The sequence below is a fragment of the Enterobacter sp. ENT02 genome, from assembly GCF_019219165.1.
In the GTDB taxonomy this organism is placed as follows: domain Bacteria; phylum Pseudomonadota; class Gammaproteobacteria; order Enterobacterales; family Enterobacteriaceae; genus Enterobacter; species Enterobacter mori.
The window spans coordinates 461,372-519,042 of record NZ_JAHUWD010000001.1; the positions used below are offsets into that span (position 1 = coordinate 461,372).

A 57,671-nucleotide genomic window follows, 5' to 3' on the forward strand; every position below is an offset into this window, starting at 1 on the left:
AATCGAGCTGCGCATAAATCAGGCCGCGGTCGCGAATTTCGTACGGATCTTCCGGGTTGAACTGCAGCAGCACTTCGCTGGCACGCAGCGCAAGCTCCATTTGACGCTCTTCCATTAGCGCAGACTTCAGCGTATCCAGCAGCTTGCGGATCACTTCGGCGTTATCCGCCTCGTCGAGGTCTTCGTTGAAGAGCTCGGCCACCGGGCTGATATTGCCTTTCAGCCATACGTCCAGCGTGTGCTCATCCAGCGTGTCACCGTTGAAGGGATTAATGAGCCACATCTCGCCGTCCAGCCACTCCGCACGCAGTATCATCTGCGTCGGGAAAATGACCGGCACCAGCGGAATATCCAGACGATGGGCGACCCACAGCAAAATGGATCCCAGCGCGACGGCGCTGCCCTGACGATTCTTCAAGACCTGGTCCAGCCATAATGCGTCTGACAGGCGATACACGCCACGCGTGTCGCAGAAACCCCATTCGCCGTAGAAAAGCTCTAGCAGCTTCTCTAATTGCCAGTCCTGCGGACGCGCCTGACTGATCTCCTCCCGTGCCAGGCTGACCAGATTCTCCAGCTCCGCGTGGACGTACTGCGACGTAAAATCATCGCGAATCATTTCAGAAATCAGGATCATGCCTTCACACAGCGGCACTTTGTTAAATTCGAAATCGGCTAAGGACCTCATGACTTACCCCAGTAACGACTGCGCGTACAATGACGTCCAGACGCGATAAAACTCAAAACGATGTAGATGATAACGCCAAACCACTTTTCAGTCAGCCATGCGCCTTTATCAGTTAATGGCAGATAGCGGAGATTCATACCCACTGTCCCAGCGTCAGACGTTCATTGCCGCCGTAATCGCGGCAGGTTGCCACTTCGCGATAACCCGCATTAGTGAACAGCGCGCGCACCGCGTTCCCTTGCGTCCAGCCATGTTCCACCAGCAGCCAGCCACCGGGAAGCAAATGTTGTCGTGACGTTGTCACAATGTGATCAAGATCGGCTAAACCTTCATTGGCCGCAACCAGCGCAGTCAGTGGTTCGAAACGAACATCGCCCTGCGCAAGGTGCGGGTCATGTTCGTCGATGTAAGGCGGGTTGCTGACAATCAGCGCAAATAAGCGATTCTCCAGCGCGGTAAACCAGCTACTCTGCAGTACCGTCACGTTGCCGAGGCCAAGACGTTCCACGTTACGCTGCGCCAGCGTCACCGCGTCTGGCATCACATCCACCGCCATTACTGTGCAATCGGGCCGCTCAGTGGCGAGCGCGAGCGCAATAGCGCCTGTGCCAGTACCGAGATCAAGAATGCTACAGGCCGCTGTGGGTAAACGCGCCAGCGCTTGCTCCACCAGACACTCGGTGTCTGGACGTGGGATCAGCGTTGCCGCCGAGACGTACAGCGGTAACGACCAGAACTCACGTTCGCCGACAAGGTGCGCCACCGGCTCGCCCGTCTTACGGCGGGCAAGCAGCGCGGCGAGCTGCGCTTCCTGCTCGGCGGTCAGCAGCGTCTCACCAAAAGCCAGCAGGTACGTGCGGGATTTACCCGTCACATGCTCAAGCAATATTTCGGCGTCGCGTTTCGGGCTTTCGCTTTCTGAAAGCTCACTGACCGCCTCACGTAACCAGCGCTGAAAATCCATTATTCCTGCTCGGACAGTGCCGCCAGCTGGTCGGCCTGGTATTCCTGCACGATAGGCTCAATCAGCATATCGAGCTTACCTTCCATTGCTTCATCCAGACGGTACAGCGTCAGGTTGATGCGGTGGTCGGTCACGCGGCCCTGCGGGAAGTTATAGGTACGGTTACGATCGCTGCGATCGCCGCTGCCCAGCAGGTTACGACGCGTAGACGCTTCCGCCTGCTGACGTTTCGCCACTTCGGCGGCGCGGATACGTGCACCCAGTACAGACAACGCTTTAGCTTTGTTTTTGTGCTGGGAACGTTCGTCCTGACACTCCACCACAATACCGGTTGGCAGGTGGGTAATACGGATCGCGGAGTCGGTGGTGTTAACGTGCTGACCGCCCGCCCCGGAGGAGCGGAACGTATCAATTCGCAGATCCGCCGGATTGATGTCCGGCAGTTCGGCTTCCGGCAGTTCCGGCATCACCGCAACCGTACAGGCTGAGGTGTGAATACGTCCCTGAGATTCTGTCGCAGGCACGCGCTGCACGCGGTGACCGCCGGATTCAAACTTAAGACGACCGTACACGCCGTCGCCGCTGATCTTGGCGATAACTTCTTTATAGCCACCATGTTCGCCTTCGTTGGCACTCATGATCTCTACGCGCCAGCGACGCGCTTCGGCGTAGCGGCTGTACATACGGAACAAGTCACCAGCAAACAGCGCGGCTTCGTCACCGCCGGTACCGGCGCGCACTTCCACAAACGCGTTACGCTCATCGTCCGGATCTTTCGGCAGCAGAAGCACCTGGAGCTGTTGTTCCATCTCTTCAGAACGCGCTTTTGCGTCCTGCAGCTCTTCCTGCGCCATCTCGCGCATCTCAGGATCGTCGAGCATCATTTGCGCGGTTTCAATATCTTCCTGAACCTGTCGCCAGTCGGTAAAGCATTTAGACACATCACTCAACTGCGCATATTCCCGCGACAGTGCGCGAAAACGTTCCTGGTCTGCGATGGTCCCGGCATCGCCGAGCAGCGCCTGAACTTCCTCATGGCGCTCATGCAGAGCTTCCAGTTTAGCGACGATAGAAGGCTTCATAGGCGTAAGTGCACCTTGTAATAGAAAATGGGTGTAGGGCGCTATTCCAGCCCGAGGCTGTTGCGCAGAATAGTCAGGCGTTCATCATCCCCGTCACGGGCAGCCTGCTGAAGAGATTTGGTTGGTGCATGGATCAAGCGGTTGGTCAGTTTCCACGCCAGATCCTGCATGATTGCATTTGCGTCACCGCCCTGTTCCAGGGCCGCTAACGCTTTGGCTGTCAGGTCATCACGCACCTGTTCAGCCTGCCCGCGGTACTCGCGGATGGTCTCGCTGACGCTTTGCGCGCGCAGCCAGGCCATAAACTCACTGGTTTCCTGCTCAACAATGGTTTCCGCCTGCACCGCTGCCGCTTTACGCTGGGCAAGGTTGTGCGAAATGATGCTTTGCAGGTCATCCACGCTGTAGAGATAGGCGTTCGCCAGTTTGCCCACTTCGGGTTCAACATCACGCGGGACGGCAATATCTACCAGCAGCATCGGCTGATTACGGCGGGATTTCAGCGCACGCTCCACCATCCCTTTACCGATAATCGGCAGCGGGCTGGCGGTAGAACTGATAATAATATCCGCCTCTTTCAGGCGTTCATCGATGTCGCTCAGCGCAACGACCTCTGCGCCCACTTCGTCCGCGAGCACCTGCGCACGCTCGCGGGTGCGGTTGGCGATAATCATCTTTTTCACTTTATGCTCGCGCAGATGGCGCGCCACAAGTTCGATGGTTTCGCCCGCGCCCACCAGCAGCACGGTGACGGTCGACAGGGATTCAAAGATTTGACGAGCGAGGGTACAGGCCGCGAAAGCAACCGAAACCGCACTGGCACCAATGTCGGTTTCGGTTCGCACTCGCTTTGCCACGGAGAACGACTTCTGGAACATACGCTCCAGCTCGCTGGCCTTCAGATGCCCTTTTTGCGAATCCGCAAACGCCTTTTTCACCTGCCCAAGAATTTGCGGTTCGCCCAGCACCAGCGAATCCAGCCCGCTGGCCACGCGCATGAGATGGCTGACCGCATCGTTGTCCTGATGCCAGTACAGGCTATTGCGCAGTTCTTCTTCGTTGAGGTTGTGGTAGTCGCATAACCAGCGGATCAGCGCCTCGTGCAGGTTATCCTGCTCTTCCACGCTGAGATACAGCTCGGTACGGTTGCACGTCGAGAGCACCACGCCCCCCTGCACCATCGGTTGTGCAAGCAGGCTATCCAGCGCCAGGTCGAGCGTATCCGGCGAAAACGTCACGCGTTCTCGCAGTGAAACCGGGGCTGTTTTGTGGTTGATGCCGAGTGCTAATAGGGTCATGTTGAGCGGGAGTAGTACCAGCGTTAATAAGGTTAGCAGAACGCATCATACAGGATGCGCGAGATCAATAAAAGAGACTGCCCCCTTTCGGAGTAATAGGTTACACAACGCTTTGAGATAATTTGAACGTAGACGGTAGCACTGTGGGACGCTAGCATTAACAGTTATAACTGCAACGTATCTCAAGGATTTGTCCTCATTATGACCCGACTGATTCGCCTGCTGCCGCTGGCGGCACTGGTTCTGACCGCATGTACCGTCACCCAACCAAAAGGCCCGGGCAAAAGCCCTGATTCACCGCAGTGGCGTCAGCACCAGCAGGACGTCCGTAATTTGAGCCAGTACCAGACCCGAGGCGCTTTCGCTTATCTCTCTGACGAGCAAAAGGTTTATGCACGTTTCTTCTGGCAACAAACGGGTCAGGACAATTATCGCCTGCTGCTGTTAAATCCGCTGGGCAGCACCGAACTGGAGCTTATCGCCAAACCGGGCGAAGCGCAGATCACCGATAACAAAGGCCAGCACTACACCGCGACAGATGCCGAAGAGATGATTGGCAAACTGACGGGGATGCCTATCCCGCTCAACAGCCTGCGCCAGTGGATCCTCGGTCTGCCGGGTGAGGCAACCGACTACCAGCTTGACGATCAATACCGTCTCAGCCAGGTGAACTACACTCAGAATGGCAAGACGTGGAAAGTGGTGTACAGCGCCTATGACAGCAAGAGTAAACCCTCGTTGCCGTCGAATATGGAGCTGACGCAAGGCAGCCAGCGCATTAAGCTGAAAATGGACAACTGGATCGTTAAATGATGACCCACTGGCCCTCTCCGGCAAAACTGAACCTGTTTTTATACATCACCGGCCAGCGTGCTGACGGTTATCACACCCTGCAGACGCTGTTTCAGTTTATTGATTATGGCGACACGATCGCCATTGAGCTGCGCCAGGATGGACAGATATGTCTGCTGACGCCCGTTGAAGGCGTGGCGCATGAGGACAACCTGATCGTGCGCGCCGCGCGCCTTCTGATGAAAGCCGCAGCGGAATCAGGTCGTCTGCCCTCAGGAAGCGGTGCGGATATCCGTATCGAGAAGCGTCTGCCGATGGGCGGCGGGCTGGGCGGCGGCTCATCTAACGCCGCGACCGTACTGGTTGCGCTGAATCATCTCTGGGGCTGCGGGCTGTCAAAGGACGAACTGGCAGCCTTAGGTTTGACGCTGGGGGCTGATGTCCCGGTGTTTGTTCGCGGTCATGCGGCTTTTGCCGAGGGCGTAGGCGAGATCCTCACGCCAGTCGACCCGCCGGAAAAATGGTATCTGGTTGCCCACCCTGGCGTGAGCATACCAACGCCGGTCATCTTTAAAGATCCTGACCTGAAAAGAAATACCCCGGAACGGTCAATAGAAACGTTATTAAATTGTGAATTCAGCAACGATTGCGAGGATATCGCAAGAAAACGTTTTCGCGAGGTTGATGCGGTGCTTTCCTGGCTGTTAGAATACGCGCCGTCGCGCCTTACGGGTACAGGGGCCTGTGTCTTTGCTGAATTTGACACCGAATCCGCCGCTCGTCAGGTGCTTGAGCAAGCGCCGGTTTGGCTGCATGGTTTTGTAGCACGCGGGATGAACACCTCCCCCCTACAGCAGACCTTACTGGCGCAGACTGAGTTTCGGTGACAACGTCACCCTGTTCCAGACGTTGCATCGCGCTCTTTAATACACCGCCTGGATAGCATTTGCCTGGCCCGCACAGTTTGCGGCGAACGCTATCCACCACTGGACGCATGCCTGAGGTTCTTCTCGTGCCTGATATGAAGCTTTTTGCTGGTAACGCCACCCCGGAACTAGCACAACGTATTGCCAACCGCCTGTACACTTCCCTCGGCGACGCCGCCGTAGGTCGCTTTAGCGACGGCGAAGTCAGCGTACAAATTAACGAAAATGTACGCGGTGGTGATATTTTCATCATCCAGTCCACCTGTGCTCCAACAAACGACAACCTGATGGAATTGGTTGTTATGGTCGACGCCCTGCGTCGCGCTTCAGCAGGCCGTATCACTGCTGTAATCCCTTACTTCGGCTATGCCCGTCAGGACCGTCGCGTCCGTTCTGCACGTGTGCCAATCACCGCTAAAGTTGTCGCTGACTTCCTGTCCAGCGTCGGTGTTGACCGCGTACTGACCGTTGACCTGCACGCAGAGCAGATCCAGGGCTTCTTCGACGTCCCGGTTGATAACGTATTCGGCAGCCCAATCCTGCTGGAAGACATGCTGCAGCTGAACCTGGACAACCCAATCGTGGTTTCTCCGGACATCGGCGGCGTGGTACGTGCCCGTGCTATCGCTAAGCTGCTGAACGATACCGACATGGCAATCATCGACAAACGCCGTCCGCGCGCTAACGTTTCTCAGGTGATGCACATCATCGGTGACGTTGCTGGCCGCGACTGCGTGCTGGTTGACGACATGATCGATACCGGCGGTACGCTGTGTAAAGCAGCTGAAGCGCTGAAAGAGCGTGGTGCCAAGCGCGTGTTCGCTTACGCGACCCACCCGATCTTCTCCGGTAACGCGGTAAACAACCTGCGCAACTCCGTCATTGACGAAGTGGTGGTATGCGATACCATCCCTCTGAGCGACGAGATCAAGGCACTGCCAAACGTGCGTACCCTGACCCTGTCCGGGATGCTGGCCGAAGCGATTCGTCGTATCAGCAACGAAGAATCCATCTCAGCAATGTTCGAACACTAATCGAACACGGCCGATAAACCCGCTGCGGCGGGTTTTTTTGTCTCTGGGTTTTATTTGTATGATTAATGCCTCCTTCACCTGCCATTCACATGACAGATGATGCGCATACGGATGAGAGATAATTGTGAAAAACGTAACCTCCTCACATGTTCTGCCCTTTCGCGCCCTCATCGACGCCTGCTGGAAAGAGAAATACACCTCATCACGCTTTGTACGTGACCTGATTGCCGGGATCACCGTCGGCATTATCGCCATCCCGCTGGCGATGGCGCTGGCGATTGGCAGCGGCGTTGCGCCGCAGTACGGTCTGTACACCTCGGCCGTTGCCGGGATCGTCATCGCCCTTACGGGCGGCTCGCGCTTCAGCGTCTCCGGCCCGACCGCCGCCTTTGTGGTGATCCTCTACCCGGTTTCGCAGCAGTTTGGTCTGGCAGGCCTGCTGGTCGCCACCCTGATGTCCGGGGTCTTTTTAATTCTGTTTGGCCTGGCCCGCTTTGGCCGCCTGATCGAGTACATCCCCCTTTCCGTCACGCTGGGGTTCACCTCCGGGATTGGTATCACCATCGGAACCATGCAGATCAAGGATTTCCTCGGCCTGCAGATGACTCATGTTCCTGAGCACTATTTACAGAAAGTGGGGGCGCTGTTTATGGCGCTGCCGACCGCCAACCTGGGCGACGCCGCCATCGGGATTGTGACGCTGGGTACGCTGATCGTCTGGCCTCGTCTGGGGATCCGTCTCCCGGGCCATCTGCCCGCCCTGCTGCTGGGCTGCGCGGTGATGGCTATCGTCAATATGTTCGGGGGTCATGTCGCGACCATCGGCTCGCAGTTCCACTATGTTCTGGCGGACGGTTCACAGGGTAGCGGCATTCCGCAGCTGTTGCCACAGCTGGTGCTGCCTTGGGACATGCCCGGCTCCAGCTTTACCCTAAGCTGGGATTCCCTGCGAGCTTTGCTTCCCGCCGCATTTTCTATGGCGATGCTGGGGGCGATTGAGTCCCTGCTCTGCGCCGTCGTACTGGACGGTATGACCGGCACCAAACACAAAGCCAACAGCGAGCTGGTCGGTCAGGGATTAGGGAATATCATCGCGCCGTTCTTCGGCGGTATTACCGCAACGGCAGCCATCGCCCGTTCCGCTGCAAACGTGCGCGCGGGAGCAACCTCACCCGTTTCGGCGGTTATCCACTCCGTGCTGGTGATCCTCGCCCTACTCATTCTAGCTCCGTGGCTCTCCTGGCTCCCGCTCTCTGCAATGGCGGCGCTGCTGTTGATGGTGGCGTGGAACATGAGTGAGGCGCATAAGGTGGTGAACCTGCTGCGTCGCGCGCCGAAGGACGACATCATCGTGATGCTAATCTGCATGTCGCTGACCGTGCTGTTCGATATGGTTATCGCCATCAGCGTCGGGATCGTGCTGGCTTCCCTGCTCTTTATGCGCCGCATCGCGCAGATGACGCGCCTTTCCCCGGTTAACGTGGAGGTGCCTGACGATGTGCTGGTGCTGCGCGTGATTGGCCCGCTGTTCTTCGCTGCGGCGGAAGGCCTGTTCAGCGATCTGGAGTCCCGCATCGTGGGGAAACGGGTTGTCGTGCTGAAGTGGGATGCCGTACCGGTACTGGATGCCGGCGGGCTGGATGCCTTCCAGCGCTTTGTTGCACGCCTGCCGGAAGGCTGTGAGCTGCGGGTGAGTAACCTGGAATTCCAGCCCCTGCGCACCATGGCGCGCGCGGGCGTGCAGCCCATCCCTGGCCGCCTTGCCTTCTACCCTAACCGCGAAGCGGCGTTAGCGGATCTGTGAGTCACCTGATGCAGAGAAACGTCTCTGCATCATCACCCCGATCGCCTGCTGGAGCCACCCAAGCACGGCAGGCGTCATCCATGTTCCCTTCATCAGATGCGGCTCCTGCTGCATGGCAGTGCGAAACTTTTGCTGGGTCTCCGGGTTGGTGCCCGCGTACGACTGGAACAGCGCCAGCCAGTTTTCAGCCAGCTTTTGCGCCTCTTCAGAGGCGGGGGCGAGGTGTTCCCGCTGCGCCTGGTGCAGCTTCGCCACCAGCGGCGGCCACTCCATCATGCGGTCAAAGTAGTGTGCCCGGGTAAAGGCCATCTCTTCTGCAGTGAGATACTTCTCCCATATGCTGAGCTTGGATTCCGCAAATGCGCGCGTGATGTAATCCGTCATCTCCGGCGTGATGCCGGTTTGCGCCTGCATTTGCGGTTCAACGCTGTGCATCTCGTTCAGCCGTGTAAGAAACTCCGGCTTGCCCGCCGTGTCCTGCTCCAGGCGTTCCATCCAGCGCGTCGCCAGGTCCATGGCTCGTGCGTCAGTCACGGGTATACGTTGTTGCAGCAGCGCGCTGGCCTCCGCAACCAGCCCTGACCAGATAGCCGCCAGCGCATCCTTCTGCACCGCAAACGGCAGCTGCTGTAACTCTTCTTTGCTAAACCAGCGATCGTACATATTCATTAACTCCAGAGTCTGTAGCCAGGATTCCAGATCCGGCGTCGCATCGTCGATAAGCCCGGTCCGCAGCTCCACCAGCCGGTCGCGCAGCGTATGTATGCTGCGCAGCTGTTTATCCAGCAGCATGATTTGCGCATCGAGTAACTCGGTTAACGACAGCGACTCCTGTTCCAGGAAATCCCTGATTTCAGCAAGTTCCAGCCCCGCTTTTGCCAGCGCCTGGATCATGTGCAGACGCTGGACATCCGCCAGGTTATAAAGCCGGTAACCTGCCGCGCTTCTGGCAGAAGGCAGCAACAACCCTGTTTGCTCATAGTGGTGCAATGTCCGCACGGTGATCGCGGCACGTTTCGCCAGCTCACCCACCTGAATCAACATAACTGCTCCTTTTCTTTGCCAGTGGCGCCACTCTGGAGCCTTACGTTACGTGAGGGTCAACCCACGATGCAAAAAAAAACGGCTCCCCAAGGAACCGTTTCGGTGTTCTTCATCGTAGCACTAGCTGTGCTTATGCTGATCGCGACGACAGCGTTTGTCGTAGTGACGCACCCACCAGTACTTGTCACACACTTCCTCATGGCCGCTCACGCGAGCCCCCGCCAGCCATAATACCGCACCAATGAAGATGCTCAATATCGCGCCATGCGCGAAGTATTGCGGGAGATCAAACTGTGGTAACTGGTTTAAAATTGAATAACCCACCCCGGCTACCATCACGAACAGCCCCAACCCCATTAGCACGTTACCGAGTATCGAAGCGTTTTTGCGTTTCATGTGTCACCTCCGGAACTTTGGGTTGTCAGGGGAAAAGCCCCTAATCCTTGTGTGTAAAGTATAGACAACGCCCCTTTTATGAGTTGCGTGAATGATCACAATTACAGATAACGCCCAAACAAAAGTTTACAAATAAGGCTTTGAACAGCTTGAAATTCTAATTGTTCAAACCGGAAATTATTCGCATTTCGTTATGATGGTCGCAGAATTTTGTCAAGCGGCGCCCCAGACAGTAAACTACGCGCCAGATCTGGAACCCATTAGGAATTGAATCGTGACGATTAAACTGATTGTCGGCCTCGCCAACCCGGGCGCAGAATATGCGGCCACTCGCCACAACGCCGGGGCATGGTACGTCGATCTGCTGGCCGAGCGGTTACGTGCTCCCCTGCGCGAAGAACCTAAATTCTTCGGCTATACCTCACGTATCAACCTTGCTGGCGCGGATGTTCGCTTACTGGTGCCCACCACCTTTATGAACCTGAGCGGTAAAGCCGTGGCGGCAATGGCAACCTTTTATCGCATCAATCCGGATGAAATTCTGGTGGCTCACGATGAGCTGGATCTCCCGCCTGGTGTAGCAAAATTCAAACTGGGCGGCGGGCACGGCGGCCACAACGGTCTTAAAGACATCATCAGCAAGCTGGGAAATAACCCGAATTTCCACCGTTTGCGCGTCGGAATCGGTCATCCGGGCGATAAAAACAAAGTTGTCGGTTTCGTACTCGGTAAGCCCCCGGTTTCAGAGCAGAAACTGATTGACGAAGCGGTAGACGAAGCGGCGCGCTGCACCGAAATCTGGCTGAAAGACGGGCTAACCAAAGCGACAAACCGCTTACACGCTTTCAAAGCGCAATAATCTGTCCGATCCGGCTTTTTTACCGCGCGTCATGCGGGTTACGTGTATAATAGGCGTAGTTATTTACTTTTCATCAGTCGGTTATCGTTAACGGATTGATTATCAAGATATTAAGGTGATTTAGAAATGGGATTCAAATGCGGTATCGTCGGTCTGCCAAACGTGGGCAAATCCACCCTGTTTAACGCGCTTACCAAAGCGGGTATCGAAGCGGCGAACTTCCCGTTCTGTACCATCGAACCTAACACCGGCGTTGTGCCAATGCCTGATCCGCGTCTGGACCAGCTCGCGGACATCGTGAAGCCGCAGCGTATTCTGCCGACCACCATGGAGTTCGTGGACATCGCGGGCCTGGTAAAAGGCGCATCCAAAGGTGAAGGTCTGGGCAACCAGTTCCTGACCAACATCCGTGAAACCGAAGCGATCGGTCACGTTGTGCGCTGCTTCGAGAACGACAACATTATTCACGTCAACAACAAAGTGGATCCGGCTGACGACATCGACGTCATCAACACCGAGCTGGCGCTCTCTGACCTCGACACCTGCGAACGCGCTATTCACCGCGTGCAGAAGAAAGCCAAAGGCGGCGACAAGGACGCGAAAGCGGAACTGGCTGCGCTGGAAAAATGTCTGCCACAGCTGGAAAACGCCGGCATGCTGCGCGCACTGAAAAACCTGACTGAAGAAGACAAAGCGGCGATCAAATACCTGAGCTTCCTGACCCTGAAGCCAACCATGTACATCGCCAACGTCAATGAAGACGGTTTCGAGAACAACCCGTACCTCGACAAAGTGCGTGAAATCGCGGCGGCTGAAGGTTCTGTGGTTGTTGCCGTGTGCGCGGCCGTTGAATCCGATATCGCCGAGCTGGATGATGCCGACCGTGAAGAGTTCATGGCCGAGCTGGGTCTGGAAGAACCGGGCCTGAACCGCGTGATCCGCGCAGGCTATGAGCTGCTGAACCTGCAGACCTACTTCACCGCTGGCGTGAAGGAAGTGCGTGCGTGGACCATCCCTGTGGGTGCAACTGCGCCTCAGGCGGCTGGTAAAATTCACACTGACTTCGAGAAAGGCTTTATTCGTGCGCAGACCATCGCGTTTGAAGACTTCATCACCTATAAGGGTGAGCAAGGCGCGAAAGAAGCAGGCAAGATGCGTGCGGAAGGGAAAGATTATATCGTTAAAGATGGCGACGTAATGAACTTCCTGTTTAACGTCTGATTCGTCTTGAGTCAAAAAAATCCACGCCCTGGCGTGGATTTTTTTATTGCGGGGTCAAAGCACATTATCTAAAAGTTCTGCCTTCATACTGGGTTCGAAGGGAATGATTTCGGCTGTCGCAAGCTTCAACGCCTGAAAAGGATCCTCGCGCAAGCGCTCTTCAAGAGAGACCAGACTCTCGCATTTAGCGAGTATGACTCCACCGGTTCTTGGGATCCGTCTACCCGATGCCAGAAATATCCCGTCTGCATACCCCTTTTTTAGCCACTCCACATGAGCAGGTATCGCTGCGTCAACCTCTTCAAGGGGTTTGATATAGGTCAATATGACAATGTAAACCGTACCCATCCTTTGCCTCTTAGCTCTGTTTTAAACCTGTTGTTGGAACTGCTTATGCAGCCCTCTTTTGCTACCGGTTATTGTTATCGTTTTTTGGCGCTTTTGATGTTAATACGCTGGGCCCAATTGAGACAAAGCATTACGCTTCATATCCCAGGAATAAAACCACTCATGCCAGCCGTTTTGCATTTCCATATAGCTACAGACCACAACCACTTCCTTTGCCAGGTTGAAAGTTAAGTAATAGAAAAATGCGCCTTCAGGAGGTGCAGACCAAAATAGTTTTTCACCCTGCGCATTGAAGATGGTCAAAACGGTTGGTAGTGGCTTTGGCTCGCTTAACGCAAAGACTAACTGGCGTGTTGAGTCGATCATTGCGAGATCTAAGCAAGATATATTTAAGCGTACATTTTTTGTACAGCACATCCATTCGAGAACGCTATTTTCTTTAATAAACCTGAAGTCAGCGATCATCTTCGCTCTTAAAAAATATTTTCATAAGGATGATTCAACGCTTATGTAGAAAATTTAGTATACAGTATAAACATTACGTTGTTACTATATATCCTAACAATATAATTTTATATCTGGCAGGCTGACTTTCTCCCGCCGCCAACACAATATGCAAAGTGTCATCTGGAAATAAATGAGAAAAAACATAAATATCCAGATCATTATTTTTATAAGAAGGTTTAAGATCATCTTGATATGTTATAACTTTAATCTCCGAAACATTATATAAAACTTCACTTATCAAATCGTGCTGGAGATTCCAAAGGGGTTTGGCGTCTTTATTTTGGAAAATAATCTCGCTATTTAATTGAGGGATAAAGATCTTATCTGAATAATCATAAAAATCATCATCCTTTCCGTCATAGATGATTTTACCCGGTCTGTAATTATAACTTTTTAGTAGCGTAGGCTTCATATTCCTAATCATGGACCATAAAAATGCATCAGTGTGTTAAGATCATCTAAATCTTGTGCGGTTGGTTTATTTTTCTCCATTTTATCATATTCATATATTATTCCTTTCATAGGAATACCAGATTCATGGTTAATTGCCAGACACATTAACGCATCAATATCAGCCTGATTTTTTAAAGTATTCTTTAAAAAATTATGGAGAAGTTTCTCAGCATCTTTTCTTTCCAAAAAATACATGTTGTTTATCCAGTAATTTTTCAGTGAGTTAAAGTAGCAAGCTGTTCATACCATATACAAATCATGGTCAATCGCAATCATTATATTAATTTATATTTTTTCTTGCAACGATCAAAAATATTCCGTCATCACAAATAAAACGAGAAGTATTCCGATGCTGTTTTTTTTTAGAGTGTAACAGAAATGATTTTTCCAAATTCAATTCCCCCTCAGAAAAAAAATAAACACCTCGAATTAAGCCACCTCTACTTTATCAAAAATTTTGATTTTATTAAACTCAGCCAAAATATCTTTCACTGGCACTTCGGATTTTGATAAATAATCATGAAATGCTTCACATTGATTTTCAGGAACATATTTATTTATTAAAAAAGAAGATTGTGACGTAACTCTTCTTCTGACATATTATATACTCCGGAGTGAGTAAACACGTTACAAATCATAGGGTAATTGCGTCCTATCCGTATCAGCTGTAATGTTCCACCATTAATTTGCTCAAGATATGCACTTGAAAATTTGCAACAGTGCAGCGGGATCCGTAGTATAAATCCTAACTCATACTGGAGCATTTTATTTTCGAAGGTTCCAATCAGTGGAACAAGCTACACAGATTTCATTAAGAACGAGATCTAGAGGAACGTTTGCAATTATTTACCCCTCATTAACCACACTGAATCGACCACCTGTGGACGTGTTACACCATTGATATGCTTATGCGTATCGATTATTAAAAAATAAAAGATCAAAAAAACAGATAATATGCAATACTTATTCGATAGTTAATTCCATGTTATATAGATACCGCAATTAAATGATTTAATGTCATAGCAGACAGTAATATTACCCCATTCCAAACGCCATGTTACACTATGTTTTTCTTTTGCATCTGGTTCGCCAAGATCATATTGCTCTGATACCCAACGATATAAGAAATCAACTTCTTTGTTTAACATATCAATGTTAGAAACTTTATTCCAATCACTTATTGCCTGATAATACTCACCCTCTTTATAAATTAATTGCACCATAAATGGAAAATTGCTAAAGCATAACGGGCGTATTATAAGCTCAAATTTCTTATCAAACCAAAGAACGGTATTAACTGTATAATGATAAGGAATTAATCTCTGCATTTTATTTTTTGATTCAAGATATTTGTAAAGTTCTGAAACTATAAACGCATCCTCCCGTTGTATTAAAAGATATTTATTATCTAACTTAACTTCGCCATCTGCGATGTTAATTTCAAAATCAATCATATGCTTATAACCTTCCCCGGTATCAATACATTTCTAAATTCCTCAGGGATAAAGAATTGCATCCCCCCCCTCGGCCATAAATGTTATTAGCCAATGCTCTTCCATATGCGACATCAATATCCTCGCTGACATAATAAGCTCTTACTTGCGTTCTTAATGTGCGATGAGGATCAATTTTAACCTGAAGCGCTTCATGGTAGCTTATAGCATTTCCTTTGTTTTGCCTAACGGTTGGATAAGTCACCGCATATGATGGAGGAGTATCACCGTTCGGATATAATGCATACAGAATCGTGCCTTTTTTCAGTTTCCTATTTTTGTAGACATCTATACCTTTGTAATCACCTTGACCTTGCCATTTCGTAGCTTCTTTAGATGGATCCTTACATTTACGGCTCAACCCCCACGGATCCACCCACCCCAACGCATTCGGCGCATACTGGTAAAGGTTTATCCCCCCCGCCAGCCCTATCGGGTCCTGCTGCGTAAACCGCCCGCAGTCCGGGTCGTAATAGCGGAACAGATTGTAGTGCAGCCCTGTCTCACGGTCCAGGTATTGACCCTGCATCCGCAGGTTCTGGGAATATCCTGATAGCTGCGTCTCACTTTCCCGCAGAAGCTTGCCCCAGACGCTGTTAACACCTTCCTACCGCACCTGCCCTTCGATATCCGTCATCCGTTCTGGCGTACCGTTCGGCTGGCAGTGGAACCAGAAGATTTCTGGGGCATCAACGCCGTCAATACGCGCCAGCGGAGCGGATCGTAGCTGTCCTGATCGCTGTAGACGTAGGTCAGCGGCACATCCCCGTGCAGCTCCTGCAGCAGGCGGAACCCTTTCCAGACAAACCGGGTGGTGACCGGCTTACCAGCATCTGCTGGCACGTTTTGCTGATGCGTCTTCCAAGCGGGTCGTAGCGGTAGCTGACCTGTGTCTGCGGCTTGTTGCGATCCCGTGGCTGGCTGATCACTTCCGTCAGGCGATGTTCGCCATCGTAGCGGTAGTGCCAGCGGGTCTGGCCGTTATCCCTCTCCACGGTGCGGTCGTGGATGTCATAACGCCAGCGAATACCGTTCAGCTGCGTCAGGCGGTTGTGCGTGATCTTCTCAGCAGATCCGTCGAGCGGGTTCACATCCCAGCGCCACTGCTCCTGACCAGGCAGCGTGCCGACCCCGGCGCTGTCGTACTGCCAGCGACGGGTCCAGCGGCGTGGCGACGGGCGCCGGGCGTTACTGGTGAAGACATCCCGGCGATGCAGGCGGCTAAGACAGTCGTACTCGCTGCGGGTGGTCAGCAGTCATGGGTCGGCAGTTCTCACGGTGGAGTACGTCGCAGGCATACTGATAGTCTGTCGAGAGCATGGTGAACAAGGCAGGAAGGAAGCTGGAAAATGCGTGCCAGAGGGAATGATTACATAGTTAAAGATGGCGAAATGCTGAACTTCTTGTTTAAAGTTTGGTTTGTTTTGAAGGGAATAATTTACTGCTCTTACACCGTCTTACGCAGATAGAACTCAAGATATTTTTTTAGGTCTATCCTGTAAAGCATGCTCTTTGCGGTAGTTATAAGTATCGTTAAAATGTTTATCCGCTTCCTCGAATTGATTGAACTCATAACAGACCATGCCGACATCGATTAAGGATGCCATGTCTATACCCGATCCACGTGTCCGCAATGTTGTCTCTCCCCATTTCTTTGCCTCAGCATATCCGCGAGATCAAAATATACACTTTACATGCAGACAGAGAACCGATTGGCGAGCTCCCATTCGAGCTTTGGCTCAGGGAGAGCTTGCCAGGTTTTTGGTATTTATTGCTCTAAAGTCTCGGCGTATTTTTTTATCATCGTGAAACTTCAACAAAGGAGGTAATTTCAGATTGAATTTTATGGTTTCAAAGCCCTTTTATGGAACAATGTTTCTTGATTGGAAATTCTGGCATTTTTCATCCGCAACCCTTGTTCGGGTTTGCTGCGTTACCCTAAGAACCTCCATATATACTAGATTTTAATCTCTCCATTCTATATATATACCGCAATCAAAAGATCTTTCATTTGATTGCACTGTTAGCTCACCCCATTCAAAGTTCCATTTAACTCCATAAGGGGGGGTACTTATCTTTACCATTTTCTTTTTCGTGAGTTTATTTTGAATCCATTCTGTCAAACGTCTTTCTTCATCTTTAAGGTTTTTTAACGATGCTCTAAGCTCCCAATCTTTAAGTGTTTGATAGAAATCCCCATCTTTACTTGTAAGAAAAAGACATGAATTAAATGAAAAAACAGCTGGTCTAAACTCCACAATAAAGTTCTGACCTTCCCATTCAATATCATCTTTCGCAAAATAAAACTTACCTATCTTGGTGAATTCAGAATGGGTTTTGTAAAATTCAGAAGAAGTAAAATTTTCAAAAGAACTAAGTTCAACAGTGTAGCCATCAATTTTAACGCTTCCATCTATAAAATTCAATGTCATTTTTTTCATATATCTATCACCTTACCAGGAATTAATTTACCACGTGCTTCTTCAGGTATATAAAACTGCATCCCTCCACCTTTTCCGTATAGTGGATTCGCATTAGCACGACCATTAGCAACAAATATATCCTCAGAAACATAATATGCCCTAACTTTTGTTCTCAATGGGAAATCTGGATTAAGTTTCACCTGTAACGCCTCATGATATCCTAATGAATCACCTTTATATTGCCTAACTGTAGGATGAGTTACGGTATATGCGGGTAACTGATCACCATTTGGATGTAATGCATAAAGGATTGTTCCTTTTTTAAGCGTTCTGTTCGAGTAACTGTCGATTCCTTTATAGTCTTTATTATTAGGGCCTTGCCATTGGGTCGCTTCTTTTGACGGATCCTTACATTTACGGCTCAACCCCCACGGGTCCACCCACCCCAGCGCATTCGGCGCATACTGGTAAAGGTTTATCCCCCCCGCCAGCCCTATCGGGTCCTGCTGCGTAAACCGTCCGCAGTCCGGGTCGTAATATCGGAACAGATTGTAGTGCAGCCCTGTCTCACGGTCCAGGTATTGCCCCTGCATGCGCAGGTTCTGGGAATATCCTGATAGCTGCGTTTCGCTTTCCCGCAGCAGCTTGCCCCAGGCGCTGTTAACCCCTTCCCAGCGTACCTGCCCTTCGATATCCGTCATCCGCTCCGGCGTGCCGTTCGGCTGGCAGTGGAACCAGAAAATCTCCGGCGCTTCCACGCCGTCAATACGCGCCAGCGGGTCATAGCTGTCCTGGTCGCTGTAAACGTAGGTGAGCGGCACATCCCCCTGCAGCTCCTGCAGCAGGCGGTACCCTTCCCAGACAAACCGGGTAGTGACCGGCTTGCCGGCTGGCTGACCGCCCAACATCTGCTGGCGCGTTTTGCTGATGCGTCGCCCGAGCGGATCGTAGCGGAAGCTGACCTGCGTTTGCGGCCTGTTGCGGTCCCGCGGCTGGCTGATAACCTCCGTCAGGCGATGTTCGCCGTCATAGCGGTAGTGCCAGCGAGTCTGACCGTTATCTTTCTCCACGGTGCGGCCGTGGTTGTCATAGCGCCAGCGAATGCCGTTCAGCTGCGTCAGGCGGTTGTGTGTAACCTTCTCGGCAGAGCCTTCGAGCGGGTTACCTGCAGCGTCCCAGCGCCACTGCTCCTGGCCGGGCAGCGTGCCGTCCTGAACCAGCAGACGCCCGGCGCTGTCGTACTGCCAGCGGTACCAGCTGAACGGGTTATCGTCCCGCTCTTCCCGCACCAGGTTATTGCGGTAATCGTAATCCCAGCGTCGGGACCAGCGGCGCGGGGACGGGCGCTGGGCATTGCCGGTAAAGACGTCCCGGCGATGCAGTCGCCCAAGACGATCGTATTCGCTGCGGGTGGTCAGCAGCCCCTGAGTGCGGCTGGTCTCACGATGGAGTTCGTCACGGGTAAAATCGGAGACCGACAGCTTATCGAGAGCAATGCTGAGCAGATGTCCGCTGCCGTAGTAGAACTGCTTCAGCTCGCGGCCATCGGGCAGCGTGACGGAGGTGCGGTTGCCCAGCGTGTCATACTCCCATGCCAGCTCACCGTGCTCGCCCGCTTCGCGCGTCACGCGACCGAGCGCGTCATATTCAAAGGCGAGTTCCTGCTCTGCCTCGGTGCTCCACGCATCCGCTGAAAGCGCAGGGTGCAGCCCAATCCGGCTCAGCAGCCCTGACGGGGTGTAGTGGTAGCGGGTCTGGCCTTCCGGCGTGGTGCGGGCGACCAGCTGGCCGCTCGCGCTCCAGGCAAAGGCGTGGGTAATGGCTTCGGGATGACCGCCGGCAAAGGTACGCGCTATCGTGCGCCCGCAAGCGTCGTAGCGATACTGCGAGGCCACGCCATCGAGCCCTACCTCTTCCAGAAGCAGAGAGTCTGCTCCCCAGCGGAACTGATACGCTTCGCCGTTTTCGTTTTCAAGAGCAATCAGACGCCCCCGGCTGTCCCAGCGGCGACGGACCTCTTCACCCTGAGTATTACGCGTGGCGGTTAAGCGACCGGCCTCATCGTATCTGAACTCACTTTCTTTACCATCAGCGCCAGCATGCTTCACCGGCAGGCCGCGTTCGTTCCATTTGAGCGACTCCGTCCAGCCTTCCGGGCGATCAAGCTGCACCGGGCGCCCTGCAGCGTCGTAGCGATAGCGCGTCTCTTCACCGTCAGCCCCAGTCTCGGCGACCAGCCAGCCCAGCGGATGATAGTGATACCGGGTCGTGCGGCCAGAGCAGTCCGTCGCGCGCACCAGCTGTCCCGCCTCGTTGTACTCCTGGTAGCGGCTGTTGCCGGCGGCATCTATCTCTTCAACGACCTGACCAAACTCGTCCCGGCGCAGCTGTGTGGTCTGTCCCATCGGGTCCACCACGCGCTTCAGCCCGTGATGTTCGTCGTACCAGAACCGGGTGGCGCTGCCGTCGGCTTCAACGATGGCTGACGGCAGCGCGCGGTGCTCAAGCCAGTTCGTTGCGCGGGCATTGCCGTCGGCGTCGATCTCCTGAACCCGGTTGCCCATTTCGTCGTAGACGAAGGTGACGGTGTTACCGAGCGGATCGATGCGACGTGTCAGAAGTTCGTTGTCATCCCACTCGTAGCGCCAGTTTTCACCGCGCTCGTCAACGTAGCGGACGATCAGATTTTGCGCGTTCCAGTAGTGGCGGCGCGTCTGACCGTCGTAGTGCTCAACGGTCGTCAGCCCGGCGGCAAAATCGTAGCTAAAGCGGCAACCGTCGCCGGTGCTGGTGCGGTTTTCCACCACGCGCCAGTGATCTAATTTTTTCCAGCGGTATTCGCTCTCCAGACCGCCCGGCATCCGGTGCCAGACCATCAGCCCGTGCTCGTTATAACGGTATTCACGCGTCACCACGCTGGAGGCATCCGTCGCGCTCGCCAACTGTCCGCGCGCGTCGTAGCCCCACTGCATCAGCGGCCAGCTATGGCTGCCGTCGAAATGGCTGGCAGCGGTAACGCGCTGCGGGAATCGTTCGTCTTCATAGCGCAGGGTGACGTCTATCGCCCGCGGCTCGTCGTGAAGACCGACCAGCCTGCCGTGCTCGTCCCACTCCGTCAGCAGCGCGTTGCCGTACTCGTCACTGAGGGAGGCCAGACGCAGGATGGATGGATTCGCCCGGGTCGGTTTATACAGACGCCACACCGCACCGTCATCGTCAGCAATCGCCACGTCGCCGCTCTCATTACGGCGGATAATGATGCCTTCGCTGACGCTGTAAAACGCGCGGTCAACAGGCGGCAGCTCGAAGCTCAGCTCGCGTCCGGTTTCGTCGTACCAGGTGGCGTTGTTTTCTTCCAGCGTCAGATAGCTGTCAAAGGCGGTAGCCCAGCCCAGGCCAAACAGCCCTTCGCGGGTGGTCAGGCTGTTGTAGCTGCGCTGCCAGCGAAGCGGGAAGCGGCCCGGCAGCGAGAAATCGAGTTCATCATCGTCATTCAGCACCTTCACGCCGGTGGCGGCGTGAACCGGGTGCGAGGAGCCAAACACGGCATTGACGGCCATATCGGCCAGCATCCCGCCGCCGGCTGCCGCCAGCGCGCAGGGCATGTTTTTCAGGATCTTGCCCGGACGGCCGCGGAGCAGGGAGAGCGCAATCATCCCCAGCGCCAGACCCGGCGTTTTGCCGCTTTTGATATCGCGAACCGTGAGCGTGTCGCCGCCGATGATCACGTTCGGAGAGACGTCGTCGGAAACGGTCCCTTCGCAGGTGGTGCGATCTTTCGCACGCACCGCAGGCTGGCCGTTGATGAAGACGCTTTTCGAGCCTTCCGCCAGATACTGCGGTCCGGAGTGCTTTTCACACGCCACCTTGTCTTCTTCCAGCGGTGAGGTGCCCGCGGCGGCAGACGCCACGCTCGGCTGCCACATTTCGCTACCAAACTGTCCGGCAGCGGAAAGCAGCATGCCCGCGTAATCGGCAAAGCTGCCCGGAGACTGCGGCTCAGGTGAAGGGGTATCTGCTGGCGTCAGCGTTCCCGCCGCGCGCGCGGCAGGGATCGCATTCGTCAGAACGTTATTCGAACCCGTTGTGATTTTCCCCGCAGGCGACGGCGGGAAAAGCGCGTTGCCTAACCCTTCGGCGGCGTTGCTGATATCGTCTGTGATCCCCGCCACGTTTGCCAGCACGCCGCCAATGATGCCGCTTAACAGACAGCTGGAGCCAATCGCCGCCACGCCTGCGGCTGCAGCTCCTGCCCCCAGCAATGGCGCTGCCACGGTAGCGGCGGCACCCACCGCCGCGCCGATCACCGCATAGGCGGCACCTTCCGCCACAATGCTGGTGATGTCCGCAAAAATGCTGGAGTGAATAATCTCGTCGCCCTTACGGGCCGCGTTGTTATCGCTCATGCCTTACACATTCCGGTTGTCGTTCAGCGTCAGACTCTGCTTAAGCGCGCTCCAGCGCACCTCGTCCTCTTCAGTGAATGTCCTGAGTGCCGAGAGGGTGAAAATCATCAACACCGGTTTGCCCGGCGTCTGCACGGCCAGCTGTTTTTGCCACAGGCGCTGCCCGTTATGGTCAAAGTTGGTTTCAACTTCCAGACCGCTGATGTTGCCGTCAGGCCCGGCTTTCACACCCTGGAACTCGCTCTGAACGACCTCGCCCATCTGAGGGCGCATCACGTCCCACTGGCGGTGGAACTCTTTCTCATAATCACTGCCATCCGGGATAACGCCGCGGCTGACCACGACGGACAGCCCGCTTTCGTCATCGCGAATAATATTCATGCTGTTATCCTGCCAGGCCGCAGGGAAAAGGGAAAACGAACCTTCCTGGAGGGTATATTTCATTGGTGAATCCGCGTCTAAGAATGCTGAAGAATTTTAAGGACCGTTATGGACAACATGGTGGCAGACAGAAAGCGGTTATTCTTTCGGCGGCGTGAATTTCGCCTGCACCGCCGCATCAATATCCCCTTTATGCCCCGCGCCCGGCGCCGTGGTGCCCGGTTTTGTGCCTGAGGTATTCAGGTGCAGCTTTCCGCCCGTCGTGATATGACCATCCCCTTCAACAAAGAAGTTAAACTCTTTGCCGATCAGGCTAATTTTGCCGTTCGCGTTAAGCTCAATGGCGCTCTCGCCGGAGACAAGTCTCAGCTTTGTTCCGGAAGCGATAACGTACTGCTCCACCGCCGCATCCAGCTTGCCTTTCCCCGTCAGGATCTCGGTTCCACCTTTCACCGCCTGGATCTGATTAGCCTCCACGCGATGCAGCTCGTTTTTCTTAACGTAATGGCTGCGCTCGCCACCGACGCTGTGCGTTTCATCATTCTTAACGCTGGTGTCCATGTTGCGCTCAGCCTGGATCCACACCTGCTCTGCACCTGCCTTGTCCTCAAAGCGCAGCGCGTTGGCGTTGTCGACCGAGCCGTCTTTCGTGCGGCTCATAAAGCCCATCTGCGTCGCTGCTGCCGGCAGCGCCCACGGCGGCATGCTGGCTTCGTTATACACGCGCCCGGTAATAATCGGACGGTCCGGGTCGCCGTTGATAAAGTCCACCACCACCTCATCGCCCACGCGCGGAATTTGCACCCCGCCGTAGCCCTGGCCCGCCCAGGCACTCGACACGCGCACCCAGCAGGAGCTGGTGTCGTCCCCCTTCGCCAGACGGTCCCAGTGGAACTTCACCTTCACGCGACCGTATTTGTCCGTCCAGATACTTTCCCCCTGCGGCCCGACCACTTTCGCGGTCTGCGGGCCGTAGGTGCGCGGCCACGCCGTGCTCTGCGCCGGGCGGTAAGAGACCGACGCCGGGATGACTGTGAAATCAGTCCGGTGAATGGTTTCACCCTCGCCGCTGGCGTAGCGGTTCTCCTCGAAGTGGTATCCGGCAGCCGTCACCAGATACTGGCCGTTATCGCTGAAAAATGGCGCGTTAGTCAGGGTGAAGATGTGGCCCGGCGCAATGCCCGCCGCTGTGGCCGTGGCCTGAATCTGCTGATGCTCCACCTGCCAGCGCTCCTGGCGAATGCGGGCGTAGAACTCCGCATGCCCGGTCTCGACAAAGCGGCCCGGCCAGTCATACACGTCAATGCTGCCCGGTTTCGGCGATGCCGGGTTCTGCTGGGCCTGGAACAGCCACGCGTTCGGCTTGCGGAAGTCGTAGTCGTCGAGGCTGTAAATGCCCGGCGTCACGCTGTCTTCCAGCGCCCACTGGCCGATGCCCTCTTCGTCGGTACTGCCGCCGGACGGCGTCTGGTGATACGGAATCACCTCGTAGCCGCTGAACGGCTGATGCTGCGTGGCGGCATCAGTCAGCACCAGGGTGTGTTTATCAGCCTCGTGGCTGAAGTGATAGGCAATCCCCTCCAGCTCCATCAGACGGCTGATGAAGTCCAGGCTCGACTCCTGATACTGCACGCAGTAGTCCCACACCCGGTAGCTGCCGGTGAGCTTGTCCTCCACGTTGACCTGATGCTCGCCAAGCAGGGTTTTCACTATCTGCGGCACCGTCTGCCCCTGGAAGATACGCAGGTTGCGGTCGCGCTTCATCGGCCACAGGTCCGGCTCCACCGTCAGCTGGTACACCGCGTAGCGGGTGCCCGTCAGCTCAACGGCGCTCACCGCCACGCGCGTGACTTTGCCGTTAATATAGCGGGAGGTAAGCAGGTTCTGCGTCGGGATGGTCACCGTGACCGACTGCCCGAGCAATTTGCTGCGGTCAATGCGCGCATCCGTGCCGAGCAGGGTTAGCGTCAGGGCGAACGACTCGGACATCGCCTCGCGGCCAGAGAGTTTCCAGAAGAGCAGCCCCTCGACCGGGAGCTGAACGGTAATTCGGTTGAGCATAATCGTTATTCCGTAAATGCAACATCGTTGTTTCAGGGGCCACGAAGCAGCGTCAATCGCAACACTTACTTAAGCCACAGGCCTGAAAACATAAGGACACACCCTAACGAGAGAAGGAGTTTAGCGAAGACAAATAAGGGCGGCGCTACGGTGCGTGACATAAGGGAGATCTTTTCATAATTGCGAAAATTCATTTTTTTATGCGCGGCCATAACGCCTGAAAATAGAGCACACAGCAAAGCGACGGCAAATTTCATGCCCCAGACGCACAGAAGAGACATAGAAATGATGATGGAGTATTTTTTTGCCACCGCGACAGGAAATAATAAAAATGACAGCGCCAGCCATTTCAAAAAGAAACCAATGACAACCGTAGAAAGCAGAACAAGCACCAACATCAGGCCCGTTGTTATCCACTGTTTTTTATCAAAGGCGCTCTTTTCTTTCCAGATAACCGCCAGCGTCAGGATCAAAAAGAAAAGGAAGAAAAACCAGTGCATTACAATTTATCCCATCGACAACCCCGGCGCCTTACGGTGACGGGGTTGTCGGTTATGTACCAGCCTGAATACGTTTACTTATTAGCGTTGAAAACGAAAAAGCCATCCACTTCCTGCTGGATTGCCGTCTGGTGAGATGCCCCAGGAGGATTGATCGCATTGCTTCCACCGGCAGGATTCAAATGCAGTTCACCGCCAAGCGTGTTTATTTGCGCATTCTGCTTAGCCGTAAAGTTGAAGTTATTGCCAATGATATTAACGCTTCCATCTTTCGATAATTCAATGGCGCTTTCACCGCACTCCAGCCTCAGCGTATTACCCGCTGAAAGAATATAGTCGTTAACCACTTTGTCACTGCGACTGTTACCCGTCAGGCAAACGACCTCCCCTTTAACGCCCGCTTTCTGATTTTTTACAACCCGTAAGGTTTCATCTTCTCCCACATATTGGGTTCGATTCTTTTCAGTCGAATGGGATTCATCATTTTTGACGTTGATATCCAGGTTGCGTTCGGCCTGGAGCCACACCTGCTCGCCTCCCGCCTTATCCTCAAAGCGCAGGGCGTTGGCATTGTCGACAGAACCGTCTTTCGTGCGGCTCATAAAGCCCATCTGCGTCGCTGCCGCAGGCAGCGCCCACGGCGGCATGCTGGCTTCGTTATACACGCGCCCGGTAATAATCGGACGGTCCGGGTCGCCGTTGATAAAGTCCACCACCACCTCATCGCCCACCCGCGGGATCTGCACCCCGCCGTAGCCCTGGCCCGCCCACGCGCTCGACACGCGCACCCAGCAGGAGCTGGTGTCATCGCCCTTCGCCAGACGGTCCCAGTGGAACTTCACCTTCACGCGACCGTATTTGTCCGTCCAGATGCTCTCCCCCTGCGGCCCCACGACCTTCGCCGTCTGCGGGCCGTAGGTGCGCGGCCACGCCGTGCTCTGCGCCGGGCGGTAAGAGACCGACGCCGGGATGACTGTGAAATCAGTCCGGTGAATGGTTTCACCCTCGCCGCTGGCGTAGCGGTTCTCCTCGAAGTGGTATCCGGCCGCCGTCACCAGATACTGGCCGTTATCGCTGAAGAACGGCGCGTTGGTCAGGGTGAAGATGTGGCCCGGCGCAATGCCCGCCGCCGTGGCCGTGGCCTGAATCTGCTGATGCTCCACCTGCCAGCGCTCCTGGCGAATGCGGGCGTAGAACTCCGCATGCCCGGTCTCGACAAAGCGGCCCGGCCAGTCATACACGTCAATGCTGCCCGGTTTCGGCGATGCCGGGTTCTGCTGGGCCTGGAACAGCCACGCGTTCGGCTTGCGGAAGTCGTAGTCGTCGAGGCTGTAAATGCCCGGCGTCACGCTGTCTTCCAGCGCCCACTGGCCGATGCCCTCTTCGTCGGTACTGCCGCCGGATGGCGTCTGGTGATACGGAATCACCTCGTAGCCGCTGAACGGCTGATGCTGGGTGGCGGTGTCGGTGAGCACCAGCGTATGTTTGTCGGCCTCGTGGCTGAAGTGATACGCAATCCCCTCCAGCTCCATCAGACGGCTGATGAAGTCCAGGCTCGACTCCTGATACTGCACGCAGTAGTCCCATACGCGGTAGCTGCCGGTGAGCTTGTCCTCAACGTTGACCTGATGCTCACCCAGCAGGGTTTTCACAATCTGCGGCACCGTCTGACCCTGGAAGATACGCAGGTTGCGGTCGCGCTTCATCGGCCACAGGTCCGGCTCCACCGTCAGCTGGTACACCGCGTAGCGGGTGCCCGTCAGCTCAACGGCGCTCACCGCCACGCGCGTGACTTTGCCGTTGATATAGCGGGAGGTGAGCAGGTTCTGCGTCGGGATGGTCACCGTGACCGGCTGACCGAGCAATTTGCTGCGGTCGATGCGCGCGTCCGTGCCGAGCAGGGTCAGCGTCAGGGCGAACGACTCGGACATCGCCTCGCGGCCGGAGAGTTTCCAGAAGAGCAGCCCCTCGACCGGGAGCTGAACGGTAATTCGGTTGAGCATAATCTGTATTCCGTAATGGTTTATGCTGAAAACGTGTTTGAACGTAAAGCTAATTTTGACAAAGTGGTTTTGGATATGCGCCGGTGCTCTTATGCGTCAGAGTTAGAGAAAGTTATCCTCAGGTGCACTGTGAAATAGCTCCCCTACATGCTGACGAGACGTTCGTGTTGGACCAGTTTATCTTTCCACTTCTGCGGAATACCTGAATAGCCATATAACGCACCGGCCAGTTGACCTGCCGTTGCCGCAACGCGGTCGGCATCGTCCGCCAGATTGGCGGCAAGAAGGATCGCATCACGGAAATTATCCGTATGCCATACCGCCCACATTGCGGCCTCAAGCGTATCGATAACATAACCGCTGGAGCGAATCTGGTGACGCGACTTATGCTTGTACTCACCAGCGTTAACGATCATAACCCTTGCACACAAAGGAAACCGATGAGGCTTGAACAACGCCTCTTTTGGTTAACCACAGCATCGTCACTGTGAAGATCGAGCATTACGCGTCCTTCCGTATTGATGTATCCACAGGGAGTAGATCTTAAGAAACTCTGAAAATATAAACAAAATACTATACAGCCAGACGTTCGAGGCGCCCGCGATATTCAACAACAAAGGGAAAAGGGTCACCGAGTACCGGAAGGAGATCAGACGAAAAACTTCCTGGCAGAGCGCCAGTCTGCTCGCGAAAGGCTTCCCGCTCAGAAAGCACCATGCCGAGGCAAAGAGCGACAACAGCAACAGGAAATCGAGAATAAAGAAAAGCAGCAGAACGCCGGATCCACCACCAGAAAGCCAGTTTCCTGTCGCACTGAAAGAGGATATATCGGATACAAAGGGGACTCTGTTATGGCGCATGGACTGCGCACAGTAGACCACAACAGCCAGCGCATCCATCGTTCCCCAGAAAATGAATACCTGCTTTTTAACACTCATCATTGCTCAAGGAAGTGCACTGTTAAACAACATCACTGGCTCACCGGTGCAGGAGGCCATTTACCGCCATGCTGAATAAGCGTGTCTTTGATTTCAGTCAGCTTTTGATATTCGTCACTGCCCTCTTTCGCCCGGTTCAGATAACGCTGCAGCTGGTTGGCCATTGTCCAGCCATTATCCGCCTTGATCTCAGCGTTCGCGCCACGCTCCAGCAAAAGCAGGACATGATCGTAAGAGTGAAAGTCCAGCGCGGCGATCAGCAACGTATTACCCAGTGAATTGGTAATATTGATGTCCGCTCCACCGTCAAGCATCGCCTGCAGCGTATCGGTGTTTTTTGCTTCGAGGGTCTCGAAGATAATTGGTTCCCCAAACGTTTTATCCTTCGCATCCGGCGATAATCCGCCCTCCAGCATCGCCTTTATCCAGACCCCACTGTCCGCTTTCAGCACATATTCAGCCGGACTGCTCTCTCCTTTAGGCCTTGGCTGGAGCGGATCTGCCCCCGATTTAACCAGAGCGGTAATAATTTTTAGCTGTTCCGGTGTTTTTTTATCGTTAATTGCGTTCATCACCGCCCAAAACAACAGCGTCATGTCCTCTTTACCGGGCTTATTAAGGTCTGCTTGCGACGCTAATTTAATAACCTCATTCATCTCACCGGCTTCAATTGCACGCGCGACTGCGAGCTGCTGACCACTGAAGTAATTGTCTGGTTTTAAATCCATATTTTGCTTGCACCCCTGAACCATAAACATTAAACAAAGCGCTATCCAGCCAGTAATCAATGATTTCACGCGCGACTCCCGATAATGGCGATGTCTTCATCTTTCTGTTGCTCAATACAGTTAATCGCCTGATCGATGCCATGGCGATCGAGAGCACCTCCCGTTCCCCCCGGAAGGTCGTGTGCAATTCCGGCAGCGTTAGGCATGACGGCAGAAAGCTCTTCTTTGGCTATCAGCGCCGGCACGTGTCCTTTAACCGTTTTGAAATCTTCCCAAAGGTTAACTTCCTGAATTTTTGTCAGCAGTTCACCTTCAACCCGGTAAGCCTGAATATTTTCCGTACTGCCCAACAAACTTCCGCCGTACTTCTCTACGGTACCTGAATTTAGACCGGCCGCATTGAAGGTCCATCCCGGCATACCGCTGGCCATTGCGGTAGCAGACGCTAATCCGCCCCCTAAAGAGTGGCCCGCAATGTCCACTTGTTGACCGGATTTAGAGAGTTGTTCGCCAAGACCCACTGCTCTTTTATAATAATCTGACGCCATTCCGAGCCCTTGTGCACCGTTATTTTTCCAGTCAGCCATGTTCTTCATGGGGAAAAATTCGGGTTGCCGTGATCCTCTGAAAACCAACGTTGGGTTCATATCACGACCAAACACCTCTGGGTCGGGTTGATATACGCGGGCCAGAAAATCAGGAGAGGCTGTGTTGTCGAAAAGTGATTTGCTGTTCAGCCCAAGCTTCTTCAGCGCCGCTGCGTCATTACTAATATCCGTCCACCCCTCCGGCACGCCCGGCGTTGTTTCCAGCGGGTTTACGGTCTTATAAACATTTTCCGCAAGCTTCGCTTTCTCCACGGCAATATTATTCGCCGCTAACCGTTTAGCCGCGATCTGCGCATCCGGGTAGAGGCTGTTGCTGCCCTTCGCAATCAGGTCCTTACGGGCCTGCCAGCGTTCGGCTTTGGTCATATTCTGCAACTGAGAGGCATAGGTTTTACCGTCTTTGCCCGGCGTCGGCTGGTCAGGCACCTGCGCCGCTTTGGATTTCACCACCTGCGTCGGCAGCTCCGTTGGCGCAGGGCGGGAACCATAGGTGCGCACCATCGTTTCGTAACGATCGACGATAGTGCTTACCGGGTACCAGCCCAGCCCGGTAAGCGAGGCGGCCTGCAGCCGCCCCTGTGCATTGATGTAAAAGATTTCCGTTACCGATGACCAACTGCGAAAACTTTCGTCAATTGCAACGATTCTGCCCATATCAAGATCCTGCGCAATCAGCTTGCGCGTATCGCGCCCGGACTGATAGGGATTCGCACCGGTGATGGTTCGCAGCAAATCGTAGCGCGTGAACAGCGAGCGCAGCGAATTGTCGGGAACCGACATAATCCACTGCCCGGCGACGGACGGGCGGATAATTTTCGCAAAAAGCGCTGGCGAGACGTTCTCGCTGAAAAGATAGACAAACTTAATGTTATACATTCGTTCCGTCCTGTTCCCTGTCCCTGCCTGACTTACGGATTCACCAGCCAAGTACCCGGCTTGGCAATATCCAGCGTCTGGGTACGCGTTCTCCCGTTGCCCTGCAGTTCAATCTTCGCCTCACCGGCTGGCAGCTTGAGCGATGCATAACCGTTCGTCGCCGGACGCAGCGCTTTTGGCTCGCCGTTCACTTTCAGCGTTTCGCCGTCCTGGATACGGATATAAACCAGCGCAACAGGGCTCGCGACAGGTGGTGGAGCCTGTTCCGCTGCCTGCTCGCTAACCTTCTCCGTTTCCGGCTTCACGTCTGGCGTGTTCGCGGCGGTTTCAGTCGGACGCGTCTCTGCCGGTGCCTGTACAGCCTGCTCGGGCGCATCCTGACCGCCGCCGCTAAACAGCATGGCTCCGGCTACAATGCCCACCAGCACGCCAGCGGCAACCATGCCCGGGATCTTGTAGCGGCGCCAGTCAAGCGCCGAAGCCGGTTTCTCTTCCTCTACCGGAACCAGCATGGTGCCGGTTTTTTTGGCGGTCAGCACATCGTTGATACCGGCGACCGGCATCTCGATCAGCGCCGCGAACTCGTCGATAGACTGCGGACGGTCCTCCATGTGCAGCGCCAGCGCGCGGTCAATGGCCTGCAGCAGCGGGATGGAATAACCCTGCGGCATGATTTCCACCAGCGGTTTGCAGGTATCCTGGATAGAGCGCACCACGCTGACCGGCGGCGGCGATCCCACGATCAGAGTCCGCAGCACGGCACCAAGGGCGTAGATATCCGTCCACGGACCCTGCTCGCTTTCGTTGTCGTCGGTGTACTGCTCAATCGGCGCAAAGCCCGGGCGCAGCATGGTTTCCGTTTCGTCGGAAAGGTTACCGATGGTGCGGCGCGCGGAGCCGAAATCGAGCAGCACCGGCAGGCCGTTATCCTGGATCTGAATATTATCCAGAGAGATATCGCGGTGCAGATAGCCTTCGTCGTGAATGGTTTTGATCGCACCGAACAGCATTGGCAGCGTGCGGCGGATCCACGCCTCGTTGATCAGCTCCGGCTTTTGTTCGCGCAGGCGTGAAAGCGTGGTGCCGCTGTAAAACAGCGTCCCCATGTAGGCCGTGTCGTTTTGCACCCAGAAGCGCAGGACGTGCAGCAGGTTCGGGTGGTTAAAGCGCGCCAGCAGACGGGCTTCCTGAATAAAGCTGTTCAGGCCGGCGGAAAACGCTTTGCCAAAGCGCTCGCTGCGCAGCACGAGGGTCATGTCATCACCGCGCACGGCGAGCGAGGAAGGCATAAATTCTTTGATAGCGATAGTGCGTTCGAGCTGGTGATCCCACGCGCGATAGACAATGCCAAAACCGCCGCCGCCGATCACCTCTTTGATTTCAAACTCGTTGAAGCGGTACCCGACCGGGAGCGCGTTTGGGACAGTCCGATTGTTATCATTATCCGTCATCTTTTACAGTTCTCTTGATGATTATTACGCGGCAAACTGACAGTGAAACTCGCCCTGCTCGCAGGTGACGTGCAGACGTCGGTACTGCTCGTCGCTACGGCTGGCGGTAAGTAAGATCTGGCTCATCTGAGGCAGTAAGGTGTTGGTCAGAATAGCATCCACCATGCGGCCACCGGACTCCACCTCGGTACAGCGCTGAACAATCTGTTCCACCACGCTGTCGTCAAACTCAGAAATAATGCTGTGATTCTCTTCCAGACGGCGCTGAATGCGCTTGAGCTGCAGACGAACAATCAGCCCCAGCATCTCGTCGCTGAGCGGATAGTACGGCACCACCAGCAGACGGCCCAGCAGCGCCGGCGGGAACACCTCCAGCAGCGGCTGGCGCAGCGCGCCGCTTAACGCGTCAGGCTCCGGCATCAGCTCCGGATCGGCGCACATCGCGCTAATCAGGTCGGTACCGACATTAGACGTCAGAATAATGATGGTGTTACGGAAATCAATATGGCGCCCCTCGCCGTCTTCCATCCAGCCTTTATCAAAGACCTGGAAGAAGATCTCGTGGACGTCCGGGTGTGCTTTTTCAATTTCGTCCAGCAGCACCACGCTGTACGGGCGGCGGCGCACGGCCTCGGTTAATACACCGCCTTCACCATAGCCCACGTAGCCCGGAGGCGCACCTTTTAACGTTGAAACAGTGTGCGCTTCCTGGAATTCACTCATGTTGATGGTGATAACGTTCTGCTCGCCGCCGTACAGAGATTCCGCGAGCGCCAGCGCGGTTTCCGTTTTACCGACGCCGGACGGGCCGCACAGCATAAAGACGCCCACCGGTTTGTTGGGATCGTCGAGCTTCGCTCGCGAGGTTTTCACGCGGCGGGCAATGAGATCCAGACCGTGACGCTGTCCAATAACGCGCTGGTTCAGCGTATCGGCAAGGTTCAGCACCGCGTCGATCTCGTTTTTCACCATCCGGCCCAGCGGGATCCCGGTCCAGTCAGAGACCACCGCGGCCACCACGTTTTCATCCACAGCCGCAAACAGCAGCGGTTCATCGCCCTGTAAGGCGTTCAGCGCCTGCTGCTTTTCCGCCAGCTGGCTGCGCAGCTCGGCGCTATCTTCATCGCCCGCCGCGAACAGCGCCGCACGCAGGCGAATAATCTCCTGCACCAGGCTGCGTTCTTCTTCCCAGCGCTGGGCCAGAGCTTCGCGTTTTGTTTCGTACGCGTCGCGTTCTGCGCGTAACGCCGTTACGCGCCCGGCGTCACCGGCACCGACGCGCGCTTCGCGCTCAGCAATCTCAATTTCCACGTCCAGCGCGGCAAGGTGGCGCAGGCAGTCTTCCAGCTGCGCGGGCGGCGCGCTCTGGCTTACCGCGACGCGGGCGCAGGCGGTGTCGAGCAGCGCAACGGCTTTGTCCGGTAGCTGACGCGCCGGGATGTAGCGATGCGACAGCTTTACCGCCGCGCTGACCGCTTCGTCGAGCAACAGCACCTGGTGGTGCGTCTCCAGCGGCGATACGGTGCTGCGCAGCATCAGAATGGCTTTCGCTTCGTCCGGCTCATGCACCTGCACCGTCTGGAAACGACGGGTCAGCGCCGGGTCTTTTTCGATGTACTTTTTGTATTCCGCCCAGGTGGTGGCGCCGATGGTGCGCAGCTGACCGCGCGCCAGCGCTGGCTTCAGCAGGTTCGCTGCATCGCCGGTACCCTGCTGGCCGCCTGCGCCAATCAGGGTGTGGATCTCATCGATGAACAGAATAATCGGCGTTGCGCTGGACTGGACTTCATTAATGAGCGCCTGCAGACGAGCTTCAAACTCGCCTTTCATGCCTGCGCCAGCCTGCAGCATGCCGATATCCAGCAGCCACAGCTGGGTATTTTGCAGCGGCTCCGGGACGTCGCCGTCGGCGATACGCAGCGCCAGCCCTTCCACCACCGCCGTTTTGCCGACCCCGGCTTCCCCGGTCAGCAGCGGGTTGTTCTGGCGGCGACGCATCAGGATATCCACCATCTGGCGGATCTCCTCGTCGCGCCCGACAACCGGGTCAATCTTCCCTTCGCGAGCGCGGGCGGTCAGGTCCTGGCCGTACTGGGCCAGCGTCCCCTGCGCAGCCGGTACCGCACCCGCCGGTGCATCGACGGCGGCTGCGGCCTGCTGCGTCTCTTTGCTGTTGGCGCAGATAGCGTCGAACTGCTCAATCAGCACCTCAACGTTCAGGCGGGTGAACTGTGACGAGATGCTTTTCAGCACGTTAGCCAGATTCCAGGTTTTAAGCATGCCGATCAGCAAATGGCCGCCGCGAATACGGCTAACGCCAAACTTCAGCGAGCCGAAGACCCAGGCGCGCTCCACGGCGCTGTCGATGTGTTCGGAGAGATCGGAAACGGAACTCGCCCCGCGCGGAAGGACATCCAGCGCCGCAACGATATCGCGCGTCAGCTGCTGTTCATCAAGGGCAAAGTGGCGGATGACCTGCTGCAGATCGCCATCCTGCTGCTGCATCAGCTGATGCAGCCAGTGCACCAGCTCAACATAGGGGTTGCCGCGCAGCTTGCAGAACGCAGTGGCGCTTTCCAGAGAGGTAAATAACAGCGTATCCAGTTTGCCGAAAAGCACGGCACGGCTAATTTCTGACATGTTAGTTTCCATTAACAATAATTCGGTATACGGAAGGATTACCGCTCTGCGCGATACACCAGATCGCCACGCGGGACAGGCTGCGGCTGACGGCCCAGCCAGGTGTTGTAGCCTAATCGCCCATTGCTGCCGAGCGTGGTGCCCTGCACCGCGTCTTCACGCAGGATCACCCGTGTTTCCCATTCAAACTCCACCCCGGCGTACTGACGCACCCAGTCGCGCAGCTCGGTGACCCACGCTTCTCCCGGCAGAAAGCGGTTGTACTCCTCCGCGCTCAGCGGGCCAATGTCGATGCGAAACTTATGCTGAACGTCGCGGACGGCGACGCCGAGAAAGGCGGACTCACCCATGCGCGGCATGCGGCGTCCTGCTCCCAGTTGCGCCTGCTCGCGCGTGGAAAGCGGCATCCACTGCGGCACGTTGCTGACCAGCTTGACCGGCGCTTTAAAATAGTTGCGCAGGATCTTCTCCAGCCCCTCCGGATCCCGCCCGTTACGGGTCAGGTGTCCGGCGTGGGTAAAGCGTGCATGCGAGCTCAGACTGCCTTTGTTCATCTGCCCCGGCTGCCCCATGCCAATCAGCGACGCCAGGTAGCCCTCAAAGCGCTTGTTATCGGCGCGATCCAGAGAGACCGCCGGCTGCGCATCCGCCCAGGCGCGGTAAAACAGCAGTGCAAGGCGGTGGTGGAACAGATCGGCAAACGCGCTGAGGCTGGAGTCCTGATGATGGTAAATACGCTCGCGGGCATATTCGGTCATGTGGACCGGCAGCGGGCCGTTCGGGCCAAACAGGCCGAAGCTGAGGATAGAGACCTCGTGCAGCCCGCTTTCCTCCCGCTGACGTACCTGGGCCAGCGTCGACGGCGCAAAACTCATCGACGGCTGCTGGCCGATGCGCAGCGGCTCAAATTTCGGCAGCGGCGCGCGTCCCAGCGGGTAGCGCTCGCCGCCCTGGGCATCAATGCGCCTTAACAGCTGAAACAGATCGTAGCGCCAGGGCGTCTCGCGGACCCCGCTCCAGAACGTATCCGGCAGCCGGGTCAGGCGATGTACGCGCAGCGGTGCAGTGGCAGCATCACTCATATCAGCGCCCTTTTACCCATGCGCGGTGCCCAGTAGCCAATCTCGCCGCGCTGCTGACTCTTCAGGGTGAACTCCGTAAAGCTGTTGATGGACACCAGGCGGGCAAAGAGACGCTCCATTACGCTGCCGAAGAGCCACGGGCTGGCACCGGAAAAGGCTCGCTCATCCACCATCAGGGTAATACCGATCCCGCGGGCGAAAACGACCGGGCCGGGTTCAGGCACGCGGCGGTGAACCGGCTCCAGCACGCAGTGGCGTACCCCCTCCACCTGACGCGCAACGGGCGTTTCTGCCAGGTTGGCGTACAACCCTAACAGCTGGCGCAGCGCGGCCGCGCCGTCTTCATTTTCGCTGTCCATCAGGCTGAGGTAGTTCATCTGCAGCTGGCTGATGAGCCGCCAGGTGCTGAACCCTTCGGCCAGCGCCGGACGCGGCGGCGTCGGCCCTTTACGCAGGGTCAGGGACTTCACGGGCATGGAGTCGGCCATAATGAACTGTCCGAGCTCCTGCTGCAGCATCAGCGGCAGGTCGCGGCTGGTGCAGAGCACCTCGGCAGAGATATAGCGCAGGTTTTCCTGCCAGGGAGCGTGCTGTTCATCCACCAGCGAAATAAAGACCTCCGAGCCAATATAGCCGGTACGGGTGCCGTAGCGCAGGGCGTGCTCGGAAAGCACGCGCTGTTCACGACGCAGGGAAAAATAGGCTCCGTAGTTGCCCGCATCGCCGCTCCAGGTGCTCCAGAATGGACGAAACGTCTGGTCATCACGCTGGCCGTCGGCGCTGCCATAGATTTTTTTGACCGCATAAATTTCATAATCCAGCGGACGAATGTTATCGACCACCAGATGGTATTCATGCTGGCCTTCGTTCAGCTTCTGACGCGCCGCGACCTTTGGGAACAGGTTGATGACTGGCGTACAGTGCAGCGCCAGATGGCTGGCATCGACCACGCGCTCCAGCTGTTCATCCGACTTATCCAGCAGGATGAAAATATCAAAGGCTTTTTCGTTTTCACAACGCTGAATCAGCTTGCTCAGACCGCTGAGGCTGATGAAGCGGAAGCGGGCCGGAAACGCGAAATACTCCTGCAGCAGACGGTAGCCGTCAAAGTTGCGCAGATCGTCCGGGAGCAGCGCCTGGTCAGGCTCAAAGCCTTCCTGGCGAAGCGCGTCAGACGCCAGCAGCTGTCGCTGCGGCTGCGGGCTGACCGTCTGACAGACGATCCCGGCGTGGTGCTCCATCACCAGCTCCAGCAGCTTCAGCGCTTCAATGTCCGGACCGCCGAGGAAGAATTCCAGACGGTCGAAATCCAGGTGCCCGAGGTTTTGCGGGCCGTCGCAGGCGATGCGGATCCGTAAGGCGCTGTTGATCCCCCGCTGGCTCAGCCCCAGCTGCGCGAGCGGCAGATCGGCGGGCACGCCGCCCAGCTCGACCCTGTCGATTTTCAGCGGCAGCAGGTTAACCTCGTGCGCCGTGGTATAGCTGCAGGTCACGCCGGTCTTCTTCAGCGCCAGGCTGTCCATCATGGTACCGCGGGGCACAATGAAGCCCTTGCTCAGGTCGCCCCTGCTGCTGTCGGGCTCAATCTCCGCGATCGCCATCGACGGCGTGGGCGCGAGATAGTTAGGCGCAATCATCTCCAGCAGACGCTGGGAGAAGCGCGGAAACTCCGCGTCCATTTTCATCTGCACGCGGGAGGTCAGGAAGGCGAAGCCCTCCATCAGACGTTCGGTATACGGGTCCGCCACTTCGATGCCGCGCATGCCCAGCCGTCCGGCGACTTTAGGGTAGCGTTCGGCAAACTCGGCCCCCATTTCGCGCAGGTAGGCCAGCTCACGGTTGTAGTATTCGAGCAGTTTACTTTCCATGATTACCCCGCATCTTTCAGTTCAAAATGGCCGTTTTCCAGATCGACATCGGTACGAAACAGAAACTCCAGCGGGTACGGCACGCACCACAGACGCCCTTTGATCTCGATGGAGAGCACGTTGTGCAGATCCAGCGAAGAGGTATCCGACACGCAGCGGACCTGCAGCCCCTGCGGCAAAATGCGTGGTTCAAAATTGATGATGGCCTCGGTGAGCTTGCGCTGAATATCGTGCCATTCGATATCCGACATTCTTTTCCCGGCCAGCGGTGCGACGCCGAAGTTGACCACCGAGCGGTTCACGTGCGGCAAGGCGCTCAAATCGCCGGAGGCATCGTGGTTGATGGTGTTAAACAGCCACTGCAGATCGCGCAGCACATTGCGACGCAGGGCGGCGTGGGTGATCAGATTGTTGTTGGCCGACTCGCGTTTTTTTTCCGGGTCGTTATCGGTGAGACGATCCAGCAGCGAGGGCTGCATTTTGTCGCGCGCCCCCACCTTCTCCTGCTTGCTGCGTGCCTGCCAGCCGCTGCGCAGCAGATCGCCTTCGCCAGCGGGATTACTCATCGGCTCCATCCGTCGCAAACGTCACGAGGTTCAGGGAAAGCAGCGGGTATTCGCTTTGTTCGCTCAGCCACGCCTTCTGGCCCCGTCCTTCGTACAGCGTACCGTCAGCGTCAAGCGGCAACCATTCAGTCGTACGCCCGAGCATGACGGCATCCGAAGCGTCTTCAGCAAACGGATAGCGCGCCGGGATCTGACACACCTGCTCCGTACCGTCGGTCAGGCGCACCAGCGCGTGACGCCAGACCAGATCGGTGACGCTGGCAGGCGCCTGAAAACGGATCTCAGCGATAGCGCTAAACGGCAGCCAGAAATAACGGCCGTTCACGATGGTTTCGCACACCGGGCCGAGGCGGGCATCGCCGTCCATCAGCCAGCCAAACGCCTGCGTCTCATCATTTTCGAGGGTGATCTGACCAGGGTTTGCCTGCGCCGTCTCAAGGGCGTCCAGACGCAGCGCACTGGCGCGTTCGCCCTCCTCGCTCAGCGCCGCGGCCAGGGTTGTCAGCCACGGCCATTGGGTTTCAGGCATGGCCGGACGCGCCTGTCCTGCCATCACCTGCGCGCGCTGCAGCTCGCCCTGAATGGATTGCTCCAGCAGGGTAACGGTAGGCTTCGCCTGGGGCTTCAGCGCCACCCAGCTTTTCAGCTGGGTCAGGGCGCGGGTCCAGTTGCCGCTGAGGATCAGAAACTGCACAAACGCGGCGCGGAGATCGGCATCCGCCGGACGGACTTTGATGTCGGCTTCCAGACGACGCAGCGCATCGCTGAGCGGCTCACCCGCCAGGTGTTGATAGAGCGTATTCATCGCCACTCCTTAGTTTGCCGCGCGCCATGCGCCCACTGCCGGATCGCGCAGCTGAGGACGCAGGGTGTCAATCAGGACAATATTCAGCGAGGTACCCGGTGTCACCCACGCGCCCCAGGTCTGTTTGACTTCGGCAATGCGCGCCTGCAGTTTGGCGTCATCACTGGCGATCTCGCGGGAGATCTCTACCGCCACGGTGCCGTTGCTTTTCCAGCCGTTGAGGGCGTTGTCGTAGGGCAGGATCATCCAGCTTTGATCGCTGTTCTGCGTGCTGAAGACCATGCGTTCTTTGTTGACGGAGGTGATCAGGGCGTTTTCAGGATCGGCGCTTTTGTTCAGGCCCATGACCGGGAAGCCGTGAATGTAGGTCACCGCCATCTCTTTCTGCTCGCCGTTGCGAGTCTGAGAGATAACGGTATGACCGCTCAGCCAGCTGCCGTTACCGCAGCGGGTGGTGTCGGTGTCCGGGATGAACAGTGCCGGTGCGGAGGCTCCGCCTTCCCAGAACGTACGCAGATGGCAGCCGTCCTGAAGGGTAAACTCCTGCCACGGCGTGCGGTCAGCAGCCACGGTGCGGGCTTCAGCGTTCTGATCCGGCGGCAGCAGCGCGCCGCTGGCGGCGGTACTGGCCGGAACCGCCTGTTGCTGTTTCACCACCAGCGCCCAATCCTGCGCTTTCCCTGCGGTACCCTCAGCCAGCGTGACGCCCGCCGGATCGTTAAGCGTCCAGCTGAGTTTATTCACTTTGCTGCACTGATGTTCCAGCAGTGAGCCAAGACGCGGCACAAAGTTTTCCAGCACGGAGACGTCTTTCTTGCCGTTTGCCACAATACGCAGCGCCACTTCAGGCTTACACCAGCTCTGCGGCGTGTTGTCTTTGATGTTGTCGATCCAGATATCCAGCTTCTGCGCAGGGGACTGCACGATGCGGAAATTCTCAGCCTGCGCGGTGGAGGTCACCGCCAGAAGTGCTAAACCCGATAGCCAAAGTTTCATATCGTTCCTTGTGTGTCTAATCAGTTCCGCAGGGAAGAAATTGCGCTGCGTCAGAGAGCGTATGCAGCAAAGTGGTGTCCTGAGGGTCGCCCATCCATACCGCCAGGGCCGTATAGTTGTCCTGAGCATTCCCCTCCTGCTCGCCATTCTTTTGAATGATTTGGTTCATTAAGGTCAGCCACTCCTGCGGCGTATTGACCATATGCAGCGACTGCTTCATTTGTTCTTCACTGACGCCGTGCCAGAACCCGTCGGTGCAGAGTAAAAAGGCATCGCCGTCTTCCACCTGCACCACGTCGCTGTAGCTCGCTTCCGGCCCACCGTTTTCAATCCCCAGCGCGAGGTACAGCAGGTTGCTGTTGAGATCGTCGGTCTGATGCCCCGCATCCTTCATCTGCTGAACCAGGCTGTGGTCGGTGGTGACATGCCACAGCCAGCCGCGGCGAAACAGATACAGGCGGCTGTCCCCGGCGTGCGCCCAGTAGGCCAGGCGGTAATCCCGGTCGATGAACAGGCTCACCAGCGTTGTGCCCATTCGACGGTAATCCTGAACCGCCTGCTGTTCGCTGAGAATGGTGCGGTTCGCCGTTTGCACATAGTCGCGAATATGCTGTGCATTCAGGTGCTTGTCGCCATCAAAGCGGGAAATGATGCTGTTGCGGGCCAGCTCAGCGGCCACTTCACCGCCCGGCAAACCCGCGATGCCGTCACAGACGACAAAGCAGGCTGAACGTTCCCCTATGGTTTCTCCCGTCTGATCCTGGTTGCTGGCGCGCGTCCCCTGGCGGGAGAGAGAAGCCGTTGCGATATTCATTTGTCTTCCGATCCGCTCTGTGAGTCTTTGTACTGATTCACCTCCATGTCGTACGCATGAAGGAAGGCCTCGCCGAACAGGGTGTGGAAGTCATCCTCAATCTCGCCTGCCGTCTCGCCATAGCTACGAACAAAGTAGTCCCACAGGGCGGCTTTACGGCTGCCCGGCAGCGCCAGACGGGAGGTCATGCCGTTCTGCTTCGCCTGCTCTTCCAGCTGTTCCGGGTTAAAGGACTGCAGCATTGCGGCGATGATGGCGCGAATACCGGAGATCATGCCCAGCTGGTGCGCCTGCAGATCGATCAGCGCGTCGCGCACGGATTTTGTTGGCGGCATAAAGCCCGGCATCGGCGTGCCGAACATCTGGATCAGGACGGTTTTGCCGGTCGGCAGCAGCTTGAACGGATTGTTGGCATCGTCCAGCACCATGGTCATATCGGCTTTCACGCCGCGCTTGAGGATGGAGCGCGAGGAAAGCAGCGCCACGGTGCCCTGAGAGAACATGCCGAGGATCTGCCCCAGCTGACGCATATTCTCACGGTCAAACTGCGGAACGGGCTGCATTTCGCTCAGGCCCATGCCTTCCAGCAGCGCCTCCAGCAGCTCGCCCTGCAACACGTCGCCTTTCTCGCCGCTGTTAGCCGTGGCGGTTGGGGAGGCAGCGTTATTGACCGGGTCGATGCGCAGGCGGCCCTTCGGTGCCTGAGCGCTACTGCGCGCAACGGCCTGCGGGGTCGGCATGGTGAAACCTGCGTAATCCGGTCGCGCGGGCTCTTCTTCAACAGCACGCGGGGATTCCTGCGGCTCAGGGGCGAACAGCGGAGAATCGGCGAGGACATCCTCTTCCTCAACCGGCGCAGGCGTTGGCTCCGGCCTGTCGTCGGCAATGTCATCCGGATGCGTCAACGGTGCACCGCCCATCAGCCCGAGAGGGTCATCATTACGCGCGGCGGGCGCGCTGGCCGTGCCGCCAAACAGGGCCAGTGGATCGAGCTCATCCGCCGCCTCTTCTTTAGGCTCGGCTGGCTTAGTTTCCACCGGCGGCACCAGCGTTGAGGGCGTAATGTCGTCAAAGATGCTCTCTTTTTTGAATAAGGCTTCATCGCTGAACAGCGTGTCCGGGTCAACGTTCTTACGCTCAAGCTTCGGATCGCTGTCGTTGAACATCGCCAGCGGATCTTCAGCGTTACGCTCCGGTGCAGCGGGCTGGGAGAACGGATCCTGTGATGCTGCAGGCTGAGGTTTTGTGCGGTTGCTTGAGATGCTGTCGGAGATGGAGAACTCCTGCATCAGACTATCCCAGATCTCGGTTGGCACGGCGGTCGGCTCGCCCTTTCCGCGCGGTGCGGCATTCGCCGGTTTCGGCTGCGACGCTGGTGCTGGCGCGGCTGGACGAACCTGCTGCTGCATGCTGGCCGCCATGCGGCTCACCGGCTGCGTGTCGTGAATAATTTCAGCCACTTCAATGCGGTAGTCATCAATACCCAGAACGTCTCCATCCTGCAGCTCGACCTGACGACCGCGTTCCAGTGGAATATCGTTCAATACCACGCGCGTAACGCTGCCACGGTTAGTAACGCGACATTCGCCATTGGCATCAACGTGAACAATAGCCTGCAGACGCGAGATGGTGCGGTCATTGTCCGGCAATACCAGATTGTTATCCGTACCGCGCCCAATGGTGCCGCCCGGGGCGTAAAAATCACAGCTGCTCTGCGGCGGCTGATGACCGGGTTTCGTAGAAATAATCGTGAATCGCATGGCGTATTCCTGCTGGTATGATTAGCGCTCAAACGCTGCCGCTCTCGGGGCGAGAACGGCGGCGTTTGGGTGGTAACACATTCTATTCTGTCTGAGTGACCTTAAATTGGCCCGCTGCATTTTCTTCCAGAGTGAATCGCGCGGCATAACGCACAGAATCGTTTTTGCCTGACACTTTCAGTGTCACATCATATTCTCCGGTTTGCCACGTGATACCACGCCACTGGTTGCACTGTTGAATATTTAACGTCACCGCAGGGCTATAGGTTGACGGCGGCGATATCGTTTTCCATTCATTTCCCGCTCTTTTCATAATGGTGGGTGAATGGCTGATGACCGGCGCTTCTAACCCGGAATTTGCGGGGATAGCAAAACAGGGTTCATTGTTTTTAAGCGTAACCGAAAGCGACTGATATTGTGCTGGATGAGACACACAGGCGCTCGCCATTAATGTGACCGCAAACACACCGAATAACTGTTTCATAACCATACCCGCCGATCCTTAGGGTTCTTGAAATACAAAGATAACACCTGTTGATATTTATCCTTGAGATCCGGCCCAATAATCCCTTCAAACCCGGCAATGTTTTGGAAATCACCCAAGCCGTAATTAATCAGAAAAAAATAATCGGAGATGACAGAGGCCTGCTGTTCCATACCAAAATCCGACAATTTTTTATCCGGGGGTAAGGAGTAATTGTAACTTGCTGCCCAACTGAATGCCCCTCGGGTACGAACATTCATTCCAATCTGATGCTGCAGAACATGCACCATCTCGTGAATAAACCAGTGTTTATATCGTGGAACTTCTGTCGAGAAGTCGTCCCGATAATGCGGCTCCCGAAAATAGAGTTCGCCATTAGGCGTCATCGCAACATTGTTTGACTGCATATTAAAGGGCAAATAGCTTTTATTATGCACTTTAACTTCTGAATATTTTATTGCGTCGCCAAAAACCGAGCGTGCCAATGCTATTTCACCAATGGTGAGAGGACGGGCGCCTCCTTCCTGTAAACTTGCCATGCTATCTTCCTTCCCGGTAGATAATGGCCGGGGAAAACTCCCCGGCCACATATGCAATTACGCTTCTTTGTTCTCTTTGATGTTCCAGCCAGCGCTGCTTTCAGCACCTTTACCACCGGCAGTGGTCTGCTCCCAGTACTGCTGTTTCACTTTCGCAGCCTGGAATGCGTAGGTCACGCCAACGGTGTCGCCGTTGTCTGCACCGGTGTACTGAACAGAGGTCACCAGGACGTCTTCCAGGGTGATGCGGGTGTATTCAACCTGCTGGCCACCTGCTTTGCAGACGGACAGTTCAACTTTGGTCAGGTGCTTACCGCTTGCGCAGTGTTTCAGGACTGCTGTAGTGGATTTGTCGATCAGCGCGTTAACGTGCAGGTCGTTAAAGTTAACTTTACCGGCACCGCCGCCACCGCCAACGCTCATATTACCCGGCTGGGATGCACCCCAGGAGAAGGAGGTAATATCAGTCCAGCCGGTGTGGTTAGAATCTTTAGACTCGCCCGTAACACCCTCGACCTTCAGAAACATATCAATAGCCATAATATCTACTCTTCGTGAATGAACAATATTGCTTTCGAAAAAGCCCTTATATGGCAAACAGGAAAGCATGGGGCTGAATAAAACCGTCCATATTTTACCTCTGCCTCATATCAAATGACCCGTGTCATTTGACAGTCTTACATCCCCCCGGAATTAACGGTAAGAATGTGAAGTCTTTTACTATTGCGGGTTATCCTGGAGCCACGTGCGGTCAGGATTTCCGATGATTAATTGCGGAACCAGTTTATTAAGTTCGTCACTGTGGTAAAGACGTAAACAATTTAACGTCACGCCTTTTACATCAGGCTTTCGCTCCGAGTGGAAGCCGTTAATTTTGCTTTTATATTTTCCAATAATGGCGTTAACTTTGTCAGTACCGTTTTCAGCATCAAACGGTATCCATTCGATGAATGCACTCGCACTGCGGGCCGCGTCGACAGAGAACTGGCTACCCTTATCTGCTACCTGCGCAAGACAGCGCGCCAGGACAAGATCTTTGACCCCCTGCCGGTATGTTTGCTGCTGATAAAAATCTACGTGAGGGTTATCACCGCGAGCAGAAAAACATAAGCAAGTGAGCAAAATAAATGCTGTCTTTAGATACCTGAATGAAATTATTTTAATTCCCAAAACCAGATTTCCTGACAGTACGGAAAGCAATCGGAGTTACATATAAACGAATTATTACTCAGAGGCTCGATAAGGTCGATATGACCACCGCCATACCCATCAATTTTATTGAAGAAAACAACTCCTTTTCGACCCAACATTGCGCGCGCACCCGCCTCGCGATCGGTAAATATTTCTGCCTTGCCAAATACATGCGATTTATAAAGTTGATCGGCAAGTAATTTTGCGCCAGGTTCGATTGTTTTTCCTTTATAGGGACCCGACTTTATGGGTAAACGACCTGTGAATTCAACATTACATTTTAACAATGCCAGACTCATTCTTACCGCACAGGTATTTTCGTATGCCGGTTGCTGCTTGATAATTGTTGAATAATCATAGCCAATTTCTGAGAAGACCTGTTCACCCGAGGCAAAACCCGCGCGCGTATGATTTGAAGAGTAATGCTGACGTTTTAGTTGTTCGTATAATGGTTTCATTTGTCACTCTCCTTTTTGCACGGGCGTAATTCTTTCATTCCGTCAATGATGATTTTTGAAGCGCGTTCATCACCTTGCTGTTTCGATAAGTTCGCAAAACGAGAATAGAGAAACTCATGTAGAGTATTTGGCAAAAAAGGCCTGCCCTTGCACCATGCAGTGCCCTCAGACGCGTCGACTACGCCGAGAAGATACATATTTGCCTTGATGCGTTCACGTTCATTCGTTTTCGACAGCCAGGCTTTAGCGAAACGATCTGCACTCAAATTTAAATCGTATCCTGTTAACAACGTCGGATCGCGTTGGAAGTTTGATGTGTCATCCTGAGGCAATGCTTCAGCTTGAGGGTATTTATAATTTCCAGCGTCCGCGCTCGCCAGAGTAGAAACTGCCAGCAAACTGGTTGCGATCAAAAGTCTATGTTTCACCGTATATCCTTATTCACTGACAGAAATTAGCTAAGCTCTTTACGGTCAAATGGCCGGCTCCTTCGAGCCGGCAATCGTCATCACGCGTCTTTCGTCTTCAGCGACGGCAGTTTAGAAACCAGACGCAGGGAAACGGTCAGACCTTCCAGCTGGTAGTGTGGACGCAGGAAGAACTTCGCGGCGTAGTAGCCCGGGTTGTCTTCGATTTCCTGCACCTGCACTTCCGCAGCCGCCAGCGGCTTACGGGACTTGGTCTCCTGGGAGGAGTTGGCCGGGTCACCGTCCACGTAGTTCATTACCCAGTCGTTCAGCCAGCGCTCCATCTCTTCGCGCTCGCGGAAGGAGCCGATTTTGTCGCGCACGATGCACTTCAGGTAGTGCGCAAAGCGGCAGCAGGCGAACAGGTACGGCAGACGAGAGGCCAGACGCGCGTTGGCGGTGGCATCCGGGTCGTGGTATTCGGCCGGTTTTTGCAGCGACTGCGCACCGATGAAGGCAGCGAAGTCGGAGTTTTTGCGGTGAACCAGCGGCATAAAGCCGTTTTTCGCCAGCTCTGCTTCACGACGATCGCTGATGGCGATCTCGGTCGGGCACTTCATGTCCACGCCGCCGTCATCGCTCGGGAAGGTGTGGCACGGCAGGTTTTCCACCGCCCCGCCGGACTCCACGCCGCGAATTGAGGTGCACCAGCCGTACTCTTTGAAGGAGCGGTTGATGTTGGCCGCCATCGCATAGGCGGCGTTCGCCCAGGAGTAGCTGTTGTGGTTCGCGCCGTCGGTCTGCTCTTCAAAGTCAAAGCTGTCGACCGGGTTGGTGCGAATGCCGTACGGCAGACGCGACAGGAAGCGCGGCATCACCAGACCCAGATAGCGGGCATCTTCGGATTCACGCAGTGAACGCCAGGCCGCGTATTCGGTGTTCTGGAAGATCTTGGTCAGGTCGCGCGGGTTAGCCAGCTCCTGCCAGGATTCCATCTGCATCACGCCCGGTGCGGTACCGGTGATAAACGGACAGTGCGCCGCAGAGCCGATGCGCGCCATTTCACCCAGCAGCTCAACGTCCTGCGGGCTGTGGTCGAAGTAGTAGTCGCCGACGATGCAGCCAAACGGCTCGCCGCCGAACTGACCGTACTCCTGCTCGTAGATTTTCTTGAAGATCGGGCTCTGGTCCCAGCCCACGCCCTTGTAGCGCTTCAGGGTGCGTCCCAGCTCCTGCTTGGAGATGCTCATAAAGCGGATCTTCAACATCTCGTCAGTTTCAGTGTTGTTCACCAGGTAGCTCAGGCCGCGCCAGGCGCTCTCCAGCTTCTGAAACTCGTCGTGGTGAATGATCTGGTTCACCTGCTGCGACAGTTGCTCGTCGATACCGGCAATCAGGTTCTGAATGGTGCGGTAGGTGTCGTTAGAGAAAGTGACGGTGTTTTCCAGCGCCTGCTGCGCCAGGGTTTTAACCGCGCTTTCTACGGCAGAGCGCGCCTGATCGGTTTTCGGGCGGAACTCTTTGTTCAGCAGCGCGCTGAACTCATCCTGGCTGAACGCCTGACCCGCCTGCTGCTCGTGTTGTTGAGTCTGGTTGCTCATCGATTATTCCTCGCTACCTTTCGCACTTTCGTCATTTTTCGGCAACTGGCTCAGGGATTTGAGCAGCGTCGGATCCTGCAGAATTTTTGCGATCAGCTCTTCTGCACCGTTTTTGCCGTCCATGTAGGTCAGCAGGTTAGAGAGCTGGGTACGCGCTTCCAGAAGCTTGTTCAGCGGCTCAACCTTGCGGGCCACCGCATCCGGCAGGAAGTCGTCCATGCTGTCGAAGGTCAGATCAACGTTCAGTTTGCCTTCGCCCGTCAGGGTGTTATCCACGTTAAACGCCACGCGCGGCTTCAGCGCCTTCATGCGTTCATCAAAGTTATCGATGTCGATTTCAAGGAATTTACGCTCATCGACGGCAGGCAGGTTTTCTACCGGTTTACCGACCAGATCGGCCATGACGCCCATCACAAACGGCAGCTGAATTTTACGTTCTGCACCGTAGATCTCTACGTCGTACTCGATCTGGACGCGGGGAGCACGGTTACGTGCGATGAATTTCTGTCCACTGTTACTCATTGCCATGATGTTCTCCATCAAAGATGCGCGGTGAAGGTGAAACGACAGGCTCCATGCCTGTCGTCATAATGCCAGGACGCGTTATTCGCGGCGTCCAAAGATGTTTTCCAGTTGGTTAACGCCGTCTGGCGCCAGGTCGCGAATAATGTCCATAAAGTTAAGTTCAGACAGCCGCTGCACCCGCTCAATCATCAGCGGTGCGGGATGGCTCGGTTCGTACTGCGCAAAATACTGTTTCGCTTTTTCCAGCATCAGCTGGGCGTCGGCGCGGCTGGTGACCTGCACGCTGCGCCAGTCAGTGACCTGCTGAAGGGGCTGCGTTACCGCCGATTGCTGCTCAACCTGGGGTTCAGCCTGCGCCTCACGGTTCGGCAGCAGCTTGCTAATGTCTGTCACCTGACAGGCGCTGGCGACCAGCCCAACAGTTTTCAGCAGCTGTTCCATCTCCGGTACGCCGCTTTCCCCCAGATACCCGGTGAGCAGATCGCGAATGGCCAGCAGCCGTTCGTTAATCACAATCACCGCTGCGGTGCCGGGCTGGTCGCCGCGCGCCAGTTCGTCAATCAGCCTTGGGCGGCCGCCGGGATAGTCAGGGCATTCCGTTTTACTGCCGTCGAGCAGCGCCTGCGCGTCCCGAAGCGAAATTTCATCCCCGTTCGAGCGGAGCAGCGAGGCGTTGCGTACCGCGACGGTGAGGTCAGATTTATCGCTCAGCCCGGCGAGGGCGTTGATGCGGTAGAACGGATCGGTTTCGCCATACTCTTCCAGCAGCGGGTAGAGTTGCTCCCAGTAACGGGTCAGGGCTTCCTGCACCAGTAACAGCCCGTCTGCATAGCCCGCGAGTCCACGGCGACGTGTCCAGGCATGGGTTAATGCCAGCAGGACGCGAAGATCCTTGGTGCGGGTCAGCAGGCTGGTAGCGAATTTTTCTACCGTGTTCCAGTCAGCGGGCTCTGCCGGAATAATGGTGTCGCCAAACTGTTGTTCCGCTTTCCCCTGACTTGCCTGATTCATGATCTGGAAATCAGCGTCGTACTCCAGGTTTTCGCCACAGGGTTTGTCGGGGCTTATCGGCGCGAGAAATTCTTCGATATTCATGAGATCCCTGCTTATTCAAACATAGGCGGATAAAGACCGTGACGACCCGGTCGGGCGCCGCCTGCCGGATCGAACAGCAGCGTAAAGAGCTGCCCGGTAAAGTTGCCGCTGTGGACGTGCGTGTAGAGCGGGTAGCCGTCGCAGCGGTTCGTCCACCAGAAGCTGGTCTGACGCAGCGGGTCAAAACACTCTGCCGCCTGCGGCCAGCCCAGCGTACTTTGGCCGTCATCGTCATAGCCAATCACGTCCAGAATGTCGGATCGCTTTTGTGGCTCAACGGGCTGCGGCGCCGGGATACTCATCAACATCTCGTCAAGCTGTGAGGCGGAGAAACCGTTGCGCACCGCGTGCAGGCCCAGACGACCAAGCTGTTGGTACCAGCTTTCGGCCTGGCCGAGCAGACGCGATGACCATTCGGCGGGACTAAAGCTCAGCTGAATGCAGACCGGGTAGTGGCGACCCACGCTGTCACGTCCCGGCAGTAGGCAGCCCATCTGGATCATCTGGCTGCCCAGCATGGGCGGAACGACAAAATTCCACACCGGGGCTTTCGTAAACTGGCGCTCACCGCTGCGCTGCTCTTCCTGTTGCCAGGCCAGCAGGCCGACCTGAAACCAGTGTGACCACTGGCGCTGTAGGGTGTCAGGAAAGCGACGCTGCAAAAAGTCACCGGCGCTGGGTAATTTGCCATACCAGCTGTAGCGGTTCATCGCAGGGGTATTCGTCATACGGCTGTCCTTGCGGTTATGGGCATGAGAAACGGGGAAGCTGGAACGGGTTGCGAATGCTGTTTGGCGCAAACTCCAGCGTGACCTGATGACCGTCGACGTTGAAGGTGGCCTGACGGCTCAGGCTACCCGCGCCAGGACTGGTCCGGGCTTTATCGAAAAAGCGGTTCAGCGCCCAGGATCCGTTAGTCACCAGAGATGCCGTACTGCCGTTTGCCAGACCGAGCTGCATACGCACCTGGTTGGTGCCGCCCGGACCCGGCCAGTTCATGATCTGCACCGCCTGAGGGCCGTGGCTGTAGCGCAACAGCTGGCCGTCAACGTCCAGCGTCAGGTTCAGAATGGTGTTATCCATCCGCACGGTGCGCACCGTGACCTTATAGGACGGCGTTGTCGCCCCGTTGGCAAAGAAGGCATCGCGGATTGACTGTGCCTGCTGGAACGGGCGCAGCAGCCCTTCGCTGCCCGGCAGGGTTTTACCGTCGATCCCCGGCATAAAGCGCCAGTTCGCCTGGGTGGTGTCGACTTTGTTGGTCAGGTTATCGCGGAAAAAGGTGTCCATCAGCCCGGTGCCGGGTGCAAACATGCGGGCGAGATCGTCAGGCGTCACTTCCGTGCTGGCGCTGCGCACCAGCGGGTAGCGACCGGCAATCGCCTGACGGCAGAAACCGCCCACTTCCACGTTAATGCGCTTACGCACGTTTTCCAGATCGCGTCGCTGGGTATCGCTGCTGGCACCCACGGCCATATTGCTGAACATGGTTTGCAGCCCGCCCGGCAGACGGCCCGCGCTGGCCTGCAGACGGCTAATTGCGTCGCCGCCCGGCGCAGGCATCCCGCTGTTGGCCGCATCCTGAACGGCGGTCAGGTAGCGATACAGCTCGTCCACCTGCTTGAGAAAATCGTCAAACACAATGGTCTTTCCGCCTTTCTCCAGCGGCTGCGCCAGCTCAATCATCGGCGCATAGTGGTCAGTCACCAGCTGCTCCGGTGCCTGTACCGCTACCGCACCCTGCGTTGGCGCCGCATCGTTGTTACTGAACAGCGCCTGCAGCGTGCGCGTAGCACGGTTGCTCTGCTCTTCCGCTTTCCCGGCATCTTCTGGCGCAGGCGCATTGCGCGACAGCGTCAGCACCTGGCTCAGGTTTAGCACCAGACGGCGCAGCGGTGAGTTTGCCCCGGAGAGCAGGCGCGCGGTGTTGATACGCTGAGAGAGATCGGCACTGCTGTTGAGCTGAATGTCGGCGAGAAAGCGATCCCAGTTGGCGATAAAGTCACGCATGTAAAGCTGGCGCACCGCGTTATCGATCTGCTGTTTATCTTCCTGGGCCGTGGTAGCACCTAATACCCAGGCGTCATCTTCATGCAGGGCGGTCGTCACGCTGTCGATCTGGCCGTTAAAGCTTTTCCAGTAGCCGTCCGGGGTATACAGACCCGGCACGCCTTCGCTGACCGGCTTGCCGCTTTTGCGGGAAAAGACCAGCTCGCTCTGCGGGCCACCGAGATCGGAAAGCGAGACCGGCTTGAGGTTTTCGTCATGCTCCAGCAGACGCTTCAGACGACCGTATACGCGTGTCGAGAGCGGCTGCTGGTTGATGAGCGCCCTTTCCCGCGCGACCAGGGATTCATCCAGCGCATAGGGTGAAGCCTGAATTTTCGGTTCCAGCAGCTGGGTCAGATGCCATTCAAGCTGCTGAAGCTGCGCCTGAGTGACGTCCTGCGGCAGGTTGCGCTGCAGGTTGAGCATCACCCAGGAGTGCAGGAATTTGCCGTCATAGTGCTTCGGCTGATAGAGCATCTGATAAGCTTTTAACGCTTCGTAGCTGTATTCCACGTCGCTGCCGTTGTCGTTGCGCAGCCAGGTGGTGATGTGCATCGTTACGGCGGGGAGCAACATCTGATCCAGCGCTTTCTGATACAGAGACTGCGACGCATCGCTGACGTCATCCCCACGGTAAAGCCCCATGCGGCGGGAGACTGGCGGGTCGTTAACGTCAAAGGCGTCGCTCTTCGGCAGGTCCACCAGCCCGTTAAGCAGCGGCAGAAGCGCAAAGAGATCGCGCTGAGGTTGATTTTGCAGCGCCTTACTCTGCTGTTCCAGCACCGGCACTTTGGCGTCAACCTCTTCCAGATACGCCTTGTTTTTGGCGTAACTGGTCAGCCACAGCCCGCCCAAAATCACCAGCAGGGCCAGCAGCGCCGCGTAACCAGACCAGATCACCGCCCGGTTGCGCAGCTCCCACCAGCGGTTTTCTCCGGCAATGCCCGCTTCCTGGAAAATGACGTTTTGCAGCAGATTCTTGATAAAGAAACTCTGGCCTTTCGCGCCCGGGATGGGGGCTTCTTTGCTGACGGAATCCCAGTTATCGCTTTCGGCCCCTTCCGGCAGAGAGAGCGCGCGGTTAAGCTCGCCCATCACGCGGTCAAACGGCATGCCTTCCTGGGTGCCGCTGGCAAAGTAGATGCCGCGCGGCGAGAATTCGGTTTCAAAGTTTGAACGGGCAAAGACCGTGCTCAGGTAATCCGCCAACAGCGGGCGCAGCGCGGCGAACTCCTGCGGGAAGAGATAGGCTTCCGCACGGGTTTTACCGTCATGCTCCTTGAGCATGGTCTCCGGCAGACCGGCATCCAGGCGCTGCTGGAGCAGAGAAAACTCCTGCTGGAAGTTGCCCATCAGGTCGTAATCCGCGTGTTTGGTCTGCTCCCACGGCAGCGTAAAGCCCCAGATCTGGTCGCGCTGCGCTTTGTCATAATCGGCAAACCAGGCGCGGAAGCCCTTGAGCAGGTCAGCCTTGGTCACCATCACGTACACCGGGAAGCGGATGCCCAGCTGCTCATGCAGCTCGGAAAGTCGCTGGCGCAGGTTCACCGCCTGCTGGCGGGACGCCTCGGCGGACTGCGTGAGCAGGTCGGAAATGCTGATGGTGATGATCACACCGTTGATCGGCTGGCGACGACGATATTTTCGCAGCAGGTTGATGAACTCCAGCCATTCGCCTGCGTCCTGAACCTGTTCGCTCTCCTGCGTGGTGTAACGTCCGGCAGTATCCAGCAGAACAGCCTCGTTGGTGAACCACCAGTCGCAGTTGCGCGTGCCGCCGATGCCCCGCAGCGCGGTTTTACCGAAGCGATCCGCCAGCGGGAACTGCAGCCCGGAGTTGGCCAGCGCGGTGGTTTTCCCGGAGCCCGGCGCGCCGATGATGACGTACCACGGCAGCTGATAGAGATACTGCGTGCTGAAACGCTGCGTCCACTGCGCGCTGTGGCCCGCCTTACTGAAGTGGGCTTTTTTCAGCATCTGCGCGGCTTCGTCGAAACGACCTGCAAGGATCTGCTCCTCGTTATTCAGGCGTTTCTGCGGATCGGCCGCCTCCGCTTTAGTGGTGTTCTCGTTGAGCTTGTCCATCAGCTTGCGGTTCAGCCAGGCGTTATACAGCCGAGGCAGAATGTGGCTCTGGGCCCAGATCAGATATACCACCGCGATACTGATAACGCGGTTCTGTTCAGATTCGAGCGGGCGGGTATCCACGATGGACAACAGCGGACCAATCATCCAGATCACCGCCGCGAGCGCCGTTACGCCGAGGAAGCTCCACAGAATGCGATTGGTCAGTATGGAAAGAAGAGTAGTCAGCATCCTTAGTTTCCTTGCGGCAATCCGTTCAGCTCAGCCTGCGTATTTTCAGGCGACACCAGCAGAGTAATTTCCACACGGCGGTTACGGGCGCGGTTTTCAGGCGTAGTGTTTGGTGCCACCGGGTTAATTTCGCCCCGCCCTTCCGCCTTCACGCGTTCAGGCTGCGAGAGGCTTCCCTGCAGCTGTTTTTGCACCGACCGGGCGCGTTCGAGAGAGAGTTCATAGTTGGAGGCAAAGCGCGCGCTGCGGATCGGCACGTTGTCGCTGTAGCCCACCACCAGAATTTTGCCGCTGACGTTATTCATCGCCTGCGCAATGCGGTTGATGACCGGCTCATAGCGGTCACGCACCACCGTCGAGGCCGAGGCGAACAGGCCGTCTCCTTTCAGGATCACCACGCTGCGATCCGCTTCATCCTTCACCGCCACCAGACCAGCATCGATTTCAGGCTTCAGGAAGCCGCGCAGGTTTAGTACCGCAGGCAGCTGGCGAGCGGGCTGCTGAATGGAGGTTTCCGGCAGCTGAGACTGATAAATCTTCGCCAGCACCGGGCTGGTGTTATCGCCCAGACGCCAGTTAAGCACGATATAAAACAGACAGGCGATAAACCCGACCAGCGCCACGCAGGCCCAGAGGGGGACCATCGGACGCCACAGCTTGCGCAGTACAGGACGATCTTCAGGGTGCACCGAGAGCGGCGGCGCGTAGCTGCCGCGCACGCTGCGGATCATCTGCCACAGTCGCTGTTTGATGGTTTCCAGCTGGGTGCGGCCATTATCCAGCACCCGATAGCGGCCCTCGAAACCGAGCAACAGGCAGTAGTTGATCATCTCCAGCAGCAGGATATGTTCACGCGGGTTCTGAGAAAGGCGCGCCAGCAGCTGGAAAAATTTTTCTCCGCCCCAGGTTTCGTTATGAAACGTGACCAGAAGGCCACTGCTGGACCAGACGCCGCTGCTGCCCCAGGGGGTGAGCGCGGCGGCTTCATCCAGCGCCGTACACAGACAGTAACGGGCGCCGACGATCACTTCATACGGCAACCCTGCCTGCTGGCATCGCACTTCGAAACGGCGAATTTCGTCGATCAGACGCTGGCGCAACGCCACCTGATCGTCATGAGAAACCGAATGACGGATTTGTGGAATGGCGTTGAGCAGCGGGTTGGCAGCCGCCACCAGCTGATTATTGCCACTGGCTCCGGTAAACACAGCATCACTGCCGGTATCCTGTCGTTCCTGCATATTTAGTGCTCGCTTTATTATTCTGTCGGGCTACGGATGGCCCAAAACTCCATATCGAGACCCGGAAACTCCCCTGCGAGATGCAGAGCGAACGCACCGGACTTATCCATCTCGTGCCACAGCTCACTGCCCTTCTCCAGCTCGAAATAGCTGTAGCCCGCGTGCCACGGTATTTGCGGCGGGGCGACCGGCATGGCGCGCAGCATAATGCCCGGCAGCTGCAGCTGAACCAGATCGCGGATTTTCGAGACCGGTGCCACCTTCATCTGGGCCGGGAAATGGGTTTGCAGGTGTTCGCCCGGCACATTGGCTTTCACCGCCAGCACGAAGCCGAACTCGCGCACCATGCTGGTCTCCGGCACGGTAGCGATGTTAAGACCATGGGAACGCTCGTTGAGCGGCAGCTGGATGGCGTGATCTTCCATCACCAGCGACAGCCCCTGACGCAGCATCAGCATCAGCTTGCTGAAGCAGACCGCCAGATCGTCATGGTCATACACCGGGAGCACGCTCTCCGCTGTGCGTTGAGAGGTCCAGGTGGCAAGTTCCGTCGCAAACGGCAGCCAGCTGCGCCACAGCGTTTCCGGGTGGATCAGCGGCAGGGTTTTTAAATGGGATATTTCACCGAGATGACGGTTAACCAGCGAAAGCAGCGTGAACTCAATAAGTTCGGAGGTATTAAAGCGGCCTGGCTGGCGCAGACGTCCGCCAATCTGCTGGCTGCGCTGGACCAGTAGCCCATGCAGATCGTTAATCATGCTGTAGATCTGCGGGCTGTTGTTGGCATTCAGCATCGGCGGAATGTAGCTGTTATCCAGCCGCACGTGGTTGTCGTTGCGTTTTTCGCTCACAAAGGCCACGCCGATAGCGGTCCACTCTGCCGAGAGATCTTTTTCCAGCATCAGGGTTAAACGCAGGCGGCCAAACTGTACCGTGGCATCGCCCACTGACATGGCATTATCGTCTTCGACGTCCTGTTCAAAAGCGAGGTAACGCGCCAGCGAGGCCTGCTCTTCACTGAAAATCACCTCTTCGCGTTCGCCGCGGCGAACCGGCAGCGCAAGCACCACCTTCTCATTGGTGAGATTGTCAGGGATCTTCAGCGGCACCGGGCCGTTGCGGCCATTGCGCACCTGGAAAAACGTGCCGTCAGGCAGTAACCCGCTGCAGTAGCTCAGTGCAATGCAGCCCTGGCGGAGCATCGCGTCGTCCAGCTCAACGTCGAGAAAGCCCCACAGATACGATCGCTGCAGCGCACCCCATTCACGAATGTGGTTCAGCAGGTAACTTTCTGTCCGCTGAAAATGGTGTGGACGCAGGAACATGCCTTCGGTCCAGACGACCTTTTCTGCTTTCGTCATGATGATGTGTTTCCTGTTATGAAGCGCGTTACTGGCTGATGACCCGGATACCGTTCACGTCCAGGAAGACGTTGGCGATGAGTTCATCTGCGGACCATTTCCAGAACTGGTAGAAATGGTTTTCGCCGGGAACAGGCAATGGGATTGAGACGCGCCATTTTTTCCCGTCCAGCGTCTGATATTCCGCCATCACGCCGATATAGCGTGCCTCGGGCGAGCTTTGTCCACTCAGGGTTTTCGAAAGCTGGCCCGGCATCAGGAAGAACACATCGCTGTTAAGCAGATTCGCGCCAAGCGTGGCCGACGCGTTGTTCTGCAGGGAATAGAAGTCGCTGGACATGAAATCCGCATCGGATTTCAGCAGCAGCACTCTGACCTTTAATGGCGCAGAATCATTGATTTGGGGGTGAGCCTGAAACTGCAGATTGTAGCGGGAGGGGTCGCTGTGTGAAGACGACGTACAACCACTCAACAGGGTGAAAATCACCGCGAAAAATGCTAACCCGAGCTGATGAAACGTTTTTGTATTCATAAAAAATACGCTCTTGAAACCCGTTTAGTTCAGGATCCAGGTGCCGTTTGCGCTGTCTTTGCAGGCTTTGCTGTTGCCATCGACGTCAACACAGGTTGCTTTCTTACGCGCTTTTGGACGGATCGCCTGTTTACGCACTGTGGCTTCGTACTGGTCGGCCTTGATGACGGCGCGCATTGGGACGTAACCAATCAGCTGTTCGTTCCCTTCGTCGGCAAGCGCCATCCAGAAGTGTTCAACCTGACCCAGCACCACATAGGTTTTGCCGGTCTCGAGCGTGCGGATCACTTTTCCGCCGTAGTCCGGACGGCTCATCAGGGATGCGGGGTACATGGCGCGATAAGGCTCATTCACCTGGGTGAACTCTGCCGGGGGCAGCACAACATGACGGTGAGTTAAGGTGACGCCGTTAACCTGACTGGTCACGATGGTATCGTCAGTGATCACAGGTTTCTGGGGCGCTTTACAGCCCGCCACCGCCATTACAAACAGAAGTGAAAACAGTACGCGCATTTTCATATGCTTTTCCGTAGCGATATTTCGATGATGGAGATAAGGAGATGAAGTTTGACTTAAGTGCTATTGTTAAAATAGTCAGGATATTTTCGGGGCGTTACTATTTTAAAGGCATAGCTACCGCACGAGCCCTTCAGAATAAGGCCCAGCGTCTTCCTGACATATTTTGACAAACGGTAAACAAGTTTACATGAGCTTCGCATCAATTCAATATTTACCGTTACGTAACTGTTGGTAAATGAAGCAGACGATAGATTATAGGATTAATCTTAATAAAAAATTATACATGGCCTACCCCCTTTTATTTATTCATCTCAAACCCATACAACCTTTTGTTTTACATAACAAAAACACAAAAGAGAACCACTTTCATTAACGCAATGTCGCTATTATCGCCACTACCATAATTAGTAGAATTCGAGTATTGGTGATGTCAAAAGAACATATCGCCGATGAATTATTTGTTGCATTAACAGGGTATCTTTAATATTGCACGTACTTTACGCTCAGAATGGGCCTATTTCACTGATGCCGCCCGGCGTTAATTTCACGGCTCAAAATAACTTAATATTTCACGCTATGATAATTTCCCTTTAAGACATAAATTATATCTATTAATCATTAAGCCTGAGTTAACCTTTCTGCCATTATCGCCACCGAAAAATGCACGCGATTACCCGCCAACTGCGAACATTGTCTATTTCTCCCGCTCAGGCACTTCATTCGAAGTTTTACTGTTGCTACATCCTTACCTGTTCACCGCCATCTATCTCACCTACCGGGTGATAGATAAGATTTATTATTAAAATGATAAAAATTCGTTATAATTTCTTTAAATCTTTAAGCATCACAACATATAAGCCACTGTAATAAAAAGAATTCAAGAAGCAGTCACTTTCTCTACCGCATGCGCGCAGCCAAACGGTCGTCATTGCTTACGCTTATTGTCCTCTGCAGTGCTTTTATGGGTTCAGATGTTGTGTGACCTAACAAATCAGGAGTGGGTATGAACACGAAAAGACGCGCAGTTCCCGGTATCAGGCACTATGACGGTCCCGCCGGAGGCTGGGGCGCGTTAAAAGCGACGGCCATCGCGGTACGTACCCAAATGGATACACTGGACGCTCCCGCGACGCTGCTGCGCACCAACCAGCCGGACGGTTTTGACTGCCCGGGCTGCGCGTGGCCTGATAAAGAACATAAATCGACGTTCCAGTTCTGCGAGAATGGCGCGAAGGCGGTGACCTGGGAAGCCACCAGCAAACGCGTCACCCCTGCGTTTCTGGCGGAAAACAGCGTCGCTTCGCTGCTGGCAAAATCGGACTTTGAGCTGGAAGGCTACGGTCGCCTGACGCATCCCCTGCGCTATGACCGGGCAAGCGATACCTTCCGCCCTGTCGACTGGGACGAGGCGTTTCAGCGTATCGGCGAAGTCTTGCGCGGGCTCGAACCGGACCAGGTCGAGTTCTACACCTCCGGGCGCGCCTCTAACGAAGCGGCATACCTGTTCCAGCTCTTTGCCCGCGAATACGGCACCAATA

General features: G+C 55.8%; 51 protein-coding genes and 4 pseudogenes (2 of these 55 running past the window's edge). 8 read left to right on the forward strand and 47 right to left on the reverse strand.

Going from position 1 to position 57,671, the window contains the following annotated elements:
- The 5 genes and pseudogenes from sirB1 to hemA all read right to left on the reverse strand — a co-directional run.
- Positions 1 to 688, reverse strand: partial view of an invasion regulator SirB1 gene (gene sirB1 / locus KW829_RS02040; protein WP_089599489.1) — the 5' portion only. 122 nt of this gene lie to the left of the window's left edge; 688 of the gene's 810 nt are visible here — the first part of the coding sequence; the start codon lies at positions 686 to 688; its stop codon lies beyond the left edge, outside the window.
- A gap of 14 nt (positions 689 to 702) precedes the next feature.
- Positions 703 to 846: pseudogene (locus KW829_RS22900) on the reverse strand (siroheme synthase); the annotation flags it as partial.
- Complete coding sequence (gene prmC / locus KW829_RS02045) at positions 822 to 1,652, reverse strand: peptide chain release factor N(5)-glutamine methyltransferase (RefSeq protein ID WP_218307494.1); 831 nt, start codon at positions 1,650 to 1,652, stop codon at positions 822 to 824. The pseudogene KW829_RS22900 and the gene prmC, both read right to left, overlap by 25 nt.
- Positions 1,652 to 2,734, reverse strand: coding sequence for a peptide chain release factor 1 (gene prfA, locus KW829_RS02050; RefSeq protein ID WP_010432915.1), 1,083 nt, complete (start codon positions 2,732 to 2,734; stop codon positions 1,652 to 1,654). The genes prmC and prfA overlap by 1 nt, the downstream gene beginning before the upstream one ends.
- A 41-nt stretch (positions 2,735 to 2,775) precedes the next feature.
- Positions 2,776 to 4,032: a glutamyl-tRNA reductase gene (hemA, locus tag KW829_RS02055; RefSeq protein WP_010432912.1), complete on the reverse strand. Its 1,257-nt coding sequence runs from the start codon at positions 4,030 to 4,032 to the stop codon at positions 2,776 to 2,778.
- A gap of 201 nt (positions 4,033 to 4,233) precedes the next feature.
- Here hemA and lolB point away from each other — a divergent pair, with 201 nt between their 5' ends.
- From lolB to dauA, 4 genes are all read left to right on the forward strand, one after another.
- Entirely contained in the window at positions 4,234 to 4,845 is a 612-nt protein-coding gene (gene lolB, locus KW829_RS02060; RefSeq protein WP_010432909.1) for a lipoprotein insertase outer membrane protein LolB, read from the forward strand.
- On the forward strand, positions 4,842 to 5,711 hold the full coding sequence (gene ispE, locus KW829_RS02065; protein ID WP_089599483.1) for a 4-(cytidine 5'-diphospho)-2-C-methyl-D-erythritol kinase: 870 nt from the start codon (positions 4,842 to 4,844) through the stop codon (positions 5,709 to 5,711). Before lolB ends, ispE begins: the two co-directional genes overlap by 4 nt.
- 125 nt (positions 5,712 to 5,836) lie before the next feature.
- Positions 5,837 to 6,784 (forward strand): ribose-phosphate diphosphokinase, encoded by a 948-nt coding sequence (gene prs, locus KW829_RS02070; RefSeq protein WP_003856663.1) that lies wholly within the window; start codon positions 5,837 to 5,839, stop codon positions 6,782 to 6,784.
- A 124-nt stretch (positions 6,785 to 6,908) separates the two neighbouring features.
- Complete coding sequence (gene dauA, locus KW829_RS02075) at positions 6,909 to 8,588, forward strand: C4-dicarboxylic acid transporter DauA (protein WP_089599481.1); 1,680 nt, start codon at positions 6,909 to 6,911, stop codon at positions 8,586 to 8,588.
- On the opposite strand, the gene KW829_RS02080 is transcribed toward dauA, so the two are convergent.
- Positions 8,574 to 9,632 (reverse strand): MerR family transcriptional regulator, encoded by a 1,059-nt coding sequence (locus KW829_RS02080; RefSeq protein ID WP_218307495.1) that lies wholly within the window; start codon positions 9,630 to 9,632, stop codon positions 8,574 to 8,576. The two genes, dauA and KW829_RS02080, sit on opposite strands and share 15 nt — an antisense overlap.
- Positions 9,633 to 9,752: 120 nt before the next feature.
- Complete coding sequence (gene ychH, locus KW829_RS02085) at positions 9,753 to 10,028, reverse strand: stress-induced protein YchH (RefSeq protein ID WP_042713911.1); 276 nt, start codon at positions 10,026 to 10,028, stop codon at positions 9,753 to 9,755.
- Positions 10,029 to 10,302: 274 nt separating this feature from the next.
- Between ychH and pth the strand changes: the two genes are divergently transcribed.
- A complete protein-coding gene (pth, locus tag KW829_RS02090; RefSeq protein ID WP_023336005.1) occupies positions 10,303 to 10,887 on the forward strand; it encodes an aminoacyl-tRNA hydrolase in 585 nt (194 codons plus the stop codon).
- A gap of 126 nt (positions 10,888 to 11,013) precedes the next feature.
- Positions 11,014 to 12,108: a redox-regulated ATPase YchF gene (gene ychF, locus KW829_RS02095; protein WP_218307496.1), complete on the forward strand. Its 1,095-nt coding sequence runs from the start codon at positions 11,014 to 11,016 to the stop codon at positions 12,106 to 12,108.
- 54 nt (positions 12,109 to 12,162) lie between these two features.
- On the opposite strand, the gene KW829_RS02100 is transcribed toward ychF, so the two are convergent.
- From KW829_RS02100 to KW829_RS02125, 6 genes and pseudogenes are all read right to left on the reverse strand, one after another.
- Positions 12,163 to 12,456 (reverse strand): YciI family protein, encoded by a 294-nt coding sequence (locus KW829_RS02100; protein WP_218307497.1) that lies wholly within the window; start codon positions 12,454 to 12,456, stop codon positions 12,163 to 12,165.
- 99 nt (positions 12,457 to 12,555) lie between these two features.
- The gene (locus tag KW829_RS02105) at positions 12,556 to 12,921 is read right to left on the reverse strand and encodes a hypothetical protein (protein ID WP_218307498.1); all 366 of its coding nucleotides are present in this window, start codon (positions 12,919 to 12,921) and stop codon (positions 12,556 to 12,558) included.
- A 73-nt stretch (positions 12,922 to 12,994) separates the two neighbouring features.
- Positions 12,995 to 13,375, reverse strand: coding sequence for a hypothetical protein (locus KW829_RS02110; RefSeq protein WP_218307499.1), 381 nt, complete (start codon positions 13,373 to 13,375; stop codon positions 12,995 to 12,997).
- An 8-nt stretch (positions 13,376 to 13,383) separates the two neighbouring features.
- Positions 13,384 to 13,611: a hypothetical protein gene (locus tag KW829_RS02115; protein ID WP_059311633.1), complete on the reverse strand. Its 228-nt coding sequence runs from the start codon at positions 13,609 to 13,611 to the stop codon at positions 13,384 to 13,386.
- 779 nt (positions 13,612 to 14,390) lie between these two features.
- Positions 14,391 to 14,870 (reverse strand): hypothetical protein, encoded by a 480-nt coding sequence (locus KW829_RS02120; protein WP_059311634.1) that lies wholly within the window; start codon positions 14,868 to 14,870, stop codon positions 14,391 to 14,393.
- Positions 14,871 to 15,249: 379 nt separating this feature from the next.
- Positions 15,250 to 16,199: pseudogene (locus KW829_RS02125) on the reverse strand (RHS repeat domain-containing protein); the annotation flags it as partial.
- Between the two features lie 30 nt (positions 16,200 to 16,229).
- Between KW829_RS02125 and KW829_RS22990 the strand changes: the two are divergent.
- Positions 16,230 to 16,378: pseudogene (locus tag KW829_RS22990) on the forward strand (hypothetical protein); the annotation flags it as partial.
- A gap of 495 nt (positions 16,379 to 16,873) precedes the next feature.
- On the opposite strand, the gene KW829_RS02130 reads toward KW829_RS22990, so the two are convergent.
- From KW829_RS02130 to KW829_RS02295, 34 genes and pseudogenes are all read right to left on the reverse strand, one after another.
- Positions 16,874 to 17,350 (reverse strand): hypothetical protein, encoded by a 477-nt coding sequence (locus tag KW829_RS02130; protein ID WP_059311638.1) that lies wholly within the window; start codon positions 17,348 to 17,350, stop codon positions 16,874 to 16,876.
- Positions 17,347 to 21,738, reverse strand: a complete 4,392-nt coding sequence (locus KW829_RS02135) for an RHS repeat-associated core domain-containing protein (RefSeq protein WP_218307500.1) — start codon at positions 21,736 to 21,738, stop codon at positions 17,347 to 17,349. The genes KW829_RS02130 and KW829_RS02135 overlap by 4 nt, the downstream gene beginning before the upstream one ends.
- A gap of 3 nt (positions 21,739 to 21,741) precedes the next feature.
- Complete coding sequence (locus KW829_RS02140) at positions 21,742 to 22,182, reverse strand: DcrB-related protein (protein WP_218307501.1); 441 nt, start codon at positions 22,180 to 22,182, stop codon at positions 21,742 to 21,744.
- A 75-nt stretch (positions 22,183 to 22,257) separates the two neighbouring features.
- Positions 22,258 to 24,180, reverse strand: a complete 1,923-nt coding sequence (locus tag KW829_RS02145; protein WP_218307502.1) for a type VI secretion system Vgr family protein — start codon at positions 24,178 to 24,180, stop codon at positions 22,258 to 22,260.
- 65 nt (positions 24,181 to 24,245) lie between these two features.
- Positions 24,246 to 24,680 (reverse strand): hypothetical protein, encoded by a 435-nt coding sequence (locus tag KW829_RS02150; protein WP_218307503.1) that lies wholly within the window; start codon positions 24,678 to 24,680, stop codon positions 24,246 to 24,248.
- A 74-nt stretch (positions 24,681 to 24,754) separates the two neighbouring features.
- Positions 24,755 to 26,683, reverse strand: coding sequence for a type VI secretion system Vgr family protein (locus KW829_RS02155; RefSeq protein WP_218307504.1), 1,929 nt, complete (start codon positions 26,681 to 26,683; stop codon positions 24,755 to 24,757).
- Positions 26,684 to 26,785: 102 nt separating this feature from the next.
- Positions 26,786 to 27,147 (reverse strand): annotated as a pseudogene (locus tag KW829_RS02160) (ADP-ribosylglycohydrolase family protein); the annotation flags it as partial.
- A gap of 18 nt (positions 27,148 to 27,165) precedes the next feature.
- Positions 27,166 to 27,621, reverse strand: a complete 456-nt coding sequence (locus KW829_RS02165; RefSeq protein WP_218307505.1) for a hypothetical protein — start codon at positions 27,619 to 27,621, stop codon at positions 27,166 to 27,168.
- 32 nt (positions 27,622 to 27,653) lie between these two features.
- Positions 27,654 to 28,379: an ankyrin repeat domain-containing protein gene (locus KW829_RS02170; RefSeq protein ID WP_256350462.1), complete on the reverse strand. Its 726-nt coding sequence runs from the start codon at positions 28,377 to 28,379 to the stop codon at positions 27,654 to 27,656.
- A 35-nt stretch (positions 28,380 to 28,414) separates the two neighbouring features.
- Positions 28,415 to 29,833: a phospholipase gene (locus KW829_RS02175; protein ID WP_089601512.1), complete on the reverse strand. Its 1,419-nt coding sequence runs from the start codon at positions 29,831 to 29,833 to the stop codon at positions 28,415 to 28,417.
- A gap of 32 nt (positions 29,834 to 29,865) precedes the next feature.
- A complete protein-coding gene (locus KW829_RS02180) occupies positions 29,866 to 31,284 on the reverse strand; it encodes a serine/threonine-protein kinase (RefSeq protein ID WP_218307506.1) in 1,419 nt (472 codons plus the stop codon).
- Positions 31,285 to 31,308: 24 nt separating this feature from the next.
- The gene (gene tssH, locus KW829_RS02185) at positions 31,309 to 33,924 is read right to left on the reverse strand and encodes a type VI secretion system ATPase TssH (RefSeq protein ID WP_218307507.1); all 2,616 of its coding nucleotides are present in this window, start codon (positions 33,922 to 33,924) and stop codon (positions 31,309 to 31,311) included.
- Positions 33,925 to 33,962: 38 nt separating this feature from the next.
- Positions 33,963 to 35,006, reverse strand: coding sequence for a type VI secretion system baseplate subunit TssG (tssG, locus tag KW829_RS02190; protein WP_148399876.1), 1,044 nt, complete (start codon positions 35,004 to 35,006; stop codon positions 33,963 to 33,965).
- Positions 35,003 to 36,874, reverse strand: a complete 1,872-nt coding sequence (gene tssF, locus KW829_RS02195; protein WP_120158030.1) for a type VI secretion system baseplate subunit TssF — start codon at positions 36,872 to 36,874, stop codon at positions 35,003 to 35,005. The genes tssG and tssF overlap by 4 nt, the downstream gene beginning before the upstream one ends.
- 2 nt (positions 36,875 to 36,876) lie before the next feature.
- On the reverse strand, positions 36,877 to 37,440 hold the full coding sequence (gene tssE / locus KW829_RS02200) for a type VI secretion system baseplate subunit TssE (RefSeq protein WP_120158029.1): 564 nt from the start codon (positions 37,438 to 37,440) through the stop codon (positions 36,877 to 36,879).
- A complete protein-coding gene (locus KW829_RS02205) occupies positions 37,433 to 38,245 on the reverse strand; it encodes a type VI secretion system accessory protein TagJ (protein ID WP_042714633.1) in 813 nt (270 codons plus the stop codon). The genes tssE and KW829_RS02205 overlap by 8 nt, the downstream gene beginning before the upstream one ends.
- 9 nt (positions 38,246 to 38,254) lie before the next feature.
- On the reverse strand, positions 38,255 to 39,241 hold the full coding sequence (locus tag KW829_RS02210; RefSeq protein WP_218307508.1) for a hypothetical protein: 987 nt from the start codon (positions 39,239 to 39,241) through the stop codon (positions 38,255 to 38,257).
- A gap of 16 nt (positions 39,242 to 39,257) precedes the next feature.
- Positions 39,258 to 40,055: a PP2C family serine/threonine-protein phosphatase gene (locus KW829_RS02215; protein ID WP_042714629.1), complete on the reverse strand. Its 798-nt coding sequence runs from the start codon at positions 40,053 to 40,055 to the stop codon at positions 39,258 to 39,260.
- Entirely contained in the window at positions 40,052 to 41,815 is a 1,764-nt protein-coding gene (gene tagH, locus KW829_RS02220) for a type VI secretion system-associated FHA domain protein TagH (RefSeq protein ID WP_218307509.1), read from the reverse strand. The genes KW829_RS02215 and tagH overlap by 4 nt, the downstream gene beginning before the upstream one ends.
- An 82-nt stretch (positions 41,816 to 41,897) precedes the next feature.
- On the reverse strand, positions 41,898 to 42,305 hold the full coding sequence (locus KW829_RS02225; protein WP_010432846.1) for a putative T6SS immunity periplasmic lipoprotein: 408 nt from the start codon (positions 42,303 to 42,305) through the stop codon (positions 41,898 to 41,900).
- The gene (locus tag KW829_RS02230; RefSeq protein ID WP_010432843.1) at positions 42,296 to 42,838 is read right to left on the reverse strand and encodes a hypothetical protein; all 543 of its coding nucleotides are present in this window, start codon (positions 42,836 to 42,838) and stop codon (positions 42,296 to 42,298) included. Before KW829_RS02230 ends, KW829_RS02225 begins: the two co-directional genes overlap by 10 nt.
- 57 nt (positions 42,839 to 42,895) lie before the next feature.
- A complete protein-coding gene (locus tag KW829_RS02235; RefSeq protein ID WP_010432842.1) occupies positions 42,896 to 43,378 on the reverse strand; it encodes a type VI secretion system tube protein Hcp in 483 nt (160 codons plus the stop codon).
- A 180-nt stretch (positions 43,379 to 43,558) separates the two neighbouring features.
- Entirely contained in the window at positions 43,559 to 44,008 is a 450-nt protein-coding gene (locus tag KW829_RS02240) for a T6SS amidase immunity protein Tai4 family protein (RefSeq protein WP_010432839.1), read from the reverse strand.
- Positions 43,993 to 44,487, reverse strand: coding sequence for a T6SS effector amidase Tae4 family protein (locus tag KW829_RS02245; protein ID WP_089601498.1), 495 nt, complete (start codon positions 44,485 to 44,487; stop codon positions 43,993 to 43,995). Before KW829_RS02245 ends, KW829_RS02240 begins: the two co-directional genes overlap by 16 nt.
- A complete protein-coding gene (locus KW829_RS02250) occupies positions 44,484 to 44,915 on the reverse strand; it encodes a Rap1a/Tai family immunity protein (protein ID WP_010432833.1) in 432 nt (143 codons plus the stop codon). The genes KW829_RS02245 and KW829_RS02250 overlap by 4 nt, the downstream gene beginning before the upstream one ends.
- Positions 44,916 to 44,995: 80 nt before the next feature.
- A complete protein-coding gene (gene tssC / locus KW829_RS02255) occupies positions 44,996 to 46,495 on the reverse strand; it encodes a type VI secretion system contractile sheath large subunit (protein ID WP_028018712.1) in 1,500 nt (499 codons plus the stop codon).
- 3 nt (positions 46,496 to 46,498) lie between these two features.
- The gene (gene tssB / locus KW829_RS02260) at positions 46,499 to 47,023 is read right to left on the reverse strand and encodes a type VI secretion system contractile sheath small subunit (protein WP_010432827.1); all 525 of its coding nucleotides are present in this window, start codon (positions 47,021 to 47,023) and stop codon (positions 46,499 to 46,501) included.
- Positions 47,024 to 47,098: 75 nt separating this feature from the next.
- The gene (gene tssA / locus KW829_RS02265) at positions 47,099 to 48,115 is read right to left on the reverse strand and encodes a type VI secretion system protein TssA (protein ID WP_089601496.1); all 1,017 of its coding nucleotides are present in this window, start codon (positions 48,113 to 48,115) and stop codon (positions 47,099 to 47,101) included.
- Between the two features lie 11 nt (positions 48,116 to 48,126).
- Positions 48,127 to 48,843: a type VI secretion system-associated protein TagF gene (gene tagF, locus KW829_RS02270; RefSeq protein ID WP_010432823.1), complete on the reverse strand. Its 717-nt coding sequence runs from the start codon at positions 48,841 to 48,843 to the stop codon at positions 48,127 to 48,129.
- Positions 48,844 to 48,859: 16 nt separating this feature from the next.
- Positions 48,860 to 52,480: a type VI secretion system membrane subunit TssM gene (gene tssM, locus KW829_RS02275; RefSeq protein WP_218307510.1), complete on the reverse strand. Its 3,621-nt coding sequence runs from the start codon at positions 52,478 to 52,480 to the stop codon at positions 48,860 to 48,862.
- 2 nt (positions 52,481 to 52,482) lie between these two features.
- Entirely contained in the window at positions 52,483 to 53,721 is a 1,239-nt protein-coding gene (locus KW829_RS02280; protein ID WP_089601490.1) for a DotU family type VI secretion system protein, read from the reverse strand.
- Between the two features lie 17 nt (positions 53,722 to 53,738).
- Positions 53,739 to 55,082, reverse strand: coding sequence for a type VI secretion system baseplate subunit TssK (gene tssK, locus KW829_RS02285; protein ID WP_212473615.1), 1,344 nt, complete (start codon positions 55,080 to 55,082; stop codon positions 53,739 to 53,741).
- Positions 55,083 to 55,110: 28 nt separating this feature from the next.
- Positions 55,111 to 55,614: a type VI secretion system lipoprotein TssJ gene (gene tssJ / locus KW829_RS02290; RefSeq protein WP_010432816.1), complete on the reverse strand. Its 504-nt coding sequence runs from the start codon at positions 55,612 to 55,614 to the stop codon at positions 55,111 to 55,113.
- Positions 55,615 to 55,638: 24 nt separating this feature from the next.
- On the reverse strand, positions 55,639 to 56,133 hold the full coding sequence (locus tag KW829_RS02295) for a hypothetical protein (protein ID WP_010432813.1): 495 nt from the start codon (positions 56,131 to 56,133) through the stop codon (positions 55,639 to 55,641).
- Between the two features lie 1,003 nt (positions 56,134 to 57,136).
- Between KW829_RS02295 and KW829_RS02300 the strand changes: the two genes are divergently transcribed.
- On the forward strand, positions 57,137 to 57,671 hold the 5' portion of the coding sequence (locus KW829_RS02300; RefSeq protein ID WP_218307511.1) for an FdhF/YdeP family oxidoreductase. It continues 1,754 nt past the right edge of the window; only the first 535 of its 2,289 coding nucleotides appear in the window; its start codon is at positions 57,137 to 57,139; its stop codon lies beyond the right edge, outside the window.

Excerpts from the sequence above, each read along its gene's own strand:
- prmC (WP_218307494.1), bottom strand. The coding sequence starts at position 1,652 with ATGGATTTTCAGCGCTGGTTACGTGAGGCGGTCAGTGAGCTTTCAGAA.
- prfA (WP_010432915.1), bottom strand. The coding sequence starts at position 2,734 with ATGAAGCCTTCTATCGTCGCTAAACTGGAAGCTCTGCATGAGCGCCAT.
- hemA (WP_010432912.1), bottom strand. The coding sequence starts at position 4,032 with ATGACCCTATTAGCACTCGGCATCAACCACAAAACAGCCCCGGTTTCA.
- lolB (WP_010432909.1), top strand. The coding sequence starts at position 4,234 with ATGACCCGACTGATTCGCCTGCTGCCGCTGGCGGCACTGGTTCTGACC.
- ispE (WP_089599483.1), top strand. The coding sequence starts at position 4,842 with ATGATGACCCACTGGCCCTCTCCGGCAAAACTGAACCTGTTTTTATAC.
- KW829_RS02080 (WP_218307495.1), bottom strand. The coding sequence starts at position 9,632 with ATGTTGATTCAGGTGGGTGAGCTGGCGAAACGTGCCGCGATCACCGTG.
- ychH (WP_042713911.1), bottom strand. The coding sequence starts at position 10,028 with ATGAAACGCAAAAACGCTTCGATACTCGGTAACGTGCTAATGGGGTTG.
- ychF (WP_218307496.1), top strand. The coding sequence starts at position 11,014 with ATGGGATTCAAATGCGGTATCGTCGGTCTGCCAAACGTGGGCAAATCC.
- KW829_RS02100 (WP_218307497.1), bottom strand. The coding sequence starts at position 12,456 with ATGGGTACGGTTTACATTGTCATATTGACCTATATCAAACCCCTTGAA.
- KW829_RS02105 (WP_218307498.1), bottom strand. The coding sequence starts at position 12,921 with ATGATCGCTGACTTCAGGTTTATTAAAGAAAATAGCGTTCTCGAATGG.
- KW829_RS02110 (WP_218307499.1), bottom strand. The coding sequence starts at position 13,375 with ATGAAGCCTACGCTACTAAAAAGTTATAATTACAGACCGGGTAAAATC.
- KW829_RS02115 (WP_059311633.1), bottom strand. The coding sequence starts at position 13,611 with ATGTATTTTTTGGAAAGAAAAGATGCTGAGAAACTTCTCCATAATTTT.
- KW829_RS02120 (WP_059311634.1), bottom strand. The coding sequence starts at position 14,870 with ATGATTGATTTTGAAATTAACATCGCAGATGGCGAAGTTAAGTTAGAT.
- KW829_RS02130 (WP_059311638.1), bottom strand. The coding sequence starts at position 17,350 with ATGAAAAAAATGACATTGAATTTTATAGATGGAAGCGTTAAAATTGAT.
- KW829_RS02135 (WP_218307500.1), bottom strand. The coding sequence starts at position 21,738 with ATGAGCGATAACAACGCGGCCCGTAAGGGCGACGAGATTATTCACTCC.
- KW829_RS02140 (WP_218307501.1), bottom strand. The coding sequence starts at position 22,182 with ATGAAATATACCCTCCAGGAAGGTTCGTTTTCCCTTTTCCCTGCGGCC.
- KW829_RS02145 (WP_218307502.1), bottom strand. The coding sequence starts at position 24,180 with ATGCTCAACCGAATTACCGTTCAGCTCCCGGTCGAGGGGCTGCTCTTC.
- KW829_RS02150 (WP_218307503.1), bottom strand. The coding sequence starts at position 24,680 with ATGCACTGGTTTTTCTTCCTTTTCTTTTTGATCCTGACGCTGGCGGTT.
- KW829_RS02155 (WP_218307504.1), bottom strand. The coding sequence starts at position 26,683 with ATGCTCAACCGAATTACCGTTCAGCTCCCGGTCGAGGGGCTGCTCTTC.
- KW829_RS02165 (WP_218307505.1), bottom strand. The coding sequence starts at position 27,621 with ATGAGTGTTAAAAAGCAGGTATTCATTTTCTGGGGAACGATGGATGCG.
- KW829_RS02170 (WP_256350462.1), bottom strand. The coding sequence starts at position 28,379 with ATGTTTATGGTTCAGGGGTGCAAGCAAAATATGGATTTAAAACCAGAC.
- KW829_RS02175 (WP_089601512.1), bottom strand. The coding sequence starts at position 29,833 with ATGTATAACATTAAGTTTGTCTATCTTTTCAGCGAGAACGTCTCGCCA.
- KW829_RS02180 (WP_218307506.1), bottom strand. The coding sequence starts at position 31,284 with ATGACGGATAATGATAACAATCGGACTGTCCCAAACGCGCTCCCGGTC.
- tssH (WP_218307507.1), bottom strand. The coding sequence starts at position 33,924 with ATGTCAGAAATTAGCCGTGCCGTGCTTTTCGGCAAACTGGATACGCTG.
- tssG (WP_148399876.1), bottom strand. The coding sequence starts at position 35,006 with ATGAGTGATGCTGCCACTGCACCGCTGCGCGTACATCGCCTGACCCGG.
- tssF (WP_120158030.1), bottom strand. The coding sequence starts at position 36,874 with ATGGAAAGTAAACTGCTCGAATACTACAACCGTGAGCTGGCCTACCTG.
- tssE (WP_120158029.1), bottom strand. The coding sequence starts at position 37,440 with ATGAGTAATCCCGCTGGCGAAGGCGATCTGCTGCGCAGCGGCTGGCAG.
- KW829_RS02205 (WP_042714633.1), bottom strand. The coding sequence starts at position 38,245 with ATGAATACGCTCTATCAACACCTGGCGGGTGAGCCGCTCAGCGATGCG.
- KW829_RS02210 (WP_218307508.1), bottom strand. The coding sequence starts at position 39,241 with ATGAAACTTTGGCTATCGGGTTTAGCACTTCTGGCGGTGACCTCCACC.
- KW829_RS02215 (WP_042714629.1), bottom strand. The coding sequence starts at position 40,055 with ATGAATATCGCAACGGCTTCTCTCTCCCGCCAGGGGACGCGCGCCAGC.
- tagH (WP_218307509.1), bottom strand. The coding sequence starts at position 41,815 with ATGCGATTCACGATTATTTCTACGAAACCCGGTCATCAGCCGCCGCAG.
- KW829_RS02225 (WP_010432846.1), bottom strand. The coding sequence starts at position 42,305 with ATGGTTATGAAACAGTTATTCGGTGTGTTTGCGGTCACATTAATGGCG.
- KW829_RS02230 (WP_010432843.1), bottom strand. The coding sequence starts at position 42,838 with ATGGCAAGTTTACAGGAAGGAGGCGCCCGTCCTCTCACCATTGGTGAA.
- KW829_RS02235 (WP_010432842.1), bottom strand. The coding sequence starts at position 43,378 with ATGGCTATTGATATGTTTCTGAAGGTCGAGGGTGTTACGGGCGAGTCT.
- KW829_RS02245 (WP_089601498.1), bottom strand. The coding sequence starts at position 44,487 with ATGAAACCATTATACGAACAACTAAAACGTCAGCATTACTCTTCAAAT.
- tssC (WP_028018712.1), bottom strand. The coding sequence starts at position 46,495 with ATGAGCAACCAGACTCAACAACACGAGCAGCAGGCGGGTCAGGCGTTC.
- tssB (WP_010432827.1), bottom strand. The coding sequence starts at position 47,023 with ATGGCAATGAGTAACAGTGGACAGAAATTCATCGCACGTAACCGTGCT.
- tssA (WP_089601496.1), bottom strand. The coding sequence starts at position 48,115 with ATGAATATCGAAGAATTTCTCGCGCCGATAAGCCCCGACAAACCCTGT.
- tagF (WP_010432823.1), bottom strand. The coding sequence starts at position 48,843 with ATGACGAATACCCCTGCGATGAACCGCTACAGCTGGTATGGCAAATTA.
- tssM (WP_218307510.1), bottom strand. The coding sequence starts at position 52,480 with ATGCTGACTACTCTTCTTTCCATACTGACCAATCGCATTCTGTGGAGC.
- KW829_RS02280 (WP_089601490.1), bottom strand. The coding sequence starts at position 53,721 with ATGCAGGAACGACAGGATACCGGCAGTGATGCTGTGTTTACCGGAGCC.
- tssK (WP_212473615.1), bottom strand. The coding sequence starts at position 55,082 with ATGACGAAAGCAGAAAAGGTCGTCTGGACCGAAGGCATGTTCCTGCGT.
- tssJ (WP_010432816.1), bottom strand. The coding sequence starts at position 55,614 with ATGAATACAAAAACGTTTCATCAGCTCGGGTTAGCATTTTTCGCGGTG.
- KW829_RS02295 (WP_010432813.1), bottom strand. The coding sequence starts at position 56,133 with ATGAAAATGCGCGTACTGTTTTCACTTCTGTTTGTAATGGCGGTGGCG.